This is a genomic window from Bradyrhizobium sp. 138, assembly GCF_023074075.1.
Lineage (GTDB): Bacteria > Pseudomonadota > Alphaproteobacteria > Rhizobiales > Xanthobacteraceae > Bradyrhizobium.
This window is the reverse complement of sequence record NZ_JADPKT010000003.1, coordinates 565265-622502: the sequence shown is the minus strand read 5'-3', so window position 1 is coordinate 622502 and position 57238 is coordinate 565265. Positions and strand designations below refer to the sequence as shown.

51 protein-coding genes and 1 tRNA gene (2 of these 52 cut by a window edge) are annotated in these 57238 nt (G+C 63.3%); 29 read left to right on the top strand and 23 right to left on the bottom strand.

Annotated features, from left to right (window positions below; translation table 11 throughout):
- On the bottom strand, positions 1–54 hold the 5' end (the start) of the coding sequence (locus IVA79_RS03885; protein WP_247550457.1) for an AsmA family protein. 2028 nt of this gene lie to the left of the window's left edge; only the first 54 of its 2082 coding nucleotides appear in the window; the start codon lies at positions 52–54; its stop codon lies beyond the left edge, outside the window.
- 234 nt (positions 55–288) lie between these two features.
- Between IVA79_RS03885 and IVA79_RS03880 the strand changes: the two genes are divergently transcribed.
- The gene (locus tag IVA79_RS03880; protein WP_247550456.1) at positions 289–963 is read left to right on the top strand and encodes a Crp/Fnr family transcriptional regulator; all 675 of its coding nucleotides are present in this window, start codon (positions 289–291) and stop codon (positions 961–963) included.
- A gap of 8 nt (positions 964–971) precedes the next feature.
- On the opposite strand, the gene IVA79_RS03875 is transcribed toward IVA79_RS03880, so the two are convergent.
- The 5 genes from IVA79_RS03875 to IVA79_RS03855 form a co-directional block, all read right to left on the bottom strand.
- Complete coding sequence (locus IVA79_RS03875) at positions 972–1199, bottom strand: DUF4926 domain-containing protein (RefSeq protein ID WP_247550455.1); 228 nt, start codon at positions 1197–1199, stop codon at positions 972–974.
- Positions 1200–1277: 78 nt separating this feature from the next.
- The gene (locus IVA79_RS03870; protein WP_247550454.1) at positions 1278–4427 is read right to left on the bottom strand and encodes an efflux RND transporter permease subunit; all 3150 of its coding nucleotides are present in this window, start codon (positions 4425–4427) and stop codon (positions 1278–1280) included.
- A complete protein-coding gene (locus IVA79_RS03865) occupies positions 4427–5356 on the bottom strand; it encodes an efflux RND transporter periplasmic adaptor subunit (RefSeq protein ID WP_247550447.1) in 930 nt (309 codons plus the stop codon). The genes IVA79_RS03870 and IVA79_RS03865 overlap by 1 nt, the downstream gene beginning before the upstream one ends.
- A gap of 158 nt (positions 5357–5514) precedes the next feature.
- Positions 5515–6189, bottom strand: a complete 675-nt coding sequence (locus IVA79_RS03860; protein ID WP_247550446.1) for an OmpA family protein — start codon at positions 6187–6189, stop codon at positions 5515–5517.
- 144 nt (positions 6190–6333) lie between these two features.
- Complete coding sequence (locus IVA79_RS03855; protein WP_247550445.1) at positions 6334–7872, bottom strand: caspase family protein; 1539 nt, start codon at positions 7870–7872, stop codon at positions 6334–6336.
- A 371-nt stretch (positions 7873–8243) separates the two neighbouring features.
- Here IVA79_RS03855 and IVA79_RS03850 point away from each other — a divergent pair, with 371 nt between their 5' ends.
- A complete protein-coding gene (locus tag IVA79_RS03850; protein ID WP_247550444.1) occupies positions 8244–9050 on the top strand; it encodes an N-acyl homoserine lactonase family protein in 807 nt (268 codons plus the stop codon).
- Between the two features lie 124 nt (positions 9051–9174).
- Here IVA79_RS03850 and IVA79_RS03845 read toward each other — a convergent pair whose 3' ends face one another.
- Positions 9175–9717: a MarR family transcriptional regulator gene (locus IVA79_RS03845; RefSeq protein ID WP_247550443.1), complete on the bottom strand. Its 543-nt coding sequence runs from the start codon at positions 9715–9717 to the stop codon at positions 9175–9177.
- Between the two features lie 110 nt (positions 9718–9827).
- Here IVA79_RS03845 and IVA79_RS03840 point away from each other — a divergent pair, with 110 nt between their 5' ends.
- From IVA79_RS03840 to fahA, 5 genes are all read left to right on the top strand, one after another.
- Positions 9828–11453 (top strand): FAD-dependent oxidoreductase, encoded by a 1626-nt coding sequence (locus tag IVA79_RS03840; RefSeq protein WP_247550442.1) that lies wholly within the window; start codon positions 9828–9830, stop codon positions 11451–11453.
- Between the two features lie 7 nt (positions 11454–11460).
- Positions 11461–11685 carry a DUF2783 domain-containing protein gene (locus IVA79_RS03835; RefSeq protein ID WP_247550441.1) on the top strand — a complete coding sequence of 75 codons (225 nt, stop codon included), beginning with the start codon at positions 11461–11463 and terminating at the stop codon, positions 11683–11685.
- 18 nt (positions 11686–11703) lie between these two features.
- Positions 11704–12666 carry an MBL fold metallo-hydrolase gene (locus IVA79_RS03830; RefSeq protein ID WP_247550440.1) on the top strand — a complete coding sequence of 321 codons (963 nt, stop codon included), beginning with the start codon at positions 11704–11706 and terminating at the stop codon, positions 12664–12666.
- Positions 12663–14009: a homogentisate 1,2-dioxygenase gene (hmgA, locus tag IVA79_RS03825; protein ID WP_247550439.1), complete on the top strand. Its 1347-nt coding sequence runs from the start codon at positions 12663–12665 to the stop codon at positions 14007–14009. The genes IVA79_RS03830 and hmgA overlap by 4 nt, the downstream gene beginning before the upstream one ends.
- A 118-nt stretch (positions 14010–14127) precedes the next feature.
- Positions 14128–15399 carry a fumarylacetoacetase gene (fahA, locus tag IVA79_RS03820; RefSeq protein ID WP_247550437.1) on the top strand — a complete coding sequence of 424 codons (1272 nt, stop codon included), beginning with the start codon at positions 14128–14130 and terminating at the stop codon, positions 15397–15399.
- Positions 15400–15543: 144 nt separating this feature from the next.
- Here fahA and IVA79_RS03815 read toward each other — a convergent pair whose 3' ends face one another.
- Together IVA79_RS03815 and IVA79_RS03810 are read right to left on the bottom strand one after the other, a co-directional pair.
- On the bottom strand, positions 15544–15855 hold the full coding sequence (locus IVA79_RS03815) for a DUF1272 domain-containing protein (protein WP_247550436.1): 312 nt from the start codon (positions 15853–15855) through the stop codon (positions 15544–15546).
- 72 nt (positions 15856–15927) lie between these two features.
- A complete protein-coding gene (locus IVA79_RS03810; protein WP_247550435.1) occupies positions 15928–16407 on the bottom strand; it encodes an Lrp/AsnC family transcriptional regulator in 480 nt (159 codons plus the stop codon).
- A gap of 123 nt (positions 16408–16530) precedes the next feature.
- Between IVA79_RS03810 and hppD the strand changes: the two genes are divergently transcribed.
- The gene (gene hppD / locus IVA79_RS03805; protein ID WP_247550434.1) at positions 16531–17646 is read left to right on the top strand and encodes a 4-hydroxyphenylpyruvate dioxygenase; all 1116 of its coding nucleotides are present in this window, start codon (positions 16531–16533) and stop codon (positions 17644–17646) included.
- A gap of 131 nt (positions 17647–17777) precedes the next feature.
- Here hppD and IVA79_RS03800 read toward each other — a convergent pair whose 3' ends face one another.
- The 4 genes from IVA79_RS03800 to IVA79_RS03785 all read right to left on the bottom strand — a co-directional run bounded on the left by IVA79_RS03800 (position 17778) and on the right by IVA79_RS03785 (position 22886).
- Positions 17778–18890 (bottom strand): CaiB/BaiF CoA-transferase family protein, encoded by a 1113-nt coding sequence (locus tag IVA79_RS03800; protein ID WP_247550433.1) that lies wholly within the window; start codon positions 18888–18890, stop codon positions 17778–17780.
- A 272-nt stretch (positions 18891–19162) separates the two neighbouring features.
- Positions 19163–19963, bottom strand: a complete 801-nt coding sequence (locus IVA79_RS03795; RefSeq protein ID WP_247550432.1) for a xanthine dehydrogenase family protein subunit M — start codon at positions 19961–19963, stop codon at positions 19163–19165.
- 14 nt (positions 19964–19977) lie between these two features.
- Positions 19978–22320, bottom strand: coding sequence for a xanthine dehydrogenase family protein molybdopterin-binding subunit (locus IVA79_RS03790; RefSeq protein ID WP_247550430.1), 2343 nt, complete (start codon positions 22318–22320; stop codon positions 19978–19980).
- An 80-nt stretch (positions 22321–22400) separates the two neighbouring features.
- A complete protein-coding gene (locus IVA79_RS03785; protein WP_247550429.1) occupies positions 22401–22886 on the bottom strand; it encodes a (2Fe-2S)-binding protein in 486 nt (161 codons plus the stop codon).
- A gap of 390 nt (positions 22887–23276) precedes the next feature.
- On the opposite strand from IVA79_RS03785, the gene IVA79_RS03780 reads away from it, so the two are divergent.
- Together IVA79_RS03780 and IVA79_RS03775 are read left to right on the top strand one after the other, a co-directional pair.
- A complete protein-coding gene (locus tag IVA79_RS03780; protein ID WP_247550427.1) occupies positions 23277–25316 on the top strand; it encodes a HAMP domain-containing methyl-accepting chemotaxis protein in 2040 nt (679 codons plus the stop codon).
- A gap of 222 nt (positions 25317–25538) precedes the next feature.
- Positions 25539–27572, top strand: coding sequence for a HAMP domain-containing methyl-accepting chemotaxis protein (locus IVA79_RS03775; RefSeq protein ID WP_247550426.1), 2034 nt, complete (start codon positions 25539–25541; stop codon positions 27570–27572).
- A 127-nt stretch (positions 27573–27699) separates the two neighbouring features.
- On the opposite strand, the gene IVA79_RS03770 is transcribed toward IVA79_RS03775, so the two are convergent.
- Positions 27700–28071: a DUF3175 domain-containing protein gene (locus IVA79_RS03770; RefSeq protein WP_247550425.1), complete on the bottom strand. Its 372-nt coding sequence runs from the start codon at positions 28069–28071 to the stop codon at positions 27700–27702.
- Positions 28072–28252: 181 nt separating this feature from the next.
- On the opposite strand from IVA79_RS03770, the gene IVA79_RS03765 reads away from it, so the two are divergent.
- The 3 genes from IVA79_RS03765 (at position 28253) to IVA79_RS03755 (ending at position 32267) form a co-directional block, all read left to right on the top strand.
- The gene (locus IVA79_RS03765; RefSeq protein WP_247550424.1) at positions 28253–29737 is read left to right on the top strand and encodes an MFS transporter; all 1485 of its coding nucleotides are present in this window, start codon (positions 28253–28255) and stop codon (positions 29735–29737) included.
- A gap of 4 nt (positions 29738–29741) precedes the next feature.
- Positions 29742–30560 (top strand): trehalose-phosphatase, encoded by an 819-nt coding sequence (otsB, locus tag IVA79_RS03760; RefSeq protein ID WP_247550423.1) that lies wholly within the window; start codon positions 29742–29744, stop codon positions 30558–30560.
- Between the two features lie 243 nt (positions 30561–30803).
- Positions 30804–32267 (top strand): trehalose-6-phosphate synthase, encoded by a 1464-nt coding sequence (locus IVA79_RS03755; protein ID WP_247550422.1) that lies wholly within the window; start codon positions 30804–30806, stop codon positions 32265–32267.
- 120 nt (positions 32268–32387) lie between these two features.
- Here the strand turns inward: IVA79_RS03755 and IVA79_RS03750 are convergent, their stop codons facing one another.
- Positions 32388–32729 (bottom strand): hypothetical protein, encoded by a 342-nt coding sequence (locus IVA79_RS03750; RefSeq protein ID WP_247550421.1) that lies wholly within the window; start codon positions 32727–32729, stop codon positions 32388–32390.
- Between the two features lie 194 nt (positions 32730–32923).
- Here IVA79_RS03750 and IVA79_RS03745 point away from each other — a divergent pair.
- Positions 32924–33013, top strand: a tRNA-Ser gene (locus IVA79_RS03745).
- Between the two features lie 202 nt (positions 33014–33215).
- On the opposite strand, the gene IVA79_RS03740 is transcribed toward IVA79_RS03745, so the two are convergent.
- From IVA79_RS03740 to IVA79_RS03730, 3 genes are all read right to left on the bottom strand, one after another.
- Positions 33216–34328: a murein L,D-transpeptidase family protein gene (locus IVA79_RS03740; RefSeq protein WP_247550420.1), complete on the bottom strand. Its 1113-nt coding sequence runs from the start codon at positions 34326–34328 to the stop codon at positions 33216–33218.
- Positions 34329–34361: 33 nt separating this feature from the next.
- A complete protein-coding gene (locus IVA79_RS03735) occupies positions 34362–35039 on the bottom strand; it encodes a nitroreductase (RefSeq protein WP_247550419.1) in 678 nt (225 codons plus the stop codon).
- A 287-nt stretch (positions 35040–35326) separates the two neighbouring features.
- Positions 35327–36280, bottom strand: a complete 954-nt coding sequence (locus tag IVA79_RS03730; protein ID WP_247550418.1) for a LysR family transcriptional regulator — start codon at positions 36278–36280, stop codon at positions 35327–35329.
- A gap of 98 nt (positions 36281–36378) precedes the next feature.
- On the opposite strand from IVA79_RS03730, the gene IVA79_RS03725 reads away from it, so the two are divergent.
- The 10 genes from IVA79_RS03725 to recQ all read left to right on the top strand — a co-directional run bounded on the left by IVA79_RS03725 (position 36379) and on the right by recQ (position 49795).
- Positions 36379–37560, top strand: coding sequence for an MFS transporter (locus tag IVA79_RS03725; protein WP_247550417.1), 1182 nt, complete (start codon positions 36379–36381; stop codon positions 37558–37560).
- A gap of 10 nt (positions 37561–37570) precedes the next feature.
- Positions 37571–38605 (top strand): aldo/keto reductase, encoded by a 1035-nt coding sequence (locus IVA79_RS03720; protein WP_247550416.1) that lies wholly within the window; start codon positions 37571–37573, stop codon positions 38603–38605.
- A 123-nt stretch (positions 38606–38728) separates the two neighbouring features.
- Positions 38729–40318, top strand: coding sequence for an amidase family protein (locus tag IVA79_RS03715; protein WP_247550415.1), 1590 nt, complete (start codon positions 38729–38731; stop codon positions 40316–40318).
- 347 nt (positions 40319–40665) lie between these two features.
- Positions 40666–41874 carry a cyclophane-forming radical SAM/SPASM peptide maturase GrrM/OscB gene (gene grrM / locus IVA79_RS03710; protein WP_247550414.1) on the top strand — a complete coding sequence of 403 codons (1209 nt, stop codon included), beginning with the start codon at positions 40666–40668 and terminating at the stop codon, positions 41872–41874.
- Positions 41855–42187, top strand: coding sequence for a hypothetical protein (locus tag IVA79_RS03705; protein ID WP_247550413.1), 333 nt, complete (start codon positions 41855–41857; stop codon positions 42185–42187). The genes grrM and IVA79_RS03705 overlap by 20 nt, the downstream gene beginning before the upstream one ends.
- Before the next feature lie 305 nt (positions 42188–42492).
- On the top strand, positions 42493–44019 hold the full coding sequence (locus tag IVA79_RS03700) for a tetratricopeptide repeat protein (protein WP_247550412.1): 1527 nt from the start codon (positions 42493–42495) through the stop codon (positions 44017–44019).
- Positions 44020–44605: 586 nt separating this feature from the next.
- Positions 44606–45907 carry an O-acetylhomoserine aminocarboxypropyltransferase/cysteine synthase family protein gene (locus IVA79_RS03695; protein ID WP_247550411.1) on the top strand — a complete coding sequence of 434 codons (1302 nt, stop codon included), beginning with the start codon at positions 44606–44608 and terminating at the stop codon, positions 45905–45907.
- Positions 45908–45920: 13 nt separating this feature from the next.
- On the top strand, positions 45921–46961 hold the full coding sequence (locus IVA79_RS03690; protein WP_247550410.1) for a homoserine O-succinyltransferase: 1041 nt from the start codon (positions 45921–45923) through the stop codon (positions 46959–46961).
- 64 nt (positions 46962–47025) lie between these two features.
- Positions 47026–47769: a polysaccharide deacetylase family protein gene (locus IVA79_RS03685; RefSeq protein WP_247550409.1), complete on the top strand. Its 744-nt coding sequence runs from the start codon at positions 47026–47028 to the stop codon at positions 47767–47769.
- 160 nt (positions 47770–47929) lie between these two features.
- Positions 47930–49795 carry a DNA helicase RecQ gene (recQ, locus tag IVA79_RS03680; protein WP_247550408.1) on the top strand — a complete coding sequence of 622 codons (1866 nt, stop codon included), beginning with the start codon at positions 47930–47932 and terminating at the stop codon, positions 49793–49795.
- Between the two features lie 92 nt (positions 49796–49887).
- Here recQ and IVA79_RS03675 read toward each other — a convergent pair whose 3' ends face one another.
- Positions 49888–50904: a 1-aminocyclopropane-1-carboxylate deaminase gene (locus IVA79_RS03675; RefSeq protein ID WP_247550407.1), complete on the bottom strand. Its 1017-nt coding sequence runs from the start codon at positions 50902–50904 to the stop codon at positions 49888–49890.
- A 159-nt stretch (positions 50905–51063) separates the two neighbouring features.
- Between IVA79_RS03675 and IVA79_RS03670 the strand changes: the two genes are divergently transcribed.
- The gene (locus IVA79_RS03670; RefSeq protein ID WP_247550406.1) at positions 51064–51528 is read left to right on the top strand and encodes an Lrp/AsnC family transcriptional regulator; all 465 of its coding nucleotides are present in this window, start codon (positions 51064–51066) and stop codon (positions 51526–51528) included.
- Between the two features lie 24 nt (positions 51529–51552).
- On the opposite strand, the gene IVA79_RS03665 is transcribed toward IVA79_RS03670, so the two are convergent.
- On the bottom strand, positions 51553–52128 hold the full coding sequence (locus IVA79_RS03665; RefSeq protein ID WP_247550405.1) for a hypothetical protein: 576 nt from the start codon (positions 52126–52128) through the stop codon (positions 51553–51555).
- A gap of 154 nt (positions 52129–52282) precedes the next feature.
- Between IVA79_RS03665 and IVA79_RS03660 the strand changes: the two genes are divergently transcribed.
- Positions 52283–52843 carry a carboxymuconolactone decarboxylase family protein gene (locus tag IVA79_RS03660; RefSeq protein ID WP_247550404.1) on the top strand — a complete coding sequence of 187 codons (561 nt, stop codon included), beginning with the start codon at positions 52283–52285 and terminating at the stop codon, positions 52841–52843.
- A 122-nt stretch (positions 52844–52965) separates the two neighbouring features.
- On the top strand, positions 52966–53214 hold the full coding sequence (locus IVA79_RS03655; RefSeq protein ID WP_247550403.1) for a hypothetical protein: 249 nt from the start codon (positions 52966–52968) through the stop codon (positions 53212–53214).
- A 6-nt stretch (positions 53215–53220) separates the two neighbouring features.
- On the opposite strand, the gene IVA79_RS03650 is transcribed toward IVA79_RS03655, so the two are convergent.
- Positions 53221–54156 (bottom strand): alpha/beta hydrolase, encoded by a 936-nt coding sequence (locus IVA79_RS03650; protein WP_247550402.1) that lies wholly within the window; start codon positions 54154–54156, stop codon positions 53221–53223.
- Between the two features lie 118 nt (positions 54157–54274).
- On the opposite strand from IVA79_RS03650, the gene IVA79_RS03645 reads away from it, so the two are divergent.
- Positions 54275–55162, top strand: coding sequence for a branched-chain amino acid aminotransferase (locus tag IVA79_RS03645; RefSeq protein ID WP_247550401.1), 888 nt, complete (start codon positions 54275–54277; stop codon positions 55160–55162).
- A 68-nt stretch (positions 55163–55230) separates the two neighbouring features.
- Here IVA79_RS03645 and IVA79_RS03640 read toward each other — a convergent pair whose 3' ends face one another.
- Both IVA79_RS03640 and phaR read right to left on the bottom strand, forming a co-directional pair.
- Complete coding sequence (locus IVA79_RS03640; RefSeq protein WP_247550400.1) at positions 55231–55851, bottom strand: class I SAM-dependent methyltransferase; 621 nt, start codon at positions 55849–55851, stop codon at positions 55231–55233.
- Between the two features lie 43 nt (positions 55852–55894).
- On the bottom strand, positions 55895–56485 hold the full coding sequence (phaR, locus tag IVA79_RS03635) for a polyhydroxyalkanoate synthesis repressor PhaR (RefSeq protein WP_247550399.1): 591 nt from the start codon (positions 56483–56485) through the stop codon (positions 55895–55897).
- 314 nt (positions 56486–56799) lie between these two features.
- Here phaR and IVA79_RS03630 point away from each other — a divergent pair, with 314 nt between their 5' ends.
- A protein-coding gene (locus tag IVA79_RS03630; RefSeq protein WP_247550398.1) for an acetyl-CoA C-acetyltransferase crosses the window boundary here: on the top strand, positions 56800–57238 show its 5' end (the start). 740 nt of this gene lie beyond the right edge of the window; the window shows 439 of its 1179 coding nt (coding positions 1–439); it begins with the start codon at positions 56800–56802; its stop codon lies beyond the right edge, outside the window.

The window sequence follows — 57238 nt, the reverse complement described above, 5'->3', positions numbered from 1 at the left end:
GATCACGATAATGACGGCGACCAAAGCCGCGCCGGCGAATTTCACTGTTCTCATCTCGACTTTCCAGCGACGGACGATCGGCGTCCAATCCCGCCGGCTGACCATCCTTTGCGCCTGAGTTTATCCCCGGACGGGAAGCGGCTCCAAGCGCGTAAAAATAAGTCAGGGGTGCTGCAAAGTTATGTGACTTATGACACACTTCCCCGGCGCGGTTTTACGCGATCCTGATGTTGATGGTTTCAAGCGATTTGCCAAGGAAACTGACCGGACGTTCACAAGGACATTGAAATGAGCAAGCAGGCCGAATTTGCGGTCATTCTGAAGATGAACGCGATGTTCGCGGATCTCGGTGCAGACGAGCTCCAGCGGCTGTCCAACCTCTGTCACACCCAGCATCTGGGGAACGGCGAGGTGCTGTTCCAGAAGGGCGATCCCGGGGACGCGCTGTTCGGCGTGCGCCGCGGCCAGGTCCGCATCGAGACCGGCGCCTCCGACGGCAGCCGGCTGACGCTCAATTTCATGGGACCGGGCGACCTGTTCGGCGAAGTCGCGGTGCTCGACGGCCAGAATCGCACCGCGGATGCGACCGCGGGCGAGGCCAGCGAATTGTTCGTGCTGCGGCGCGAGGATTTTCTCAGCTTCCTCGAACGCGAGCCGAAGGTCGCGATCAAGATCATCGCGCTGTTGTGCCAGCGCATCCGCTGGCAGAGCGAGCGCATGGAAGAATCCATGCTGCAGCCGCTGCCGGTGCGCCTGGCGCGGCGGCTCTGCGCCCTCGCCGCCGATTTCGGCTCCGAGGTGCACATCTCTCAGGAGCAGCTCGGCGTCTTCGTCGGCGCCGCCCGCGAGAGCGTCAACCGCCAGCTGCAGGCCTGGCGCAAGGAAGCGATTCTTGATCTGCAGCGCGGCCGGATATTGCTGCGGAACATGACCAAGCTGACGGCGATCGCGCGGAACGAGTAGGGAAGCGGCTAGGCTGCTTCCGGCACGTAGTGCAGTGTCAGCAACTCGGATCGTAGACACGGGGCGACGGCGTATGGTCGGCCATCGTCGTCACTGAATTCGACAAGCACCGTCTTGTCGTCGAGCTCTTCGACAATCGTGCCGACGTTTCCCCGCGCTAACCGTTGCTCGGGAAGGTTTGCCAGCAATGCGACGACGTCCAGGGCGCGCGGAGTCCGATCTTGCTTGTTGTTCACTGCACTCATCATAGCACCCAACAGGTGACGAATGTCGGCCGGTCGTCGCCGGCCCGTATGATCCCCTGCGCTCGAACCCTACTCCGCCGCTGGACGAGCGATATTCTTTGGAGCTGGCCCCGCTTCCGCCGTCGCGGCTGCGTGATGACCCGTCGTCTCGGTGTCCTCGCTGTGGACGATCAGCCGCTTGGCGAAGCGCCAGATGAGGGCGCCGAAATCGTCCATCACCATGAACATCGCGGGCACGAACACCAGCGACAGGATGGTCGAGAAGATCAGGCCGCCGATCACCGCGAGCGCCATCGGCGAGCGGAATTCGCCGCCGGCGCCGACCGCGAGCGCGCTCGGCATCATGCCCGCGGCCATCGCGATCGTGGTCATCACGATCGGGCGGGCGCGCTTCATGCCGGCGTCGATCATGGCCTCGTCGCGCGGCTTGCCGGCGCGGATGGCCTCGATGGCGAATTCCACCAGCATGATCGCGTTCTTGGTGACGATGCCCATCAGCATCAAGATGCCGATCCACACCGGCGTGGTGAGCTGCTTGCCGGTGAGGAGCAGGGCCGCGATCGCGCCGCCGATCGAGAGCGGCAGCGAGAACAGGATCGTGATCGGCTGCAGGAAGGTGCCGAACAGCAGCACCAGTACCGCGTAGACCATCATCAAGCCCGCCGTGATCGCGGTGGCAAAGCCGTCGGACAGTTCGTTCAGGCTCTCGGCATCACCGGAGGGGGAGACCTTCACGCCCTTCGGCCGGCTCTTCATCACCGGCAGGTCGTAGATCTTCTTGGTGGCGTCGCCGAGCGCGGCGGAGCCGACGAGGTCGGCGGCGACGGTGGCCTGCCGCTCACGATCATAGCGGTTGATGCTGGTCGGACCCTGGTCGAGCTTGACGTCGGCGATGACCGAGAGCGGCACGCCGCCCTTTTCGCCGTGCTCGCCGAGCGGCACGCGCAACTGTTCCAGCGTCTTCAGATTGCCGCGCGCGGCGTCCTCGAGCTGCACGCGGATCGGCACCAGCCGGTCGCCGACGTCGAATTTGGCGAGCGCGGGTCCGACATCGCCGATGGTGGCGACGCGGATGGTCTGCGACAGGCTTTCGGTCGAGACGCCGAGCCGCGCGGCGAGATCCGCGCGCGGTTCGACGCGCAGCTCGGGCCGCTCCAGCGTGGTTTCCGAGATCACGTTGGAGATGGTCGGAATCCGCTTCATCTGCGTCGCGAGCTCGCTCGCGAAATTGTTGACGATGTTGGCGTCGGCGCCGGTCACGACCAGCGAGATGGCGCGCAGACCGTTCTCGTCGAGGAACCAGAAGCGGATGTCTGGAATGTTCTCCAGCTCCTGGCTGATCGAGAACTCGAGCTCGCGCTGGGTGATGTCGCGGCTGTCCTTGGGCGTGTAGTTGATGATCAAAGCGGCGCGCCGGACTTCCTGGGTTCCGGGTGGAACGCGCCCGCCGTCAACGAAGATGCTCTTCACCTCAGGCCGCTTGCGCAGGCGCGCGACGATGTCTTCGGTGACCTTTTCGGTGTAGGCGAGCTGGGTGCCCGGCGGCAGCTCGAGCGCGAGCAGCGAGCGCGAGCTGTCTTGCGCCGGCAGAAAGCCCTGCGGCAGCAGCGTGATGCTCCAGATCGAGGCGGCGAACACGCCGAAGCCGACCAGCACCGTGATGAAATAGTGCTTCACCGACCAGGCCACGATCCTGTGATAGGACCGCAGCACGCGGCCGGGCGGCGGCTCTTCGTGATGGCCATGCTTGAGGAAGTAGGCGGCGAGCACCGGCGTGACGAAGCGCGCCGCGAGCAGCGAGAAGAAGACCTGCACCGAGACGGTGATGCCGAACTGCTTGAAGAATTGTCCGGCGATGCCCGACATGAAGCTTGCGGGCGCGAAGATTGCGATGATGGTCAGCGAGATCGCGATCACCGCGAGGCCGATCTCGTCGGCGGCTTCCAGGGCGGCACGATAGGGCGATTTGCCCATGTTCATGTGCCGAACGATGTTTTCGATCTCGACGATGGCGTCGTCGACCAGGATGCCCGTCGACAGCGTGATGGCGAGGAAGCTGACGAGGTTCAGCGAGAAGCCGAGGAGGTCCATCGCCCAGAATGCCGGGAAGATCGACAACGGCAGCGAGATCGCGGCGATGATGGTGGCGCGCAGGTCCCGCAGGAACAGCAACACGATGACGACGGCGAGGATGGCGCCCTCGAACAGGGTCGAGATCGCCGCGTGGTAATTGCCGTTGGTGTATTCGACCGAGGTGTCGATCACCTTCAGGTCGACGTCGGGATAGGCAGCCTTGAGCGCGTCGACGCGCTTCTGCACGGCCTCGGCCACCTTCACGTCGCTGGCGCCCTTGGAACGCTTGATGCCGAGTGCGACGATCGGCTCGCCGTTGAAGCGGGCGAAGGTGCGGCGGTCGGCGATGGTGTCGGTGACGGTGCCGAGATCGTCGAGTCGGACCTCGCCGCCGCCGAACAGCGGGATCATGGTGCCGGCGAGGTCGCTCAGCGTCTTGGCGCCCGCGAGCGTGCGGATCGCCTGATCGTTCTTGCCGATCTCGGCGCGGCCGCCGGCGACGTCGACATTGGTGCCGCGCAGGCTCTGGCTGACATTGACCGCGGTCAGCCCCATCGCCTGCAGCCGGTCGGGATCGAGCGAAACCAGGATCTCGCGCTCGACACCGCCGATGCGCTCGACCTGGGCGACGCCGCGCACGCCCTGCAGCGCGCGCTTGACCACGTCGTCGACGAAATAGGAGAGCTGCTCCGGGGTCTTGCCGGGCGAGATCGCGGCATAGGTGACGATCGGCAGGCCGATGACGTCGACGCGCTGGATCAGCGGCTCGGTGACATTCTGCGGCAGGTTCGACCGCACGCGCGTCACCGCATCCTTGACGTCGTTGAGCGCGCGGTCGGTGTTGGTCTCCAGCGCGAACTGGATCGTGGTGACCGAGACGCCGTCGGTGATCTGCGAGGTGATGTGCCGCACGCCCTCGACGCCGGAGACGGCGTCTTCGACCGTCTTGGTCACCTGCGATTCGAGCTCGGCGGGCGCCGCGCCGAACTGCGAGACCACGACCGAGATCACGGGAATATCGGCCGAAGGCAGCCGCGTCACCGCGAGCTTGGTGAAAGACACCCAGCCGAGAATCAGCAGGATGATCGAGAAGACGACCGACGGCAGCGGATTACGGATCGACCAAGCCGAGATATTGAGAGCCATCAGCGTACCCGCGTGCGATCGAGTTCATCGGCGAACATGGTCTTGATCTGGTCGCCGTCATGGAGCGAAGAGCCGGCGTCGGCCACGACGATTTCGCCGACGTCGAGGCCTTCCAGGATTTCCGTCGCGCTGTCGGACGACAGTCCGACCCGCACCTTGCGCGTCTCGATCGTGTTGCCCTTGACGACCTGAATGGTGAGATGGTCGATCGCGGTCTTGGGGATCGAGACGCCGCAGCTTCGCTTGGCGTCGATCGAGGCACGGGCGAACACGCCGACCTTCAGCGAGGGATTGTTGGTGACGCTGATGCGGACGCGCCCGAGCTGCGTGGCGCGGTCGATCTCGGGCGCAACCAGCCGGACCCGGCCGATCAGATCGGGCGCGTCGTCGCGGCTGATGCGCACGGTAGCGCCGGAGCTGAGCTTGGGCATGTGCACCGCCGGGACCTGAGCATCGAGCTCGATCTCGCTGTTGACCGCGATGCGGAACATCGGGCCTGCCTGCGGGGATGCGGGCGCGCCGACGATGGTGCGGACTTCGGTGATGAGGCCGGGCGCAGGTGCCTTCAGCGAGACCGGGCCTTGCGGGCCGGGTCGCTGCGGCTGGCCCGGAATCTGCGGCGGCGCGGTCAGGCGCGCCAGCTCCTGGTTGTCGGCGACGACGGTGCCCTCGGTGACGAAGAGATCGGTGACCCTGGATCCCTCCTGGTCGGCGATGACGACCGCCTCGCGGCGCGGCACGAAGAAGCCGGTCACCCGTACCAGGTCGGAGAAGCAGGCATTGGTCGACTTCGTCACGATGACGAGCGCTTCGCTTTGCGTCTCCTTCGGCTCGGGACGCTTGCGATGCTCGAACAGATAATAGCCGACGCCGAGCGCGACGACGAACACGACGGTGCCGGCCGGCTTGAGATATTCGGAGAGATTCATCGCCGGATCATCCTGGCCTGGCTCACGGCCGTCCGCGCGAGGCCCATGAAAAGCGTTTCCCTGAAACAAAGCGGCGTCCCGCAAGGCTGCGAGACGCGCGTTGGAAGCGAGACTTTACACCACATCACGACTTGTCACTGCAAAGGATTACGTCGTGCTCACTTCGATGCGGTGGTCTTGTTTTCCATATTGACGACCTGCACGCGGCGGTTGGCCTCCGCCATCGGCTGGCTCGGGTCCTTCAGCTTGCTCTTGCCGTAGCCGACGGTGACGAGATCGGTTGCGGAGATGCTGTATTTCTCGACGAGGTAGCGCTTGATCGAATCCGCGCGGCGCTCCGACAGGTCCTGGTTATAGGCCTCGCCGCCGGCGGCGTCGGTGTGGCCGGCGACCACGAAGGTCGAGCCCTTCAGGTCGGGGCTGGTCAGCGCGCGGCCGAGCGCCTGCACGGAGGGCATCGATTTGGCGCTGATATTGGCCGAGTTGTAGTCGAAGGTGATTTCGAGATCGATGTTCGGCTTGTCCTTGGCAACTGAGGCGATTTCCTCGCGCTCGGTCGAGGACAGCGAGCGCGTCGAGCGGCCGCGAACGGACTGGATCAGCTTGGTCTCCGCCGCGTTCGGCGCGGGATCGGCCTGCGGGGCGATCGAGAGGCCGCGGGTCAGGGGCTTCTTCGGCGCCGGCGCCAGCGCGCGGACGATCTCGTCCTCGGTGACGTTCTTGCTGTTGCTTTCTTCTCCGGCGAAAGCGGACGAGATCGGCAGCAGCGACAGAGCGGCGCCGATGGTGATGATCGACAGGATCGCGGTCAGTCCCTTTGCAGCCAATTTCATAGCCAGTCCCTCCTGCGCAGCCAGCTTGCGTGCTTCCAAATTCCAGCAACAGCCCTCGGAAACGACCCGTTGCGGCATCCGCCCATTGGTCTTCCCAGGGCGGTTCAAGGTTCGAGGCTTCGACCGCCTCAATTCAAAAAAATACTAGCGCACTCCGTAGCTTGCGAACTCCTGAACGATGTTCGGATCCATCGCCTTGGCATTGGCAATATCGAGTGCCCCTTCCTGGGCGGAGCCATTGCGCTGCTTGGCGAGGCCGCGTCCATAGAGCGAGGAGGTCAGGCGCGGATTGATCTTCAGGGCCGCATCGAAATCGGCGATGGCATTCTTGACCGCGCCCGATTTGAGGTTGACGAGCCCCCGGCTATCCAGCGCGTCGACGAAGTTCGGCCGCAGCCGCAGGGCCTCGTTGCAATCCTTCAGCGCGCCCTGGAGATCGCCGACCACGGTGCGGGTCCAGCAGCGGTTGTTCAGCGCCTCGACGTCCTTCGAATTGATGCGAAGCGTGTCGTCGAAATCCTTGATGGCGAGATTGTAGGCGCCTTTGCTGGCATAGACCTGGCCACGCCGGTACAGCGCGTTCACGTCATCCGGGTTGGCGGCGATCTTGGAGGTCAGGCTCTTGATCGTGGGGTCGTCGGCCAGGACGGCAGCACTCGGCCCACTGTCCGTGCTCGGGGCTGGAGCCGGATCAATCGGTTTCACGGGCGGTGGCGGCGGGGGCAGGGCCGCCTCGATCTGCGGCCTCGGCGTGGGGGCCGGCGCGGGTGCAGGTGGCGGAGCGGGCGCGGGTGCAGCAGCGGTATCGGCCGGCTTCTGCGGCGGAGGCGGTGTCGGTGGCGCGGGCGGTGCCGGCGGCGGGTTGTTGGCGACGACCGGCGGCGGCGCCGGAGGCGCAGGCGGCGTGGCCGGTGCCGGACGCGATCCGCCGGCTCCCGGGCTGAACGAGAAATCTTCGGCCAATGAAGAGGATATCCACGGCACCTGCTCGCCGCGGGAAGCGCGGGTGACGCCCATCTTGGTCCGGTTCAGCGTCTCCTCGGCCATCAGGTCGGGGACACGGATTTCCTTGAGGAGCTCCTGGACGAACAGGCTGTGATCGCCGCCGGCGTCCGAGACCACCGAGGCCAGCGCCGCCGAATACATCACCAGCGTGCCGTTCGGTGCGATGACCGGGGTCAGGCCGGCCGAGAAGCTGCGGAACCGGCGCTCGAACGGGTTCCGCCTGGAGGCGTCGATCAGCGCGATCTTCACGCCGGCGCCGCGGGTGTTGAGCTCGCCGAGGACGGTCTCGAGGCTGAAACCGTCGCGGCGCACGTCGGATTCGGTCCAGATCTGCGCATCGATCGGTAGCATGTAGCTCTGGCGCGCCGACTGGATGCCGAAGCCGCTGAAGAACACCAGCGCCACCGATCCCGGCTTGATCTTGCCGTAGAGCTTGTCGAAGGCGCGGCGCATGCCGTCGCCGGTCAGATTCTCGCCGGTCTCGACCGCAAAGCCGTCGCGCTTGAGCTCATCGGCGATGTCGCGCGCATCGTTGATCGGTTCCTTCAACGGGGCATCCGCGTCCGGATATTTGGCATTGCCGATGACCAACGCAAAACGGTCGCCGGCCGCAAGCGATGGGGCGGTCGGGACGAGCGAGACGAGCAAGGGCAGAAGAAAAAAGAAGCGAATTTTCATAATCAGCGCGGTCCAGCCAAAAAGGCGCCGTTCCCAGCTTGCGCCGCGGCGACCTTAACTTACGCTTCCTGCATTATCAAACCGGGGACGGGGGGCGTCAACCACTTGGAGATTCGGCGTTATCGCGACGATTGACCGCAACGTCCGGGCGTGCCGCAAGGGGAATAAACGGGGTGTCATGATTGTGCTCGATGCGATCCGGCTTGATTCTACCGGCGGCACGTTAGGGCCCCCATGGCGACCAAAATGTGATTGGTCTCACTTTGAAGCCTGCTGCGTCGCGCCCCGGGGGCGTTTGACCTTTGCAGCGGACGATGGCTTGCTGCGCAGGATCGTCCCGAAAGACCCACTCAGAAAAGCAAGCAAAAATCATGGGAAACGCCTACGAGATCTACGCCCTGCGTTATGCGACGATGTCGCCGCGCACCCCCAGCATGAACTTCCTTCAGCCCGACCCGCATGACAGCGCGGCGCAGGACCTCGACTATTTCGTCTGGCTGATCCGCGGGGGCGGCCGCGACATTCTGGTCGACACCGGCTTCAATGCCGAGGAGGCCAGCGCGCGGGCGCGCAAGCTGACGCTCAATCCGGTCGATGCGCTGGAGCGCTTTGGCGTCGCGGCCTCGAGCATTCGCGACATCATCGTCACGCATCTGCATTACGACCACGCCGGCAATCTCGACCGCTTCCCGAATGCGCGCTTCCATCTGCAGGAGCGCGAGATGGCTTACGCGACCGGCCGCTGCATGTGCAACGGCCTGCTGCGCCATCCGTTCTCGGTCGAGCACGTCACCCAGATGGTGCGTCACGTCTATGGCGAGCGCGTCACTTTCTATTCCGGCGACGGCGAGGTCGCGCCCGGCGTCACGGTGCATCGCGTCGGCGGCCATTCCGACGGCTTGCAGGTGGTCAAGGTCGAAACCGCGCGCGGGCCGGTGGTGCTGGCGTCCGACGCCGCGCATTACTACGCCAATCTGCAACGGCGCAGCCCGTTCCCGATCGTCTACAATGTCGGCGACATGGCGGTGGGCTGGGAGACGATCGAGCGCCTCGCCGGCCATCCTGATCGATTCATTCCCGGCCACGATCCTGTTGTGACCGAGATCTATCCGCGCGCCAGCGACAAGGTCGATGCCTGGGCGCTGCATCTGCCGCCGTCGCGGTCGTTTGCGAAATAGTTGACCCTCATCCTGAGGGCGCGCTCTTCGCGCGCGTCTCGAAGGATGAAGGCCGGGATGCTGCAGCGGGGCCTTCATGGTTCGAGACGGCGCTTCGCGCCTCCTCACCATGAGGGTAGAGAGTTCAATACGCCTGCTTGGCGTCGGCCTCTTCGCTGGTCTGGATCAAATCGAGGCTCTGCTCGATCTTGCCGAGTAGCATCGAGAGCTGCTTGCGCTCCTGCGGGGAGAGGCAGGCGAGGATCTCATCCTCCCGCCGCAGCAATTGCGGGAATAGCTCTTCGTAGAGCGCGCGGCCCTTCTTGGTCAGTTGCAGGCGGAATTCGCGGCGGTCGGCTTCGTTCTCGACCCGCTCGATCAGGTCCTCATTGAGCAGCGTGGTCACCGCGCGGCTGATGGTCGATTTGTGCGTGCGGGTGCATTGCGCGATGTACTGCGCGCTGCAGGCATCAACGCGGAACCCGAGCGTGGCGATCACGCGCCAGGCCGGAATGTCGAGACCATGCCGTTCCTGATATTCGACCGAGAGCGCGGAACTGACTTCGGCCGCAAGCCGGTTGAGGCGGAACGGGACGAATTTGAACAGGTCGAGCCGTGCCTTTGGCCGCGCGGAAGCCTCCTCGGCTTCGCGGGCCTTCACTGCGATATCGCCAGATGTCCTCGCCAAGGAGCGCGCTCCGAATTCCAGTTGACGGCCGACCGGCTCCGGTCCAAAATAGTTGCACGTGAGACTATCTAGCAGATCAGTCTTCTCCTGACCAGAGCCGGGGTTCGTGTATGGCGCAGGCCAAGACACATGAGGTCAAGACGCATCAGGCCAAAGCCCAGTTCGGCTACCGCCGCCATCCCGACCAGGACCGCGCCGCCCAAAGCCCGGCCGAGCATCCGGTCGTGGTTGTCGGCGCCGGTCCGGTGGGGCTGTCGCTCGCGATCGATCTCGCCCAGCGCGGCCAGCGCGTCGTGCTTCTGGATGACGCCGATCGCATCGGCGAGGGCTCCCGCGCGATCTGCTTCTCGAAGAGGTCGCTGGAATATTGGGACCGGCTCGGCGTCGGCGACCGCATGGTCGCCAAGGGCGTGGTGTGGAGCGTCGGCCGTATCTTCCACGGGGACTCCCAGCTCTACCAGTTCAACCTCCTGCCCGAGGACGGCCACAAGCGGCCCGCCTTCATCAACCTGCAGCAATATTACGCCGAGGCCTATCTGGTCGATCGCATCCAGGATCTGCCCGAGATCGACCTGCGCTGGCGCAACAAGGTGACGGCGCTGGAGCAGCGCAACGACGGCGTGGCGCTGACGATCGAGACGCCGGAAGGCGCCTATCGGCTGCATGCGCAATATGTGATCGCCTGTGACGGCGCGCGCTCCTCGCTGCGGCAGATGGTCGGCGCCGAGTTCGCGGGACAGGTGTTCGAGGACCAGTTCCTGATCGCCGACGTCAAGATGACCGCGGAATTCCCGACCGAGCGCTGGTTCTGGTTCGATCCGCCGTTCCATGCCGGACGCTCGGCGCTGCTGCACCGGCAGCCCGACGACGTCTGGCGCATCGATCTCCAGCTCAATCGTTCCGCCGACCCCGTCGTCGAGAAGAAGCCGGAGAACGTGCGGCCGCGGATCGCGCGCATGCTCGGTCACGACAATTTCGCGTTCGAGTGGATCTCGCTGTACAAATTCCAATGCCGGCGGATGGACCGCTTCATCCATGGCCGCGCGATCTTCGCCGGCGACTCCGCACATCAGGTCTCGCCGTTCGGGGCGCGCGGCGCCAACTCCGGACTCGAGGACGCCGAAAATCTGTCCTGGAAGCTCGACCGCGTGCTGCGGGGCACTTCGCCCGCGAGCCTGCTCGAGAGCTATCATGCTGAGCGTAGCATGGCGGCCGACGAGAATATCCGCGAGTCCACGCGCTCGACCGACTTCATGGCGCCGAACTCGCATCAGGAAGCGCGGCTGCGCAAGGCGGTGCTGTCGCTCGCCAAGGAGACCGAGTTCGGCAAGCGCATGGTCAATGGCGGCCGGCTCTCGGTGCCGTGCAGCTACGATTCGCCGTTGTCGTCACCGGATGCGGAAGCCTGGCGCGGCGGACCTTCTCCCGGCTGCTCCATGCTCGATGCGCCGATTGCCGAGCAAACCTATCTGACGGATGCATTCCGCGAGGGTGGAACGGACTTCACCCTGCTGTCGTTCAGCAATGGCGCGGCGATCGCGGCGCCCGACGGGGTGAAGGAGATCCGCATCGGCGGTGGACTTGCCGATCCCGCGGGCCTCGTCGCAAAGCGCTATGACGCCGAGCCGGGTACCGCCTATCTGCTCCGGCCCGACGGCTATGTCGCGGCGCGCTTTCGCCATCCGACACGCGAGTCGATTGCGGCTGCGTTGTCGCGGGCGCAAGGTTTGAATTGAGGTTTTCATGCCGCTGTCCACCAGCTCCAACTTCGCGCGACCTGACGATGCCTTCCGTGCCATCGCCGAGGCGCATCGTGGTCTCACGGAGGAGCAGAGCGCCGATCTGGACGCGGCGCTGGTGTTGATCCTCGCCAACCATATCGGCGACATCGACGTGTTGCGCGAGGCGATCACCCTCGCCAGGCGCCGCATGATCGACGGCCAGCAGCAGCAACAGCAACAACAATAAACCTGTAAGGACGAATTGATGGCGAAGAACTTCGCATCCACCGGCGACCTCTCCGAGAAGACAATCACCTTCTCCGAGATCGGCACCGATCTCTATGCCTTCACCGCCGAGGGCGATCCGAACACCGCCATCATCGTCGGCGACGATAGCTGCCTGGTATTCGACGCGCAGGCAACGCCCGCGATGGCGAACAAGGTGATCGAGCGCGTACGCGCCGTCACCGACAAGCCGATCAAATATGTCGTGCTGTCGCATTATCACGCGGTGCGCGTGCTGGGCGCTTCCGCCTACAAGGCGCAAGGCATCGTCGCCTCGCAGGAGACCTACCGGCTGATCGAGGAACGCGGCAAGCAGGATTGGGATTCCGAATATGGCCGCTTCCCGCGCCTGTTCCAGGATGCGCAGAGCATCCCGGGCCTGACCTGGCCGACCCTGACCTTCGAAGGCGAGATGTCGATCTATCTCGGCAAGCGCGAGGTGCGGCTGATGCAGCTCGGCGCCGGCCACACCTCTGGCGACATCGTCGCCTGGGTGCCTGATGCCGAGGTAATGTTCTCCGGCGACCTCATCGAATATCACTCGGCCTGCTATTGCGGCGATGCGCATTTGCGCGAATGGCCGCTGACGCTGAACGAGATCCGCAACTTCAATCCCAAGGCGATCGCGCCGGGGCGCGGTGACGCGCTGAAGGGCACGGCCACCGTGCGCGAAGCCATCGCGATGACGCGCGACTTCGTCACCTCGCTCTATGGCGCGGCCGAAATCTCGGTTGCCAAGGGGCGCACGCTGAAGGAGACGATGGCGGCAACGCGCGAGGTGATGGATCCGAAATTTAACAGCTTCGCCATCTACGAGCACTGCCTGCCGTTCAACGTGTCGCGCGCCTTCGACGAAGCGTCGGGGATCGACGATCCCGTGATCTGGACCGACAAGCGCGACCAGGACATGTGGGCGGCCCTGCAAGGAGGAGGATCATCATGAACATCAACACCTCGCCTGATCAGATCATCCGCAGCTCGGCCCAGGTCACGCCGGGCTACATGTCCGGCTTCGGCAACAGCTTTGAGACCGAGGCGCTGCCGGGCGCGCTGCCGATCGGGCGCAACTCGCCGCAGCGCTGCGCTTACGGCCTCTATGCCGAGCAACTCTCGGGCTCGCCCTTCACCGCACCCCGCGGCAGCAATGAGCGCTCCTGGCTCTACCGCATCCGCCCCTCGGTGAAACATTCGGGGCGTTTCGAGAAGGTCGATGCCGGCCTGTGGCGTTCGGCGCCGTGTCATGAATATGATTTGCCGATCGCGCAGATGCGCTGGGACCCGACGCCGCTGCCGAAGGATGACGTGACCTTCGTCCAGGGCGTGCAGACCATGACGACGGCGGGGGATGTGAACACGCAGGCCGGCATGGCCGCGCACGTCTACCTCATCACCAAATCGATGGTGGACCAGCATTTCTACAATGCCGACGGCGAGCTGATGTTCGTGCTGCAGCAGGGCAATCTTCGTATCGTGACCGAGTTCGGCCGCATCGACGCCGAGCCCGGCGAGATCGTGGTGATCCCGCGCGGCGTCAAGTTCCGCGTCGAGATTCCGAACGGGCCGGCCCGCGGCTATCTCTGCGAGAATTACGGCGGCGCGTTCACGCTGCCGGAGCGGGGACCGATCGGCGCCAATTGCCTCGCCAATGCGCGCGACTTCCTCACGCCGGTTGCGCATTACGAGGACAAGGACACGCCGACCGAGCTCTACGTGAAGTGGGGCGGCGCGCTGTTCAAGACCAATTTGCCGCATTCGCCGATCGACGTCGTCGCCTGGCACGGCAATTACGCGCCCTACAAATACGATCTGCGCACCTTCTCGCCGATCGGTGCGATCGGCTTCGATCATCCCGATCCCTCGATCTTCACGGTGCTGACCTCGCCGTCGGAGACCGCGGGCACGGCGAATATCGACTTCGTCATCTTCCCGGAACGCTGGATGGTCGCGGAAAACACCTTCCGCCCGCCCTGGTATCACATGAACATCATGAGCGAGTTCATGGGCCTGATTTACGGCGTCTATGATGCCAAGCCGCAAGGCTTCGTTCCCGGCGGCATCAGCCTGCACAATTGCATGCTGCCGCACGGCCCCGATCGCGACGCCTTCGAGCATGCCAGCAACGGCGAATTGAAGCCGGTGAAGCTGACCGGCACCATGGCCTTCATGTTCGAGACCCGCTATCCGCAGCGCGTCACCGCGCATGCGGCGAAGGCCTCGACGCTGCAGGACGATTACGCCGATTGCTGGAAGGGCCTGGAGAAGCGGTTCGATCCGAGCAAGCCGTAGCTTTTTCGATCGTCATTCCGGGGCGATGCGGAGCATCGAACTCCGGTGCGCAATTGCGCACCTGAGGTCTGGTCCTTCGGACCATCCCGGAATGACGGAAAAATCATTGGAGACTTGTGTGCCCCATCCCAACGACCCCAGCCTGCGCTCCTTCATCGAGGTCGATGCCGCCTCCGACTTCCCGATCCAGAACCTGCCCTATGGCGTGTTCTCGACCGCGGCCAATCCAACCCCGCGCGTTGGTGTCGCGATCGGCAATTGCGTGCTCGATCTCTGGGAGCTCGAGCAGGATTCGCGGCTCGATGTCGGCCCGCTCGGCGTGTTCGCTGGCGCCTCGCTAAACCCGTTCATGGCGCTGGGGCCGAAGATCTGGAGCAAAACTCGCGCACGGATCGGCGAACTCCTGCGGGCGGATCATCCCGAGCTGCGTGACAATGAGAAGCTGCGTAAGGCCGCGCTGGTGCCGATGCGCGATGCGAAGCTGCACATGCCCTTCACCGTCTCCGGCTACACCGATTTCTATTCCTCGATGGAGCACGCCACCAATGTCGGCGTGATGTTCCGCGGCAAGGACAATGCGTTGCAGCCGAACTGGCTGCACATGCCGATCGCCTATAACGGCCGCGCCTCCACGGTCGTGGTCTCCGGCACCAAGGTGGAACGGCCGCGCGGGCAGCTGAAGCCGCCGAATGTCGAACTGCCGAGTTTTGCGCCGTGCAAGCGGCTCGATTTCGAGCTGGAGATGGGCGTGGTGGTCGGCCAGCCCTCAGCCATGGGCGGCATGCTCACAGAGCAACAGGCCGAAGAGATGATCTTCGGCTTCGTGCTGCTCAACGACTGGAGCGCGCGCGACATCCAGCAATGGGAATATGTCCCGCTCGGCCCGTTCCTTGCCAAGGCGTTCGCGACCTCGATCAGTCCGTGGGTGGTGACGCGCGAGGCGCTGGAGCCGTTCCGCCTGAAGGGGCCGGAGCAGCAGCCGGTGCCGCTCGACTATCTCAAGCAGGCGAAACCGCAGAACTACGACGTCGAACTCGACGTCTCCCTGCGCGCCGCCGGCGCCAACGCGCCCGCCAGCATCAGCCGCACCAATTTCAAATACATGTACTGGTCCTCGGTGCAGCAGCTCATGCACCACGCCTCAAGCGGCTGCGCCATGAATGTCGGCGATCTCTTAGGCAGCGGCACCATCTCCGGCCCGGAGAAGAACCAGCGCGGCAGCCTGCTGGAGATCAGCTGGAACGGCACCGAGCCGGTCGAGCTGCCGGGCGGGGTGAAACGGTCGTTCCTGGAAGACGGCGACAGCCTCGTCATGCGCGGCTGGTGCCAGGGCAACGGCTATCGCGTCGGTTTCGGTGAGGTCGAGGGGACGGTTGTGGCGGTGGAGTAGCTGCGCGCCCGGTGCCGTAGGGTGAGCAAAGCGACTTGTCCGCCGTAGCTCGAAGAGCGAAGGCGGAAGCGTGTCCACGATTTCGTTACGATGGAGAGAGAACGTGGGCACGGCGCAAGGGCGCCTTTGCCCACCCTACGAGACCTATCGTTTGTCTGGCGGCACGTCGCGTATCCGCGCGCAATGCGCCGCGACGTCCTCCACGCTGTACTTCAAATGCACGCGCTTGTCTGACGGTACCTGCTTGGTCGTGCACACACCTGGCCGCCATTCCTGCGTGGGGCGGATCGGGCGTGGCGCGAAACCGCCGCCGCAATTCGGACAGACGTTGGAGAGCTTCGTCTCCACGCAATCCGCACAGAACGTGCATTCATAGGAGCAGATCCGCGCATCTGTTGCACCAGGCGGCAGGTCGCGGTCGCAATATTCGCAGTTCGGTCGAAGCTGGAGGGCCATGGCAGAATCTCCGGATTGGTCGGGATCATCGCAGATCGCCTAGCCAGCGCGAATGCCGTAGTTCCCTCGATTTCAGCCGGCCTTGACTTCCTTGAGCGGCAGCTTTGAGCTTTCCTTCAGCCGATCCAGCACGATCGAGGAGCGCACATGCGCGACGCTCTGGTGCGGCATCAAGACGTCGTTGACGAGGTTGGAGAGGCCCTTGAGATCGCGCAGCACCGCCTTCAGCACGTAATCGGCATCGCCAGTGAGCGAATAGGCCTCCTGGATTTCGTCGATGCGATTGACCAGGGCGCGAAACCGCTTCGAATTATCTGGCGAATGAGTCGCAAGCCCGACCTGGATGAAGGCGATCACGCCGAAGCCGAGCGCCTCGCTGGAGAGATCGGCGTGATAACCCGCGATCACCTTCTCCTCCTCCAGCCGCATGCGCCGGCGCGAGCATTGCGAGGCGGAGAGGCCCGCGAGGTCGGCGAGCTCCTGATTGGTGAGGCGGCCGTCATCCTGAAGCGCGGTCAGGATCTTGAGGTCGAAGGCGTCAACCGATATCATGCGTCATCTATCAATTTCATGCACGGATCGTGCATAAGATAGCCAAAAGCCGTCCTGTTTGCACGCTCATTGCAGCCGCCATGAAGGATAATTCCTCCCAGCAGCAATTTGGGAGAGTAGCCAATGGGACCGTTTCCGCACGATGCGCCGCCTGCCACTGTCAGCGCCGACAATCCGATGGGGACCGACGGCTTCGAGTTCGTCGAATATGCCCACCCCAATCCGGGCGAGTTGCACGCGCTCTTCAAGCTGATGGGCTATGCGCCCGTCGCGCGCCACAAGAGCAAGAAGATCACGGTCTATCGCCAGGGCGATATCAATTATCTCGTCAATGAGGAGCCCGGCACCCACGGCACCGAGTTCGTCGCCGCGCACGGCCCCTGCGCGCCCTCGATGGCGTTCCGCGTCGTCGATGCGAAGGCGGCTTATGAGCGCGCGATTTCGCTCGGCGCCGAGCCGGCCGATGTGTCGTCGGCCCAGAAGACGCTCGATGTGCCCGCGATCAAGGGCATCGGCGGCAGCCTGCTCTATCTGGTCGATCGCTACGGCGCCAAGGGCTCGGCCTATGATGCCGAATTCGAATGGCTGGGCGCGCGCGACCCGCGGCCGGTCGGCGCCGGCCTGTTCTATCTCGACCACCTCACCCACAACGTCCATCGCGGCCGCATGGATGTCTGGGCCGGCTTCTACGAGAAGCTTTTCAACTTCCGCCAGATCCGCTTCTTCGACATCGAGGGTCGCGCCTCCGGCCTGTTCTCGCGCGCGCTGACCAGCCCGGACGGCAAGATCCGGATTCCGATCAATGAGGACGCCGGCGAGTCCGGCCAGATCGAGGAATATCTGAAGACCTATCGTGGCGAAGGCATCCAGCACATCGCCTGCGGCTGCCGCGATATCTACCGCACCATCGAAGACCTGCGTGAGGCCGGCCTGCCGTTCATGCCGCCGCCGCCCGACACTTATTTCGAGAAGATCGATACGCGCCTGCCCAAGCATGGCGAGGACCTCGCGCGCCTCCAGAAGAACGGCATCCTGATCGACGGCGAGGGCGTGGTCGAGGGCGGCCAGACCAAGGTGCTGCTGCAGATCTTCTCGGCGAACGCCATCGGCCCGATCTTCTTCGAATTCATCCAGCGCAAGGGCGACGACGGGTTCGGCGAGGGCAATTTCAAGGCCCTGTTCGAATCGATCGAGGAGGATCAGATCCGGCGCGGGGTGCTGAAGGTGGACGCGGCGTAGGTCGCCGCGGTCACTCACGCTGCCGTCGGGTGGGCAAAGCGCAAGCGTGCCCACCACCTTTATCAAATTGCGGGGAGAATGTGGCACGGCGCAAGCGCGCCTTTGCCCACCCTACGGATTCGCGCGTGGGACTACTTCCCTGCCTTCCACGCAGCCATCACCGCCCCGATCTCCGCGCCCTCCGGCTCGCGTACTGCCGACGGTGTGCGCGAGAAACGCGGCGCGGGGGCGGGCTGTTTCACGCCGTGACGTTCGACGAAGACGTTGCGCGCGACCATGTGCGGATGCTGCGTGGCCTCCGACATGGTCAGCACCGGCGCGAAGCAGATGTCGGTGCCTTCCATGATCTTGCACCAGTCCTCGCGCGTCTTGCTCTTGAACACCGCCTTGAGCTTCTCCTTCAGCGCCGGCCAGGCGTTGCGGTCCATCTGCGCGTCGAAATCGGCGTCCGTCAGGCCCGCATGCTCGCGAAGCAGCGCGTAGAACTGCGGCTCGATCGAGCCGATCGAAATGAAGTGCCCGCAGGCGCATTCATAGACACCGTAGAAATGCGCGCCGCCGTCGAGGAAGTTCTGGTTGCGCCCTTCGGTCCAGCGTCCCATCGTGGTCATGTCGAAGAAGAACGACATCAGCGAGGCCGCGCCGTCGCACATCGCGGCATCGACGACCTGGCCCTTGCCGGACTTTGATGCTTCCAGCAGCGCGGCGAGCACGCCGACGACGAGATAGAGCGCGCCGCCGCCGAAATCACCGACCAGATTGAGCGGCGGCACCGGCGCGTCCTTCGTGCCGATGGCGGCGAGCGCACCGGTGATGGAGATGTAATTGATGTCGTGGCCGGCCGCGTTCGCCAGCGGGCCTTCCTGGCCCCAGCCGGTCATGCGGCCGTAGACCAGCTTCGGGTTGCGTGCGAGCACGACATCGGGCCCGAGGCCGAGCCGCTCCATCACGCCGGGACGGAAGCCTTCGACCAGCGCGTCGGCGCTGGCGAGCAGGTCGAGCACCTGTGCGATCGCTGCCTTGTCCTTGAGGTCGAGCTCGATCACCTTGCGGCCGCGCCCCGCCACCGACTTCATGCTCTTCTTGGCGCCGACGCGGTCGAGCGTGACGACTTCGGCGCCCATGTCGGCCAGCATCATGCAGGCGAACGGGCCGGGCCCGATGCCGGCGAATTCGACGATGCGGAAGCCCGAGAGCGGGCCGGAGGTGCGGATGGTCGAGGTGGGGGCTGGTTTGTCGAGCACGTTGTTGTTTCCTCGGGTCGCGGGCGGATGCCGGTGGTGCGGCAATCACCTCTGACATTGCTCTTTGGGGCGAGTTAATTGGCTGATTAACTTTTCTCGCCTTCGCACCAGCGAGGCAAGCGGTTTTCATGCCGCATGGGCAAAATAAAACGGCGCGCACCGAAGTGCGCGCCGCGGAAAATTTGTGTCGAGACGCTAAAGCGCAACCGCGCTTTAGTGTCTTTTGAGCATGATCTGGTCGGAAAACCGCTTCACACTTTTCCGGATCATGCTCAGCTCGCGGCAGCGACCGCGCGTTGCGCCATCACCTTGACCAGATTAGCCCGGTACTCGGCGGTGCCGTGGATGTCGGCCAGCAATCCGCTTGCCGAAATGCTGACGCTGTCGATCGCCGATGGCGACCAGTTCGCCTTCAGCGCGGCTTCGATCGCGGGCACCCGCATCACACCGCTCTGCGAGGCGCCTGTGGCGGCCACCCGAACCTCACCCGATTTGGTCTGCGCGACGAACACGCCGGTCAAGGCGAAACGCGACGCCGGATGCCGCATCTTCTCATAGCCTGCCTTCGCCGGCACCGGGAACGACACGGCTGTGATGATCTCGCCGTCTTCGAGCGCCGTCGAGAACAGGCCCTGGAAGAAGTCCTCCGCCGCAATCGACCGCTTGTTGGTTTTGACGGTGGCGCCGAGCGCGAGCAGCGCGGCGGGGAAATCCGCCGCGGGATCGTTGTTGGCGATCGAGCCGCCGATCGTGCCGCGATAGCGTACCGCGGGATCGCCGAGCACCGAGGTGAGATAGGCGATCGCGGGAATCGCCTTCTTCACATCGGCGTTCGTCATGATGTCGTAATAGGTCGTGGCGGCCTTGATGGTCAAAGTGTCGCCTGACAGCTCGACGCCCTGCAACTCCTTGATCTTGCCGAGGTCGATGACATCAGACGGACTGGCGAGGCGCTGCTTCATGACCGGCAACAGCGTCTGGCCGCCGGCGAGGAATTTCGCCTCGCTGCTCTTGCCGAACAGGCTGACGGCTTCGTCGACCGAGGAAGCGCGATGATAAGTGGTCTGGTACATCTTCGGTCCTCCTCTTAAGCCGCGTGGATCGTGCGCCACACCCGATCAGGGGTTGCGGGCATTTCCAGATTGTTCTTGTCGATCGCGTCCGTGATCGCGTTGATCACGGCCGCTGACGCCCCGATCGCGCCGGCCTCACCGCAGCCCTTGATGCCCAGGGGATTGCCCGGGCACAGCGTCGTGGTGTGGGACAGGTTGAACGACGGCACATCGTCGGCGCGCGGCATGGCGTAGTCCATGAACGAGGCCGTGACCGGCTGGCCGTTGGCGTCGTAGATCGCATGTTCGAGCAGCGCCTGTCCGATGCCTTGAACAAGGCCGCCATGGACCTGGCCTTCGACGATCATCGGGTTGATCAGCCGGCCGAAATCATCGGCCGCGACGAAGTTGACGAAGGAGGTCTTGCCGGTGCCGGGATCGACCTCGAGCTCGCAGATATAGGCGCCGGCCGGGAAGGTGAAGTTGGTCGGGTCGTAGAAGGCGCTCTCCTTCAAGCCTGGCTCCATCCCCTCAGGCAGATTGTGCGCGGTATAGGCCGCGAGTGCGACCATCGGCAGGGCGATCGCCTTGTCGGTGCCGGTCACCTTGAACTCGCCGTTCTCGATGACGATGTCGGCCTCGGAAGCTTCCAGCGCATGCGCCGCAATCTTCTTGGCCTTGGATTCCATCTTCTCCATCGCCTTTAGGATCGCGGTGAGACCGACGGCCGCCGAGCGCGAGCCGTAGGTGCCCATGCCGAACTGCACCTTGTCGGTGTCGCCATGGACGATCGAGACCTGGCTGATCGGGACGCCGAGGCGCTCCGCGACGAGCTGGCAGAACGTGGTCTCGTGACCCTGGCCGTGGCTGTGCGAGCCCGTGAGGATCTCGATGGTGCCGACCGGATTGACGCGCACCTCGGCCGATTCCCACAAGCCCACGCCGGCCCCCAGGCTGCCGACCGCCTTCGACGGCGCGATGCCGCAGGCCTCGATGTAGCAGGACACGCCGATGCCGCGCAGCTTGCCTTGTGACTTGGCGTGCGCCTTGCGGGCAGGGAAGCCGGCATAGTCGATCGCCTTCATGGCGGCATCGAGGGAAGCGTTAAAGTCGCCGGTGTCATAGGCCATGATCACAGGCGTTTGGTGCGGGAACTGGGTGATGAAGTTGGTCCGGCGCAGCTGAGCCGGATCGACCTTGAGCTGCCGCGCCGCCGTTTCCATCAACCGTTCGATCAGATAGCTGGCCTCGGGGCGGCCTGCACCACGATAGGCATCGACCGGCGTGGTGTTGGTGTAGACCCCGATCACCTCGGCATGGATCGCCGGGATGTTGTACTGGCCCGACAGCAGCGTCGCGTAGAGATAGGTCGGCACCGAGGACGAGAACAGCGACATGTAGGCGCCGAAATTGGCGTAGGTCTTCACCCTGAGGCCGGTGATCTTGTTGTTGGCGTCGAACGCCATCTCGGCATGGGTGACATGGTCGCGGCCATGCGCGTCGGTGAGGAAGGCCTCGGTGCGGTCGCCGGTCCATTTCACGGGACGGCCGACCTTCTTCGAGGCCCACAGCGCCACCATCTCTTCGGGATAGATGAAGATCTTGGAGCCGAAGCCGCCGCCGACATCGGGGGCGATCACCCGCAGCTTGTGCTCAGGGGCGATGTTGTAGAACGCCGACAGCACGAGGCGGGCGACGTGCGGGTTTTGCGAGGTCGTATAGAGCGTGAAATGCTCCTCCGCCGCGTCGTAATCGGCGATCGCCGCGCGGGGCTCCATCGCGTTGGGGGCGAGGCGGTTGTTCGTGACGTCGAGCTTGACCACATTGGCAGCCTTCGAGAAGGCGGAGCTCACCGCGCCCTCGTCGCCGAGCACCCAGTCATAGACCTGGTTGCCGGGGGCTTCAGGGTGCAGCTGCGGCGCGCCTGATTTGATCGCGGCCTGGATGTCGGCGACGGCGGGAAGTTCTTCGTAATCGACAACGACCGCTTCCGCGGCGTCGCGCGCCAGATTCTTGCTTTCGGCGATCACGACTGCGACGGCCTGCCCGACGAAGCGCACCGTCTCCGGCGCCATCGCCGGCCATGCGCCCATCTTCATCGGACTGCCGTCCTTGGAGGTGATGGCCCAGCCGCAAATGAGGTTGCCGACCTTGTCGTCGACGAGCTGCTTGCCGGTGAGCACGGCGACCACGCCCGGCATCTTCAGCGCAGCAGAGGAATCGATCCCCTTCACCTTGGCATGCGCGTGCGAGCTGCGGATGAAATAGGCATGGGTCATGCCCGTCAGCTTGATGTCGTCGACGTAGCGGCCCTTGCCGGTAATGAAACGCTTGTCTTCCTTGCGCACGACGCGCGCGCCGATACCTTCAACACCCATGTCTGGTCCTCCCGACCGGAAATTCGTTGACCCGCGCTTTCCCTCGAAAGCGCAGTGGTTTTCTTGTTGAGGCGGCCGCCTTACTCGGCCGCCTGCGCAACCTTCATGCGGCCGGCCGCATCCAGCACGGCTTTGACGATGTTGTGGTAGCCGGTGCAGCGGCAGATATTGCCCTCGAGCTCCTGACGCACGGTGGCTTCGTCGAGCTGGCCACCATGGCGCTGGACGATGTCGATCGCCGACATGATCATGCCCGGCGTGCAATAGCCGCATTGCAGGCCGTGATTGTCGCGGAACGCGGCCTGCATCGGATGCAGTTCGTCTCCCTTGGCGATGCCCTCGATGGTGGTGATGTTGGCGCCGTCGGCCTGGCCCGCCAGCATGGTGCAGGATTTCACCGCCCTGCCGTCCATGTGCACGACACAGGCGCCGCACTGGCTGGTGTCGCAGCCGACATGGGTCCCCGTGAGATTGAGGTGATCGCGCAGGAGCTGGACCAGCAGCGTGCGGTCCTCGACGTCGACAGAAACGGCCTTGCCGTTCACTGTCAGTTTGACTGTAGACACGGTGTAGTCCTCCCGGGATTGATTTTGATTGTTTCTAATTAGAGACAGCCACCCGGAACTTTGCAACTAGGATTTTGGTCGCCCGCGTCATGGAAAAGTCATTGATCCAGCCGGGGACACAATGGCTTGCAGCCGCGAGTCGGCGTCCTCGGCTAGGCGGCTGAGGCGAGGGCGAGCGCGATTCCCAGCATATTCTCATATTAAGGTGCGCAGTTGCGTGGGATGCCAGCAGGTGCCCCCATTGGTGGGCCTTTTGGCCGAGGAGGCCGAAGCGCGCAGATAGGACGAATTTACCGCCCCTTATTGATTCTGCCTTAGTTTTGCGCATGCGGTCGGGGAGGCGGGGCGCCTTCGGATCGCGGCTGTTTGGAATAAATAATGGGGGTGGGAATGTCCGGGCGTACCGCGTCGCCGTCAAAGCGCACAATATTTCCCACGCTCAGGTTCCGCGCCAAGATCATCCTCGGTTTTGCCGTCGTGCTGGCGATCTCCGCCGGCAGCATGGCCTTCTCCTATTTCGGCTTCGAGCGCGTTTCGGACGGCGTCGGATCCTACCGTGGCAGCGTCTCGGAGGCCGATCTTGCCCGCAATATCGATCGCGAACTGCTCGGCTATCGCTCGGCCGCCCGTTACTTCGTGGTGACCGGTAAGGAAGACGACGCCAAGGCGGCGCTGGACACTGAAGCCAGCCTGAAGAATGCCATCGATCAGGCGATCAAGAATGCCAAGAAGCCGGCGCGGCTGGAGAGCCTGAACAAGCTCGCCAAGGAATTCTCCAACTTCTCGGCGACTTTCGCCAAGATACTGCAGGCCAAGCGCGACAGCGCGCTTCTGGTCCAGAATCAGCTTCAGCGCAACGCCAACCTGCTGAAATACAAGCTGGATGACGTCGGTAACAACGCCTCCGACTCCGAGGCGCAGGCGATCGAGTTCGGCACCAAGCAGGTCAACGCCCAATTCCAGACCGCCAGTGCGGCCGCGAGCAATTTCATCCTCAACTCCGACCAGGCCATCGGAGCAAGTGCGATGGCGCGACTGAAGTTCGTCGAGAACTCACTCGGCGCGGTCTATTCCATGGACGACAAGATCGTCGCCGGCCTGAAAGAGGCCAAAGCGTTTCTCACCGCCTATCGCGAAGCACTGGAGAAGCTGATCGCGCAAGCCAAACTGGTCGACGACCTCGTCACCGAGATGAGCCGCTCGGCCGGCGCGATCCTGCAAGGCGCGACCGCCATGAAGGCGGACCTCGTCGCCGAACAGCAACGGCTGGACCAGGAGTCGGAAGCGACCATCGGGCGGACCGAGCAACTGGTTCTGATCCTCGCGATTGGCGGTACGCTGCTTGGTGCGGTTCTCGCCTTCCTGCTCGGCACCGGCATCTCGCGTCCGATGATCGCGATGTGCAAGGCGATGCGCGAGCTGGCCTCGGGCAATTTCGACGTCGTGCTGCCGGGTCTCGGCCGCAAGGACGAGATCGGCGAGATGGCCGGTGCGATCGAGGAGTTCAAGGTCCAGGCTGTCGCAAAGGCCGAGCGTGACGCCGCCGCCAGCGAGGCCCAGAACCGCGAGCAGGCTGCCAGCCGGCGCGCCGAGCTGATCCGCTTTGCCGACGATTTCGAAAGCGCGGTCGGCGCCATCGTCTCCAACGTCTCGGCCTCGGCCGTGCAGCTGGAAACGGCGGCCTCGACGCTGACCCGCACCGCCGAGACCACGCAGAGCCTGTCGAGCCAGGTCGCCGGCGTCTCCGAGCAGGCCTCCTCCAACATGCAGTCGGTCGCGACCGCCACCGAAGAGCTCTCGGCCTCGGTCGAGGAGATCGGCCGCCAGGTCCGCGACTCCAGCCGCATTGCCGAGGCTGCCGTGGTTCAGGCCAAGGAGACCGACGGGCGCATCGGCAAGCTCTCGCATGCGGCCCAGCAGATCGGCGAAGTGGTCAAGCTGATCACGGCGATCGCCGAGCAGACCAATCTGCTGGCGCTCAATGCCACCATCGAGGCGGCGCGTGCCGGTGAGGCCGGCCGTGGCTTCGCCGTGGTCGCCAGCGAAGTGAAGTCGCTGGCGAGCCAGACCGCGAAGGCCACGGACGAGATCTCCTCGCACATCACGGGCATGCAGGGCGCCACGGCGGAATCGGTCGCCGCGATCAAGGAGATCGGGGCGACCATCGGCCAGATCTCGTCGATCTCGACCTCGATCGCGAGCGCGGTCGAGCAGCAGGGCGCAGCGACGCAGGAGATCGCGCGCAGCGTCCAGACCGTCGCGCAGGGCACCCAGACCGCGGCCACCGATATCGGCCAGGTCAACCGCGGCGCCGCCGAAACCGGCTCGGCCTCGGAGGAGGTGCTGAACTCGGCCAAGACGCTGTCATCGGAAAGCACCCGTCTGCGCGCCGAGCTCGATCGCTTCATGGGCAATATCCGGGCGGCGTAGGGCTCGCGGGTGTTCTAGGCTCACCGCCGCGGCTCCATACTCCGCCGTCGTCCCGGACAAGCGCGTCCTCAGGCGCGCGTAGATCCGGGACCCATACTCCGCCAGTTGCGGTGCCACAAATTTACCACAGCTTATCCTTTGCCCCGTAACGTGCCGGAGAGTCAGGAAGCGGGCTGCTTTCGGGCTGCGCCTGGTTTTCCGCGAATGGAATGGGGTGGGGGAATGTCGGTCACGTCGAAGTCGCGCCAATCGAAGCTGCCAACGTTGCGTTTTCGCGCAAAAATCATCCTCGGCTTCGTGGCAGTGCTCGCCATCCTCGCCGTGAGTATGGCTTTCGCCTATTTCGGCTTCGAGCGGATCCAGGGCGCCGTCGCCTCCTACCGAACCAGCGTGTCGGAAGCCGACCTCGCCCGGACGGTCGATCGCGAGCTGATCGCCTATCAGGGGCTGGCGCGGGCTTATACCCTGACCGGCGCGGCCGATGACGAGACTGCGGCCAAGGCTGCTGAAGAAAATCTGAAGAACGCAATCGCAAAGTCGATGGCCGCCACGACCGGTGCCGCCCGCCGCGAGCAGGTCGGCAAGCTCGAGGCCGAATTCCAGCGCTTTACGAAGGTGTTCGGCGAAATCATCGCCCTGACGCGCGAGAACAACAAGATCGCGGCCGATGAGCTCAACAGCGTCGGCAACAAGATCCGTTTCAAGTTCGACGACCTTGCCGATACGGCCGCGCTGGCCGGGCTGGCCTCGGTCCAGACCACAGCCAAGGACATCACCTCGCAATATCTGGCGGTCTCCACCTCGGTCAGCGCCTTCGTCGCCAAGCCGGAGCCGAAGACCGCCGATGGCGTGATCGCCCGAGTCAAATTCCTGGAGACCCTGTTGGTCTCGATCTATGCCAACGACCAGAAGATCACCGACCGCGTCACCGAGATCGGCAATCTGCTGAAGCAATACCGCACCTCCTTCACCAAGCTGTCGGAGAATGTGAAGATCATCGTCAAGCTGAACGGCGAGATGACCAAGACGGCGGCGGGCATCCTCAAGCTCTCCGGCGAGCTGCGGTCGGACCTGACTGCCGATCAGCAGCGCATCGAAGCGAGCACCAATGCGACGATCGTGGATACCGAGCGGTTGATGGTGATGTTGGCGCTCGGCGGCCTCGCCATCGGCGCCGTGCTCGCTCTGATGCTCGGCAACGGCATCTCGCGTCCGATGATCGCGATGTGCAAGGCGATGCGCGAGCTGGCCTCGGGCAATTTCGACGTCGTCCTGCCGGGTCTCGGCCGCAAGGACGAGATCGGCGAGATGGCCGGCGCGGTCGAGGAGTTCAAGGTTCAGGCTGTTGCAAAGGCCGAGCGTGACGCCGCCGCCAGCGAGGTCCAGAACCGCGAGCAGGCTGCAAGCCGGCGCGCCGAGTTGATCCGCTTTGCCGACGATTTCGAAAGCGCGGTCGGCGCCATCGTCTCCAACGTCTCGGCCTCCGCCGTGCAGCTGGAAACGGCGGCCTCCACGCTGACCCGCACCGCCGAGACCACGCAGAGCCTGTCGAGCCAGGTCGCCGGCGTCTCCGAGCAGGCCTCCTCCAACATGCAGTCGGTCGCCACCGCGACCGAAGAGCTGTCGGCCTCGGTCGAGGAGATCGGCCGCCAGGTCCGCGATTCCAGCCGCATTGCCGAGGCTGCCGTGGTTCAGGCCAAGGAGACCGACGGACGCATCGGCAAGCTGTCGCATGCGGCCCAGCAGATTGGCGAAGTGGTCAAGCTGATCACCGCGATCGCCGAGCAGACCAATCTGCTGGCGCTCAATGCCACCATCGAGGCGGCGCGCGCCGGCGAAGCCGGCCGCGGCTTCGCCGTGGTCGCCAGCGAAGTGAAGTCGCTGGCGAGCCAGACCGCGAAGGCCACGGACGAGATTTCCTCGCACATCACGGGCATGCAGGGCGCCACGGCGGAATCGGTTGCCGCGATCAAGGAGATCGGGGCGACCATCGGCCAGATCTCGTCGATCTCGACCTCGATCGCGAGCGCGGTCGAGCAGCAGGGCGCGGCGACGCAGGAGATCGCGCGCAGCGTCCAGACCGTGGCACAGGGCACCCAGACCGCGGCCACCGATATCGGCCAGGTCAACCGCGGCGCCGCCGAAACCGGCTCGGCCTCGGAGGAGGTGTTGAACTCGGCCAAGACGCTGTCATCCGAAAGCACCCGCCTGCGCGCCGAGCTCGATCGCTTCATGGGCAATATCCGGGCGGCGTAGGAGAAAGAGCTCGCAGGGTGGATTAGCGAAGCGCAATCCACCACCTTGATTTCACTGCCGAGAATCAAGCGGTGGGTTACGGCTTCGCCTAACCCACCCTGCGAATCTCACTCCCTTCCTACGAATCTCACTCCTTCCCAAACTCGCGCTTCAGCTCCACCTTCGCTCTCTCCAGCCGCGCGCGTTGCGTCTTCGGCAGCGTTCTGCCGGCGCGGTTGATGTAGAAGGTCAGCATCGACAGCGCCGAGCGATAGGCGCCCGCCTTGCGGCGCGAACTGTGCTCGGCCGAACGCTTCAGCGAGGCCGCGATCTTCTTCGCGCTGGTCAGCTTGAACACGCCTTGCTTGAGGTCGAGCGCGTCGCTCTGCTTCGTCACCAGCTGCGACCAGCGCTTCGGCGCGCGCTTGGTGCGCTTGCGCGCCGTCGTGGTGCGCCTCGCGCTGGTCTTCTTGCGCGGGCCTGTCTTCCGCGAATGTGTCGTCTTTCTGACCTGAGCCATGCGTCAACTCCTTGTAGCTCCATCGGAAACGGATGTTCTTGGAGGCCGTTCCTGAGGGAACCGGGTCACATGGCAAACGTTGTCGAAGGTGGCAGGCGGAATGCCGCACCCCCATGATCGGATCGACCCCGTCCATGCACGTGAACCGGGGCCGCTTCCATTGATCAGACGCAACAACGCGATGGATTTGCAGCAAAGCCCAGCCCCGAATTATGCACCTGCGATCCCGGCCGCGACGGCCGATCGCATCGTCGAGACCAGCATTCCCTCGCGGCTCGATGCGCTGCCCTGGAGCGGCTTTCACACCCGCGTCGTGCTCGCGCTCGGCATCACCTGGATTCTTGACGGGCTCGAGGTGACGCTGGCCGGCGCGCTTTCCGGTGCGCTGAAACAGAGTCCGTCGCTGCACTTCTCCAACCTCGATCTCGGCATTGCCAATTCCGCCTATCTCGCCGGCGCCGTGCTCGGTGCGCTCGGCTTCGGCTGGCTCACCGACCGCATCGGCCGAAAGAAGCTGTTCTTCATCACGCTGGCGCTCTACCTCTCGGCGACGGCCGCGACCGCTCTGTCATGGGATGTCGCGAGCTACGCGCTGTTTCGTTTTCTCACCGGTGCCGGCATCGGCGGCGAATACACCGCGATCAACTCGACCATCCAGGAGCTGGTGCCGGCGCGCTATCGCGGCTGGACCGATCTCGTCATCAACGGCAGTTTCTGGATCGGCGCCGCGATGGGTGCCGTCGCGGCCATCGTGCTGCTCGATCCCGCCGTGATCGCGCCCGATCTCGGCTGGCGTCTCGCCTATCTCATCGGCGCGGCCATCGGCCTCGTCGTTCTCTTGATGCGAATGTGGATTCCGGAAAGTCCGCGCTGGCTGATGATCCATGGTCGCCCCGATCAGGCGCATGCGATCGTCGACGAGATCGAGCGCTCCGTGGTCGGAGACGATCAGGATACGAGCGACGGGCGTTTCCCCAAGATCCGGCTGAAGATGCGCGACCACACGCCGATCCGCGAGGTCGTGCACACGCTGTTCTCGGCTTACCGGCAGCGCGCGCTGGTCGGCCTCGTTCTGATGAGCGCGCAGGCGTTCTTCTACAATGCCATCTTCTTCACCTTCGCCCTGGTGCTGACCGATTTCTACGGCATCAGCGCCGAAAACGTCGGCTGGTACCTGCTGCCCTTTGCGGCCGGCAATTTCCTCGGGCCCCTGCTGCTCGGCCGGCTGTTCGATACGCTCGGACGCCGCGCCATGATCATGTTCACCTATGGCGCGTCGGGCCTGCTGCTGGCGCTCTCCGGTTATCTGTTCTCGATCGGCATGCTCACCGCACAGGGACAGACCATCGCCTGGATGGTGATCTTCTTCTTTGCGTCGCCGGCCGCGAGCGCGGCCTATCTCACCGTCAGCGAGACCTTTCCGCTCGAAGTTCGCGCGCTGGCGATCGCGGTATTCTATGCGGTCGGCACCGGCATCGGCGGCGTGATCGGGCCGGCGCTGTTCGGCGCGCTGATCGACACGGGATCACGCACCAGCGTGTTCGCCGGCTATCTGCTGGGGGCAGTCCTGATGATCGCGGCCGCGATCGTGGCGTGGCGCTATGCCGTCCCTGCGGAGCGCAAATCGCTCGAACAAATCGCGCGGCCGCTCGCCTTTATGGAGTAGACTGATGAAATCGGAACTTGCAGAAATGGCGTTGGACCAGCAGCCCACCGTACGCGACGACGAGACGCCCGAAACGGTGCCGGTGCCGCATGCGCTCGTGCCGCATCTCGGCGAGACCGCAATTCTGCTCGATATCGACGGGACCCTGCTCGATCTGATGCCGACGCCGCGCGAGGTGTGGGTGCCGTCGGGCCTGTCGGACACGCTGAATCGGTTGACCGAGTGCACCTCCGGCGCGCTGGCGCTGGTCAGCGGCCGCTCCCTCAACGACATCGACTTGATCTTCGCGCCCGACGTGTTTCGCGCCGTCGCCGGCCACGGCGCCGAGATGCGACTGTCGGTGGACAGTGAAGCCGATGCCGTGCACGCGCCGCCGCTGGACAAGGAGCTGAAGCGGCGGCTGGCGGCCATCGCCAAGCTCAGCCCGGGCATTCTGCTCGAGGACAAGGGCTATTCGCTCGCTCTGCATTACCGCCTCGCGCCGCATGCGGAGAAGGCGATCTATGAATCCGTCTCGGTGATCCGCGCCGACCTGCCCAATGCGCCAATCGAGGTGCTGCCCGGCAAGTTCGTCTGCGAGATCAAGCATTCCGGATTCACCAAGGCGACCGGCGTGCGTGAACTGATGAATCGGGAGCCGTTCAGGGGACGGCGTCCGATCTTCATCGGCGACGATGTCACCGATGAAACCGTATTCGCGATCATGCCCGATATGAACGGGCTTGCCTTCTCTGTCGGCCGCCGTGCCATGGGCGTGAATGGCCATTTCGATACGCCGAACGACGTGCGTGCCTTCCTGGCCCGCCTGCTCGATCCAAGGTGAAACGAAGGCGGCGCCCCTTCGCAGACACAATGCCACTCGGACCGGCGTCGTTGCGCGACGCAATACTTGTTGCGTAACGCTCCGCGCAAGCTGTCTTTGCAGTGAAATATCCGGGTTCCGCAAGCGAAACCAGCTCCAACGCGCGCGGCCCGATTTTGGTTTCAATTGGTTGAAACGATGATCAGGAACCATATTGATGAACGGCAGTTAAACGGGGTGGAATGAAACAGGAGGGGACGACCTGTGAACTTAGTCGTCGTTTCGAATCGCGTCGCCCGCGGCAAGCCTAACGAGCCCATGACGGGCGGCCTCGCGGCGGCGTTGTTGCCGGTAGTAGAACATTCGGGCGCGATCTGGGTGGGGTCTTCAGGCCGGGTACGCGATGGCCATCAGAAGGAACCGTTCGCCGAGATCGAAGCACTGGGCTCGGGGGCGATTGCAACGCTGGATCTGCCGGCAGCGCATTACGGCGGCTATTACGAGGGCTTTGCCAATTCGGCGCTGTGGCCGGCGCTGCATTCGCGCAGCGATCTGATCCGCGTCTCGCGCGAAGATTATGTCAGCTATCGCGAGGTCAACGCCTTCATGGCGCGCGCCTTGATGCGCTTCCGAAAAACAAAGACCGCGTTCTGGGTGCAGGATTATCACTTCCTCGCGCTCGGGGCGGAGTTGCGCGATCTCGGCGTCGACGATCCGATCGGCTTCTTCCTGCATACGCCGTGGCCCGTCACTGCTGTGATGCAAGGCGTTCCCAACCATCGCGAGCTGATCACGGCGATGCTGGCCTACGATCTGCTCGGCTTTCAGACCAACGAGGATTGCCAGAACTTCCTTGGCTATGTCGGCGGCGAGCTCGGCCTCACCATCGAGGATGGTGCTGCGATCTCGCAGTATGGCCGCACCCGCTGTGAGGTGTTTCCGATCGGCATCGATGCGGAGAAGTTCGCAGCCTACGCCGCCAAGTCGGCATCGCATCCCGACGTGTCGCGGCTGCGGCGCAGCCTCAACGGCGAACGGCTCGCGATCGGCGTCGACCGCCTCGACTATTCCAAGGGCCTCGTCAACCGCATCAGCGCGTTCGATCGGCTCTGGACGGAGCAGCCGCAGTTTGCGCGCAGCATCTCGCTGCTTCAGATCGCCAACCCTTCGCGCGGCGCGATCGAGGCCTATGGCAATCTCCAGAACGAGGTCGCGCGCCTCGTCACCGACGTCAACGGCCGCCACGGCGAGGTTGACTGGACCCCGATCCGCTATTTAAACAAGGGTTTCAGCCAGGCCGTGCTCGCCGGCTTGTATCGGACAGCGCAGGTCGGCGTGGTGACGCCGCTCCATGACGGCATGAACCTCGTCGCCAAGGAATATGTCGCCGCGCAAAACCCGGCCGATCCCGGCGTGCTGGTGCTGTCGAAGTTCGCGGGCGCAGCCAACGAGCTCGAGACCGCCTTGCTGGTCAATCCGCACGACATCGACGGCATGGCGCGCGCGATCGCGGTCGCGGCCGCAATGCAGCTCGCCGAGCGCAAGATGCGCTGGGACGCGATGATGAAGAAGCTGCGCGGCCACACCATCCAGCAATGGTCGGCCGACTTCGTCGCGGAGCTGGAAAAGTGCCGGACCGAGAAGGCCGCGGTCGCGCCGCTCGCAGCGCAGCCGCCGCAAGCGCTGCGCTGGCTGAAGTCGGCGATCTCAGGCGTGCGGTTGATCTGAGAACTGGCGTCATGGCCGGGCTTGTCCCGGCCATCCACGCCTTGCCACGCAGCACGAAGAACGTGGATGCCCGGGACATGCCCGGGCATCACGGCGTATTGCGGGGAGGCGACCTGGGGCTCAATAACAATACGACACACCATCCAGAACCGCGCACTGTCGCTTGTTCGACGCGTTGGGATCGTCCATCGGCACCACGCCCTTACCCTGGCCGACGAACACGCCGGGCCCGACATGCACCGAGCTCTTGTTGCCGATGATGACGCTCTGATGCGGCGTCGCGCTTGAGCGCGTCCCATCCGGCCAGATGATCGCATCGCCCGACAGCACCCCGCGCCGCCCGTCATTGCAGCTGACATCGACGCCTTGCCGGGTGCAAACCTGAGCCAGGGCCGGCATGGCGAAGGCGGGGACAAGGGCCGATATCAGGCCCAGCATGGTGATGGTCTTGCGGATGGTCATGGCGTCCCCGGCCGTGTTTGGCGTCCTCACGTGAATCGTCGCGCCAAACCTGCCACGGGTTCAGCCGCTGGGCGGTTCAGGGCATGCGCGGCGCCGGATATTATCCCTTAAATACAACAGGTTGCGGAAAAATCACCCGATTTTCCTTCGATCCCTTGCAAAATCATCGGCGCCCCTTCAAGAGAGGGCGCTCCGGAGAGATGGCCGAGTGGCTTAAGGCGCACGCTTGGAAAGCGTGTGTGCGGGAAACCGTACCGTGGGTTCGAATCCCACTCTCTCCGCCAGCCTTCGCGAACGAAGTTTGCGCAAGGCTGTCGCGCCGAAGCCCGCAGGGCGAAGGTGGCTCGTTGCCGTTCGCATCGGCTCGGCTAGCCGGGGACGAACTTTTTTCAAGCTCTTCGCTCCGACACCACCGCATTTGCTGGGACGGAATGCCGATGCCAGCCATTGTCTGCTGATGATCCATCGCGGATGCCGCACGAGCGTTCAGCATCGACCTGACGGGAAGCCGACACGCGTCGGATTACACTCCGGGGGTTGGTTCAACGATCTGCCAAACCATCTACTCGTCAACGAGCCATCATTGTCGATCCAGGGGATCGGTGGCAATTGCGGCAGGTAGGATGCATACGGCATTACTTTCGCAAGCGTCACTCTGCCCGGAAACCGCGCGAGGAACGTCTTGTTCATTCCGCCGTCCAGCCCGCTGTATATCGGGGCAGCCGGCATGTTGTCTTCAAGCAATCGCGTGTATTCGAGCTCGTCGGCGCGCCTCTTCTCCAGCGCCCGCCGCGCGATTTCCGGATTGACGACGAAGGGGGGACATTTTTCTGCAGGGTTGAATACAAGAGGGGACGGCGAATTCGGAGGCGATTGCGCATCGAATACATAGCGGCGGTCGCACACATCCACTCTCGGTTCGAGTCGCGTCGCCTCGAAGTGATCGTTGCCGACCTTGAGCATTTTCCAGAAGTCCAGGCTGGGACTATTCCGATGTCGCGCCAGATTTTCCGGCGTCAGGCGGAACGGATAGGCCTGGACCTGGAACGATGGCCGGCTGCTAAGGGAGTCGCGCGCCAGCGAATAGATTTCGCTGATCTGTTCGTCGGTCATGGCATAGCAACCGCTCGACCAGCAATCGCCGTGGATCATGAGGAAGCTGCCGTTGCGCTTGTTCGCCTTGTCGAAGCTGTTGGGGTAGCCGAGGTTGATCGACAGATAGAAGTTGGAGTTGGGGTTCATCAACTCAGGTGTAATCGTGTAAAACCCTTCCGGCGCCTGCCGGTCGCCCTCGTACAACTTCGGACCGAGATCGCCCGACCACCGGCAGATCGGATAGGTCTTGAGGATCTGGAAACGGCCGGTCGCGTCCTGTTTCCAGACCTCGAGCTCGGACTCCTCTTTGAAAAGACGCACGACGATAGGTGAATATTTCGGCATCTTCTTCTGTTCGAGCAGCGAAAGCAGCTCGGGCGGCAGCTCCTGTGTTGCCTTGGCGGGCAACGGCTTGCTGGCTTCGCCAAGGCAGGCGACCGGCGTCAAGGTGGCGGCAAAGGCGGCTGCCAGCACAAGCGCATGTCGGGCCATCACGCGGATCACTGCTGCCCCTCCAACCCTTCCGCCCGCGCGCCGCTACTTTTCAAACCCAATGAACACGGTCGCCTCCTCGACCGACTTCCGCTCCGACACCACCGCATTCGCCGCAAACGTCTCATCAGGCCAGCCCAGTGCGATGCTTTTCATGATGACCTGATCGTCGGCGATTCCCGCGTGCTCGCGCACCACGGGCGATTGCATGATGCCCTGGCTGTTGATCACGGCGCCAAGCCCGCGAGACCAGGCAGCATTGACCAGGGCGGTCGCCACAGCGCCGCAATCAAAGGGCGTATCGTCGCTGCCATCCAGCACGCGGTCATAGGTAATGATCACGCAGACGGGCGCGTCGAATTGACGGAAGCCGCGCAGTACCCAGTCCTGACGCTTGTCCTTGTTGTCGCGCTCGATCCCCATCGCGGCGAACAATTGCTTGGCGACACCGACTTGCCGGTCGCGGTGCTTGCCTGCAAAGGGCTGACCCGTGCGAAACTCCCGCGACTGCGGAATGCCTGCCACCATCCGCTCGGTGTTGCCGGCACGGATTCGATCCAGCGGTTCGCCGGTGATGACGTAGAAATTCCAGGGCTGAGTGTTCATCGACGAGGGGGCGCGCATCGCCAAACCAATGATTTCCGCAATCAGCGCCTTGGGTACTGGATCGGGTTTGTAACCGCGGATGCTCCGGCGACCGAGGATGACGTCATCAAACTGCATCTGTGTGGGATTCCCCTGACAAGTTCTGAAACAGCCCGGATTTCGCGGCTTCTGCACCCTCGCGCAAGCGACGGCCGCACGTCCTCAACGGCCCAGCCACGCTGGATATGATCGCATCAATATTGCGCACGCTGTCGTTTAGCGAACTCTGGGATGATTAGCGAACTCTGGGATGATGAAATTGTGCCGTTGATCTGCCCGATGTGTCAAGTTTTCGGCCCAAACCGTCCGTTGCGCCGGCCGCCGGCTACTTTGCATGGCGAGGGCGGACTTATTCCCTTGCTTCCTCACCCCACGACCCTCCATCTCCCATCCGCCGCCCGCTTCAGCGCGGGATCGCTCACCCGCACGTGCTCGGCGAGAAAATCGATGAACGCGCGCACGCGCGCGGGCAGGGGTGCGGTGTGGCCGACATAGACGGCGTGGATGTCTTCGCGGTCGCCGGGATTGTAGTTTTGCAGCACCGGTACGAGGCGGCCGGATTCGATGTCGGGGCCGATGTGGAAGAGGGCGAGGCGGGCGAGGCCGACGCCGCCGAGGCAGAGACGGCGGGCGGCCTCGCCGTCGCTGGCGCGCGCGACGGGCGGCGGCACGGCTTCCTCGGTGTGCTCGCCGCGCTTGAATGGCCAGCCGCGGATCGTGCGTGGAAAGGTCCAGCCGATACCGCGGTGATCGGTGAGGTCGGCCGGAAGCTTCGGCGTGCCGCAGCGGGCGAGATAGCCTGGCGCGCCGACCACGACCATGCGGCTGGTGCCGAGCTTTCGTGCGACGAGGCGCGAGGCGCGTAACGGGCCGACGCGGATGGCGACGTCGGCGCGCTCCTGCATCAGGTCGATCAGCGTGTCGGTCAGCACGAGATCGAGCGTGACGTCGGGATGCTGTTGCAGGAAGCGCGGAATCAGCGGCATCACATGCAGCATGCCGAAGGGGATGTTGCTGTTGACGGTGAGGCGGCCGCGCGGTGCCGCGCCCGAGGCCGCCTCGCGCTCGGCCTCGTTCATCTCGGCGAGGATGCGCAACGAGCGTTGATAGAAGGCCTGGCCCTCCTCCGTCAGCGTCAGCTTGCGCGTGGTGCGGGTGACGAGCCGCGAGCCGAGCCGGGCTTCGAGCCGCGAGATCAGCTTGCTCACGCCCGATGGCGTCAGGCGCAGTTTTCGCGCGGCCTGGGTGAACCCGCCGAGATCGACGACGCGGACGAAGACCTCCATCTCGGCGGAGCGGTTGGTGTCGAAACGGGCCATGTTGAATTCACGTCACAAATGATTGGATTGCGGCCATTCTAATGGTTTTGCATGAGCGCAGCTATCTGCGTGGCTCGTCTCAATCATCGGAGCCACGCATGCCTCCCGCCGTCCTCGCGCTCACCGCTGGTGCCTTTGGCATCGGCACCACCGAATTCATCATCATGGGCCTCCTGCTCCAGGTTGCCGCCGACATGCACGTTTCCGTGCCGGTCGCGGGCCTGCTCATCTCCGGTTATGCGCTCGGCGTGTTCGTGGGCGCGCCCGTTCTCACGTTGGCAACCCGGCGGATGCCGCGGAAAACCGTGCTGCTGGCGTTGATGGCGATCTTCACATTGGGCAATGCCGCTTGCGCGCTGGCGCCGAACTACGAGTTGCTGATGGCCGCGCGGGTGCTGACCTCGCTCGCCCACGGCACGTTCTTCGGCGTCGGCTCGGTGGTGGCGACCAGCCTCGTCGCCGAGGACAAGCGGGCCTCGGCGATATCAACCATGTTCATCGGCCTTACGGTCGCCACGCTGCTGGGCGTGCCGTTCGGCGCCTGGTTCGGCCTGATGCTCGGCTGGCGCGCGGCTTTCTGGGCGGTGACTGCCATCGGCGTGGTTGCCCTTGCTGTGGTCGCCGCGCTCGTGCCCGGCCATGTCGGCAACAATGACAAGCCGGTCTCCCTTGCCGAGGAAGTCGCCGTGCTCGGCCGTCCGCAGGTGCTGCTCGGCCTTGCCATGACCGTGTTCGGCTTTGCCGGCCTGTTCGTCGTCTTCACCTACATTCAGCCCATGCTGACGCGCTTCACCGGATTCTCGGAAGAAGCGGTCTCGCCGATCCTGCTGGTATTCGGCGTCGGACTCGCGATCGGCAACGTCGCTGGCGGCAAGCTTGCCGACCGTGGCCTCGCCGGCGCGCTGATGGGAACGCTCGCCGCGCTCGCCATCGTGCTTCTCGGGCTTGCGGCGGTGCTGTCGGTCAAGATCCCGGCGGTCATGCTGATCCTGCTGCTCGGCATCGCCGCCTTTGCAACGGTCGCCCCGCTGCAGCTTCGTGTGCTGGAGGCGGCCGGTCCCAGCGGGCGCACGCTCGCCTCCAGCCTCAACATCGCCGCGTTCAATCTCGGCAACGCGATCGGCGCCTGGGCCGGTGGCATCACCATCGATCGCGGGCTCGGTCTCTCCGCGCTGCCGCTGGTCGCAGCCGGGATCACGGCCATTGGTCTCGTGCTGGCACTGTGGAGCCTCCGGCTTGATCGCACGGCGACCGCAGTGGCGGCGTGCCCGGCGGAATAGGAGAGCGATCATGGAATACCGCAATCTCGGCGCTTCCGGGCTCAAAATTCCCGTCCTCAGCTTCGGCACCGGCACGTTCGGCGGCCAGGGTCCGTTGTTCTCCGCCTGGGGCCGCAGCGGCACCGATGAGGCCCGCAGGCTGGTCGATATCTGCCTCGATGCCGGCGTGAATCTGTTCGACAGCGCCGATGTCTATTCGAACGGCGCCTCCGAGGAGATCCTCGGTGCTGCGATCAAGGGGCGCCGCGACAAGGTGCTGATCTCGACCAAGATGAGCCTGCCGATGGGCGACGGTCCGCTCGATGCCGGCTCGTCGCGGCAGCGGCTGCTTGCCTCGGTCGATGCGGCGCTACGACGGCTCGGCACTGACTATGTCGATCTGCTTCAGCTCCATGCCTTCGACGCGTTCACGCCGATCGAGGAGGTGCTGTCCACGCTCGATATGCTCCTGCGCGCCGGCAAGCTGCGCTACGTCGGCGTCTCGAATTTCGCCGGCTGGCAGCTGATGAAGTCGCTCGCCATCGCGGACCGGCATGGCTGGCCACGCTATGTCGCGCACCAGGTCTATTACTCGCTGCTCGGGCGCGACTATGAATGGGAGCTGATGCCGCTCGCGCGCGATCAGGGCGTCGGCGCACTGGTGTGGAGCCCGCTGGGCTGGGGGCGGCTCACCGGAAAAATCCGGCGCGGCCAGCCACTGCCGCAAGGAAGCCGCCTGCATGCCACCGCACAGTTCGGTCCGCCCGTGGACGATGCGCACCTCTACGCCGTCGTTGACGTGCTGGATGCGATTGCCACGGCGACCGGTCGTACCGTGCCGCAGGTCGCGATTGCCTGGCTGCTGTCGCGTCCCACGGTCTCCTCCGTGATCATCGGGGCGCGCGACGAGGCGCAGCTGCGCGACAATCTCGGCGCCGTCGGCTGGTCGCTGAGCGCGGACCAGATCAAGCGGCTCGATGAGGTCAGCGCCGTGATGCCGCCTTATCCGTACTATCCCTATCGCGTCCAGGAGGGCTTTGCGCGGATCAATCCACCATTGGTGTAGGAGCTCGCTCATAGACGGCTGCGATTGCGACAGAGCGTCGCGACAATGTCCCATGCAGAATCTCGCCTGTACAGGGTTCCACGTCGTCCCTAACCTCCGCCGCGCAATTTCAGGAGATGCGGCGTGGCGAAGAAGACGGTGACCAAGAAGAGCGTGTTGAAGAAGACGGCGAAGACTTCGAGGAAGGCGAGCTCCGCCCGCAAGAGCGCGGTCGCCAAGCGGGCCAGAAAGACCGTGCCGGGCAAATCCGCTGTCCCACGCCGCCCCAAGGGGGCGCCATGGCAATGGTCGGCGGTGGAGACCGCGGCTGCGATCCGCTCCGGCGCAATCTCCGCGGTCGAGACGGTCGAGGCGCATCTCGACCGGATGCGCGCCGTCAATCCGAAGCTGAATGCGGTCGTCGTCGATCTCTCGGAGGAAGCACTCAAAGCGGCGCACGCGGCCGACAAGCAGCGCGCCCGGGGTGGCGATCTCGGCCTGCTGCACGGCGTACCCATCACGATCAAGGAAAACGTCGATTACGAGGGCCGGCCAAACTTCAACGGCGTTCCCGACAACAAGGATCTCATCGCGCCGTCGGATTCGCCCGTGGTGCGCAATCTGAAGAAGGCCGGCGCGATCGTCATCGGGCTCACCAATACGCCGGAATTCTCCTTTCGCGGCTTCACCGACAACCCCTTGCATGGGCTGACGCTCAATCCGTGGGATCCTGATATCACCTGCGGCGGCTCGTCGGGCGGCGCGGGTTCGGCCGTCGCCGCCGGCATCGGCACCATCGCCCATGGCAACGACATCGGCGGCTCGCTGCGCTGGCCGGCGCATTGCAACGGTGTTGCCACCATCAAGCCGACGCAGGGGCGCATCCCCGCGTTCAACGCAAGCGCAACCTCCGAGCGGCCGATGCTGGCGCATCTGATGTCGGCACAGGGGCCGCTCGCGCGCCATGTCGCCGACGTCCGCCTTGCGCTGGAGGTGATGAGCCAGCGCGATCCGCGCGACCCCTGGTGGGTGCCGGCGCCGGTGGTCGGCGAGAAGCCGAAGGGACCGATCAAGGTGGCGCTGGCCAAGATCCCCGAGGACATGGAGGTCGATCCGTCCGTCGCGGCGGCGCTGCGCCAGGCCGCCGATCATCTCGAGCGGTCCGGCTACCGCGTCAGCGAAGTCGAGCTGCCCGACATCAACGGCGTCTGGCAGACCTGGTGCGACATCATCACCAACGAGACCGTGGTGATGCAGGAAGCCTCCATGCTGAAGGTGACGTCGGAGGATTTTCACAAGGCCTGGGGCGGCATGAAGGGCAAGGCGAACGTGCTCGATCTCAAGGCTTGGATGCAGGCATCCGCGGCGCGCAACGGCCACATCCGCGCCTGGCAATTGTTCTTCGAGGACTATCCGATCGTGCTGGCGCCGACCACGGTGAAGCCGACGCCGGGCCCGCGCGAGGACACCGTCAGCCCCGAGCGCGTGCGCGAGATCTTCTGGGGCGAGATCCGCTTCATTTCCGCCATCAACGTGCTGGGCCTGCCCGGCGCCGTAGTGCCGGTGGCGCTGCACGACGGCAAGCCGATCGGCGTGCAGCTCATCGCCGGGCGCTATCGCGAGGACCTCGCGCTCGATGCCGCCGCCGCGATCGAGAAGCGCGCCGGCGTGCTCGTCCATCGGCTGTGGGAGAGGATGGGCGCCGATTTCCTCTTGCAACATCGTAAACTTTAGGTAGCATGACGATATTTTGATTTTGGAGGATTTTATTATGCGGCAGAAGACGGGGCCATTCCGGGCCGTACCAGTCGTCCTCAGTGCAACTATCGCTGTAGCAGTTATTCCCGAGAGCCACTTCACGACGGAGCCCTCGTCAACCGTGAACAGCAGGATTGAAAACATCCGCGCTCAGGTCCGAGACGGGAAGGGGGGGGTCCTTAAGAGGGCGGTAGACACGGACGGTGAACTCTTAATTCGGCAGGCTCAGTTCGATAAGGCGTTCGGCAATTGCTTTAGAAACGCATCGTCCGGCTCCGGGAATAAGTGCTGACCAGCCGATTCTGCCGGAAAAGGGGGCGCCTGTGCTTGATCGCTCCAATCCAAGTGGTTCGGAGGGAGGGATAAACCTACTCGTCCTACAACCAACACCGTTTTGCAATTTGGATTGCCGCTATTGCTACCTTCCCGATCGCTCCGTCAATCGGAAGATGGAATTCGGCGTGCTTCGCGAGGTAGTTTCTAAGATCGTATCGAGCCCGTATCTTGCAAGCACCCTCAGGGTATGCTGGCACGCAGGTGAACCAACGGTCCTGCCAGTTGAATACTACGAAAAAGCGTTTTCCATCATCGAGAGCGCTCGTCCCCACGGCGTCAAAGTTGAGCACTTGTTTCAGACCAACGGGACATTGCTAAACGAAGAATGGTGTGAGTTTTTTAAGCGCCACTCTGTGGCCGTGGGAGTAAGCATCGACGGGCCAGAAATAATAAATGACACCTGTCGGATCGACCGGCAAGGCAACGGAACCTTCAAGCGAACGATGCAGGGCATCAGGCTGTTGCAGCGCCATGACGTGTTGTTTCACGTTATAGCTGTATTAAGCCGTGCTTCCTTGTCCAAGGCGGATGTGCTTTTCGAATTCTTTGTTGAGCATCAGATACACCAAGTCTGTTTCAATATAGAAGAACAAGAGGGAGCTAATCCCAAATCGTCTCTGCAATACTCCGAGGTCGAGACCGAATTCCGGAACTTCTTTTCGATCTATTATTCGAGGCTAGAATCCTCTGGTTTCCCGCACTGGGTTCGTGAAATTGATTTCGCGATGAATGCCGTCTTTTGGAGTGATCTCGCTGCCCCCAGCAACGCGCTAACCGAACCGTTCGCAAGCGTTAACGTGGACTATCTCGGCAACTTCGCGACATTCTGTCCGGAACTGCTCTCGATGAAGACCGAGAATTATGGACAGCTCGTTTTTGGTAATCTGTTGGCCGACCGATTGGAGGATTGCTCTAGCAACAAGATCTTTCAACGCGCAAACGAGGATATTCAGGAAGGTGTTAGGCTCTGCAAGGAGACGTGTTCATATTTTGGTGTTTGTGGCGGAGGTGCGCCATCGAACAAGCTCTACGAGAACGGCACTTTTGCATCTTCAGAGACTCTTTTTTGTCGCCTTATCATCAAGGCAATGACTGACCTTGCACTTGGCTGGGTCGAAGAGAAATTTAGCTCAGTCACACCGCCGACCATTATGGCTAATAGAGGAGCCACGAAAGATGCTCGCGAAATTTCTTGAGGCTTTGCCGACAGCAGCTGCGAGCCCGTTTGCATTTATCGCATATGTTTTTCTAGTAGCTACCTTTGGTTATCTTACGATTTCTCAATATCGGCTACGAAATATAGCTCGCATAATCACCGCAGTACCTGAAAGCGATCGTGCGGCGCTATTGGCCAAAGAATACAACACCACGCCAACGGCGGGCATGACCGCGCAAGAGTGGATTGCGGCGCGTAGGCAAGCATTATTCTTCTGGTTGGCAATGGCAGCGCTTATGTGCGCCCTGATCATTATCGCGATAGCCTTTCAACATGTCTACGCCGTAACCTGAATTTGGTCCCCGCTGGCCTCGTGGACGCGCTTTTCTTATCAGAATTGGCGGCTGCAGCCCTGGGCCGCTACGCTTTGTTTAGCTATATCGTCGTCCTTGCAACGTTTGCATACGTGACCCGAAGTCAGCAGCGGCTTCGTGGAATCTCTAAGCTTATCGCCGCGGTCCCCCCGGATCAACGAGCAGCGATAATCGAGAAAGAGTACAATACGACTCCGGTCCATGGCCTCACCGCCGAGGAGTGGATCAGAGCTCAGAGACAGTACCTAATATTTTGGAGTTTTGTATCAGTCGTAGGAACAGTCTTGGTTATCGTTGTAACTCTCGCGACGCCTAAGCCACAGTTTGATCAACGTGCCGAGTTGATCCGCACTTTGAAGGAGCAGCAAGCGAGGCTTGGCGATCAGTTGAAGCAATCATCAAATGTGCCAAGTGATGTTGTCCGTGCTACGATTGCTTCTCTACAAATAATCACAAGTAAGTTGTCCGACCCAGTATCTGCTGCAACTGCCTACGCAGGCGCCGCACAGGAGGCGAAGGCCGAGCTCGATAAGATTCCGCAGATCGATTCTCAAAGAATTCAAAGAGCGAAGGAAGCTCTGGATAGAGTGGCGCCGGCCACAGCTAAGGCGCTGTTCAAAGAGGCGGCGATGAAGAACTTGGGCGAAGCAGCCGAGAGCCTGTATCAGGCTGGCAGACTTGCAGAGGTCGATGGCAACATAAGTGAAGCCTACGACAACTATCAGAGCGCGTTGACCATTCGACCGAATGACTCGAAGATAGCCTCTGCTCTTCAGGCCGTAGCTTTCTTCCTTGGCAAATATGATCAGGCGGCGAGTTTGCTTGAAAATCTCCGGCGGATGAAGGAGCGGGTAGGATCCTTGAGTCCAGTCGATCTCCAAGAACTCGATGCAGCGCACGCTGCTATCCTACTTGCCAAAGGCCAATTCCCGGAAGCTGAACAGTCTTACCTAATGCAAAAACAACGCCTGGATGTGGGCGCTCAAACTTCAGTCATTGCGAGGGCGAGGCTGCTCAGTAATCTTGGGTCGCTATACCAGAATTGGGGCAGATATTCGGAAGCGAAGCCTTTGCTGATCGAGGCGCTAGAGCTGATCCTGAGTGCGAAGGGACCAGATGATCTAGAAGTAGCGTTGTCACTTAACAATTTGGCGTTCCTGCGCATCCAGATGAATGAACTAAATTCGGTTGAAAGTGATCTTAGAGAAGCAGAACGAATCATTACGAACAAATTTGGTCCAAGTCATTTTGAGTTGATAATTCCACTTAACAACACGGCAAGGTACTTCCTTGCCCGAAAGCAGATACATAGCGCTCGAACAAACTTGGCGGAGGCGGAGCGCATTGCAAAAGATGCATTTGACCAAAACCATCCATTGTTTGCTAGGACCCTGGACTTGTTGTCAGACGTAAACGTCGCGGATGGACAGTATCAGGCAGCATGTCTAGCTGCTGAACGTGCGCTAAAACTAAAATCGCAATTCTTTGGAGATGGTTCACTGGAGTTTGCTTTTAGCTTGCTAAGAAGGGCAAGTTGTAGAATTGAACTTAATGCCGTTCAAGAAGCGAATGGAGATCTTCAAAAAGCTAAGCAAATAGTTCTGACTGCACTAGCCTCGTCGCAAAATGCGCGCATGGCCGATGTGCTGTTCGTACAAAGCATAGCATTCATCAAGTTGGCGGACTATCCACGCGCCATCGAGACGCTGAAGGACGTTATATCAATAAGGATGAAGCTCCTGGGTCTAAATCATCCGTCTACGTTAGAAGCAGAAAAGGTGCTCGGCGACATTGCTAAATCCCCCAAGTAATCGGTAAGCGTCTATAATTCCCATTGCAGTTCATGGGTACGGAGTCTTCCAAACAAGTTCGTGAAAGCCTGTGGACCGCTTTCTCTCGAGTCGTGGGCGTTCTGCTCTCGGCCATACGGCCGGCGCTAGCCCTTGCGGGAAGTAGCCGAAAGAAGGTCGACGGAAGGGGGACAACACAGCTCGTGTGACGACGCCTCACGCGTGGCCTTCTCTGAGACTCGTCGCGAAGCGGTGAGGCGGCCGGGGGGCTCCTTTCGCGCATGATTCTCTCAGCTTTGATTTTGTAGAGGCAACCCTTCATCCGGCGCCCTAGCAGAAGGTCCGCTTCTGCGTTCTTAAGAAGCGGCGGGCCCTGCCGATGTTTCCTTCTCTCAAGGGACGAAGGAACGACACCGGGCAATCGTCATTCATTATCCAATTTAACTCGAATTTTAGCTAATTCGCCAGAAGCGGTTAGGGTTACTTCCTCGATCTCTATGCGAATTATTGTCCGCTTTACCACCCGCCTCTAACACGGGCGTGGCGGACAACGCACATGCCTCATACAGGCCAATAAGTGCGGCCCGCTCCATGCGGAGGTGGCACGATGCGCAACGAGACGATCGCTATTCACGCCGGCTACGAGCCCGAGGCGACCACGCACGCGGTCGCCGTGCCGATTTACCAGACCGCGGCCTACGCCTTCGACAGCGCCGATCACGGCGCCGCGCTCTTCAATCTCGAGGCTGAAGGTTTCCGTTACAGCCGTATCGCCAATCCGACCAGCGCGGTGCTGGAAAAGCGGATCGCCGAGCTCGAAGGTGGCGTCGGCGCGCTCGCGGTCGCGACCGGCCAGGCGGCCTTGCATTTTGCCTTCGTCAACGTCGCCGATCACGGCGGCAACATCGTGTCCGTGCCGCAGCTCTACGGCACCACGCACACGCTGCTCTCGCACATCCTGCCGCGGCAGGGCATCACCGGCCGCTTCGCCGAGAGCGACAAGCCGGAGGCGATCGCGAAGCTGATCGACGAGAACACCCGCGCCGTGTTCGCCGAGACCATCGGCAATCCCGCCGGCAACGTCTGCGACATCGAGGCGCTGGCGAGGATCGCGCATGCGCATGGCGTGCCGCTGATCGTCGACAACACGGTCGCGACCCCGATCCTGCTCAAGCCGTTCGACTACGGCGCCGACATCGCCGTGCATTCGCTGACCAAGTTCCTGGGCGGTCACGGCACCACCCTCGGCGGCGCCATCGTCGATTCCGGAAATTTCCCGTGGGCCAAATACGCCGACCGCTTCCCAGCCTACAACAAGCCCGACGTCTCCTATCACGGCCTCGTCTATGCCGAGCGCTTCGGCAGGACCGCCTATATCGAGCGGGCGCGCAGCGTCTATCAGCGCACCATGGGCTCGGTGCTGTCGCCGTTCAACGCCTTCCTGCTGCTCCAGGGCATCGAGACCGTGGCGCTACGGATGGAGCGCCATGTCGAGAACGCCCGCAAGGTCGCTGAATTCCTCCGCAAGGATTCGCGCGTTGCCTGGGTCAACTACACCGGTTTTCCGGATAGTCCCTATTATCCGCTGGTGCAGAAATATCTCGATGGTAATGCCTCCTCGCTGTTCACCTTCGGCATCAAGGGCGGGATGGAGGCCGGCAAGTCCTTCTATGATGCGTTGAAGCTGATCACGCGTCTCGTCAATATCGGCGATGCCAAGTCGCTGGCCTGTCATCCGGCCTCGACCACCCATCGACAGATGTCGGCGGAGCAGCAGCGCGTTGCCGGCGTTCTGCCGGAGACCATCCGGCTCTCGATCGGGATCGAGCATGTCTCCGACATCATCGAGGACATTGACCAGGCGCTGGACAAGGCCTGTCGGTCAGCCCGCCTCGAGGCCGCGGAGTAGGCGGGCACCGCCAATGACGATCTTGATCGACAGGGATCAAGTCATCTCGAGCCCGGCGCTGGTGCCGACCGAGCGCGATCTCGCGCGACATCACCGCGCCGAACTCACGATCGGGCTCGTCAACAACATGCCGGATCCGGCGCTGAAGGCGACCGAGCGGCAGTTCATGAAGCTGCTCCAGGCCGCAGCAGGCGAATGCCGCATCCGTTTCCACTGCTTCTCGCTTCCGACCGTGAAGCGTTCACAGGAAGCGAGATGGCACGTCGAGAGCGAGTATTCCGACCTTTCCGATCTCAAGCGCCAGAAATTCGACGGGTTGATCGTAACAGGCGCAGAGCCCGTCGCGCCCGAGCTCGACCAGGAGCCGTACTGGCGCGATCTCACCGAGCTCATCGACTGGGCCAAGGCCAACACGCGCTCGACGATCTGGTCGTGCCTTGCCGCGCATGCGGCGGTGCTGCACCTCGACGGCATCGAACGGCGACGGCTGCCGGCCAAATGCCACGGCATCTTCGATTGCGATGCCGTGACGAGCGATTCCCTGACTCGCGCCGCGCCGGCGCCGCTGAAGGTCTCGCATTCGCGCCTGAACGAGATCGCGGAGAGCGACCTGGTGCAGGCCGGTTATCAGGTGCTGACACGCTCGGCCGAGGCGGGTGTCGATGTTTTCGTTCGCCAATATGCCAGCCGCTTCGTGTTCTTCCAGGGCCACCCGGAATACGACGCGCTGTCGCTCCAGCGAGAATATCTGCGCGACATCGGCCGCTATCTCGCGCGGGAGCGCGACAATTATCCGCGCCTGCCCGTGAGCTATTTTGACGCAGCGACGGAAGAGAAGCTGGTCCGCTTCGAGAAAAAGGCGTCGCACCAGCGCCATCCGGCACTCACCAACGAGCTGCCTAGACTGAACTTGCGCGCCGATATCGGCGCCGGCAGCGCGGCGGCGGTGCTTTTCGGCAACTGGTTGCAATATCTCAGTCCGGAAACCGATGCGCCGGTCCCTGCGCATCAGCCCAAGGATGTTGGTTCCGCGTTAGGATTACCCAAGCGTTAGGCTTGCCTCAACCGGCGCGCGAATGTTTCAGTAGAGAAACACGGAATCACGGGAAACTTAAGTCGTGTGGTCGGCACTCCAGGGACGCGTGAGCAATCGGCTGGCCCGCCATTTCCGCGCCGCGCCGCACCGGCTGCCGGCGCATGCGCCGATCGTGAGCTTCACCTTCGACGATGCTCCCGACAGCGCCGCGGGCGAGGGCGCCGAGCTTCTGGAACAGCATGGCGGCCGGGGCACATTCTATCTCGCCGGTAGCTTGATCGATCAGCCATCGGACCACTGGCATGGCCTGTCGGATGACGCGATCGTCCGGCTTCACCGTGCCGGTCACGAGATTGCCTGTCACACCTTCTCGCACCGGAACTCGGCCACGCTCGACGAAGCCGCGATGGCGCGCGAGATCGAGCTGAACCGAGCTTACTTTCTGGGTCTCGATTCCTCGATCACGCTGGAGAACTTCGCCTATCCCTACGGAATCGCCTCGGTCTGGCGCAAGCCGCAGCTCGCCAAAGCCTTCCGTTCGGCGCGCGGCATTCTCCCCGGCGTTAACAGCGAAATCATCGACCTCCAGTTCCTGCGCGCGTCGCCCTTGGTCGATCGCGAGATCGATAGAGCGGGCGTCGATCGCTATTTCGACGAGGCGGTCGCGAGCGGCGGATGGCTGATCTTTTATGGCCACGACGTTACCAACGCGCCGAGCCCCTATGGCTGCACCCCGGACCTGATGCGTCACGCGTTGGAGGCCGCCGGACGACGTGGCATGCCCATTGTGACGGTCGCAGAAGCGCTGCGACGGATCGGAGCGTAACTTCTTTACCTCTCAGCGCGAGCGAAGCTCGTCGCGGTCCCGTAAGAGCGGGGAGAGGGAAAGGAAGCGGCGGTGCAAGCCCCGCAAACGGTCTTGCCATGCGGCTGCCGCCATGCGACTGGCGTTGTGACGAATCTCACGGCCTTGTTCCCGAACGCACATGTCCTCTTCCTCAACCGCCCCGCTGCCTGCGCCGGCCAACGGCCGCGATGCGCTGTCGGTGCTGCATTCGGTCTTCGGCCTGCCGGGGTTTCGCGGCAGTCAAGGTGAGATCGTCGGGCACGTCACGGGCGGCGGCAATTGCCTGGTGCTGATGCCGACCGGCGGCGGCAAGTCGCTGTGCTATCAGCTTCCCTCACTGCTGCGCGACGGTTGCGGCATCGTGGTGTCGCCGTTGATCGCGCTGATGCGCGACCAGGTCGCCGGGCTGATCGAGGCCGGCGTCAATGCTGCCGCGCTGAACTCGTCGCTGACGCCGCAGGAGGCGTCCGATATCGAGCGCCGCCTGCTCGCGGGCGATCTCGATCTGCTCTATGTCGCGCCGGAACGCCTGGTCACGCCGCGCTGCCTGTCGCTGCTGGCGCAGGCCAAGGTGGCGCTGTTCGCGATCGACGAGGCACATTGCGTCTCGCAATGGGGCCATGATTTCCGCCCCGAATATGTCGGCCTCTCCATCATCGCCGAGCGTTTTCCCGACGTGCCGCGCATCGCACTGACTGCGACCGCCGACGAATTGACGCGCAAGGAGATCGTCGCGCGGCTGCAGCTGACGGGCACACCGCAATTCGTCTCGAGCTTCGACCGGCCCAACATCCGTTACGAGATCGTCGACAAGCGCAATGCCGTGTCGCAGCTGAAGGAGTTCATCCGGGAGCGGCATGCGGGCGATGCCGGCGTGGTCTATTGCCTGTCCCGCAACCGTGTCGAGGAGGTCGCCGCCGCGCTTGACGACGCCGGCATTGCGGCGCTGCCCTACCACGCCGGGCTCGACAGCCAGGTGCGCTCGCGCAACCAGGACCGCTTCCTCAACGAGGACGGCATCGTCATCGTGGCGACCGTCGCGTTCGGCATGGGCATCGACAAGCCCGACGTGCGCTTCGTCGCCCATCTCGACCTGCCCAAGAGCATCGAGGCCTATTATCAGGAGACCGGCCGTGCCGGCCGTGACGGCAAGCCGTCGGCGGCCTGGATGGCCTATGGGCTCTCCGACATCGTGCAGCAGCGCCGGATGATCGACGAGTCCAGCGCCTCCGACGAATTCAAGCGGGTCTCGATCGGCAAGCTCGATGCGTTGGTTGGCTTGGCCGAAACGCCGCATTGCCGGCGCCGGCGGCTGCTCGCCTATTTCGGCGAGATCGTCATGGGCGAAGCTTGCGGCAATTGCGACAACTGCCTGACACCGCCGAAAATGCGCGACGGCAAGATTTTGGCGCAGAAGCTGCTGTCCTGCGTCTATCGCACCGGACAGCGGTTCGGCGCGATGCACCTGATCGACGTGCTGGTCGGACGCCTGACCGAAAAGGTGACGCAGTTTGGCCACGACAAATTGTCCGTGTTCGGCATCGGACGCGAGCTCAACGAAAAGCAGTGGCGCACCGTGCTGCGGCAGTTGGTGGCGATGGGACATTTGCAGAGCGACAGCGAAGCGTTTGGCGCGCTGAAGCTGACCGAGACCGCGCGCGGCGTGCTGCGCGGCGAAACCGAGGTGTGGCTGCGCGAGGAAGCGCCCGGCACGCGCATTCGCGCCAGCCGCGGCAAATCCCGCCGCGGCGATCTCGCGCCTGCGGCGGGCGCCCCGCAAGGCGATGTCGATCCTGAACTGCGCGCGCGGCTGCGGTCCTGGCGTTCGGACATCGCCCGCGAACGCGGCGTGCCGGCCTATGTCGTGCTGCACGATGCCACCATCGACGGCATTGTCCGGGCCTGGCCGACGACACTCGACGAACTCCGCAACGTGCCCGGCATCGGCGACAAGAAGCTCGAGCATTACGGCGACGAGCTGCTGCAGATCGTCAGGACGCGGTAGGGAGCGGCCAATATTTCCGCCGTCGTCCCGGGTCTACGCTTACGCTTGCCCGGGACGACGGCTGTGTACAAAGGCGAGAGCTACGCCCTCACTCACCCATTCCTAAACGCATACGCATATCCGTTCAGTGCGGGGGCGCCGCCGAGATGGGCGTAGAGGATCTTCGCGCCCTTCTCGAAATAGCCCTTCTTCGCAAGATCGATCAGGCCCTGCATCGACTTGCCCTCGTAGACGGGGTCGGTGATCATGCCTTCGAGACGTGCGCTGAGGCGGATGGCCTCCTTGGTCTCTTCCGAGGGCACGCCATAGGCGGGATAGGCATAGTCCTCGATCAGCACGACGTCGTCGGCGACGAGGTCCTTGCCGAGCTCGACGAGTTCAGCGGTGTTCTGCGCGATCTCGAGCACCTGCGCTTTCGTCTGCGCCGGCGTAAAGGACGCATCGATGCCAATCACCTTACGGGCGCGGCCATCGGCGGCGAAGCCGACCAGCATGCCGGCATGGGTGGAGCCGGTCACCGTGCAGACGATGATGTAGTCGAACTTGAAGCCGAGCTCAGCTTCCTGCTTGCGTACCTCTTCGGCGAAGCCGACATAGCCGAGACCGCCGAATTTATGCACCGAGGCGCCGGCCGGAATGGCGTAAGGCTTTCCGCCCGCGGCCTTCACCTCCTCGATCGCCTGCTCCCAGCTCTTGCGGATGCCGATGTCGAAACCGTCGTCGACCAGGCGCACGTCGGCGCCCATGATGCGCGAGAGCATGATGTTGCCGACGCGGTCATAGACGGCGTCCTCGTGCGGCACCCAGGCTTCCTGCACCAGGCGGCACTTCATGCCGATCTTGGCCGCGACCGCGGCGATCATGCGGGTGTGGTTCGACTGCACGCCGCCGATCGAGACCAGCGTGTCGGCGTTGGAGGCGATCGCATCGGGGATGATGTATTCGAGCTTGCGCAGCTTGTTGCCGCCATAAGCGAGGCCGGAATTGCAGTCCTCGCGCTTGGCATAGATTTCGACATTGCCGCCGAGATGTTTCGACAGCCGCTCCAGCTTCTCGATGGGCGTCGGGCCGAAGGTCAGCTTGTAGCGCGGAAATTTGTCCAGCTTCATGGGTCATCCCGATTGGCGTTGATGTTGGCAGCTGCCCTAGCATCGCCCCGGGGGAATGTGCTCTCGAATATTGCGTGGATGTTGCGCGATTTCTTGCGACGACTGCCTCGATGGATCATAATTCTTCCAGAATATCACAGATAATCGAGAGCTTCTTTCATGGCCGCTCGGCTTGACCGTACTGACCTTAAGATACTGAGATTGCTACAGAATAACGGCCGGCTCAGCAATGCGGAGCTGGCTGAAACCGTCGCGATCAGTCCCGCCACCTGCCACCGCCGCACCCAGCGCCTGTTCGAGGACGGGTTCATCGCCACCGTCCGCGCCATGGTCGCCCCCAAGAAGGTGGCGAAGGGCACGCTGGTGATGGTCGGCGTCGTGCTCGACCGCTCGACGCCGGAGAGCTTTGCCACCTTCGAGCAGGCCATCGCCCGGCTGAAATTCGTGCTCGACTGCCACCTCGTTGCCGGCGACTTCGACTATTTCCTCAAGATCCGCGTCGGCGACATGGAGGATTTCAACCGCATCCACGGCGAGCAGCTCATCGCGCTGCCCGGTGTGCGCCAGACCCGCACCTTCTTCGTCATGAAGGAAGTCGTCGACAACGCCCCGCTGGAATTCTGAGCGGTCAAACCCGCAATCCGTCGATCAGGGACGGCGCCTGCTCCGGGCTGCGCGGGGCCCACCTAGACGCGTACAGTGGAGCAGATAAGGGCCTTGTTCGCGCCATGCATCGGTCTTGGGGACCTCTTTCCATCCGCATTTCTCGGGATCTCGCTCAAAGTGCTTTGGCTTCGTTTCAATGAAAGGGCCTGTCTCCATTTCGATCTTGTCGATGTTCCAATCGTAGACCAAGGCGGGTGCCCCTGGCTGATGTGCATGACTTTCGAAGTAAAAGAATGGGTCTACGCCAATGGATATTAGTCCTTCCAACCATGCGTCCAGGCGAGCATTGTCTGGAGGATTTCCGTCACAATACATGAGAATGCCAGCGTCCAGCACCCACCAATCACCTTGGGCGTGCACAACCTGGCCAACAACTTGGTAAGAACTCTCCACAATTTGCTTAAGTGATGGATCTTTGCGGTCAAATCGACTGCACTTCGGAAGTGGAACCACGGGGTGGAATTCGAGCGCGAATGAGGCGCTTGTCGCTTTAGCGAAATCGCCGTAGTTGCCGTCCTGAATAATCCAACTATCAAGTCCGACAATTAGATCGGTCATTCGATGGACTCGCCGATAACAGATACTGGGACATAGCATGGTTGTGCGGACGTCTCTACACGACTTGCAAAATCGCACGACCGTCACGGCAACTTCACTTGCCTTGCATGCCTGTGCAAGCGACGGTCAGCGCTCTCAACGAGGAGATTCCACCGTGCGCCTTCCCATTCTCGATCCCAAGGACCTGACCGACGAGCAGAAGCCGCTCTATGACGACATGCGAGCGGGCATCAAGGACCACTTCAAGGGCTTCGTGAATATGCGCGATGACGGCGCGCTGCTCGGGCCGTGGAATCCCTGGATTCGCGAGCCGCGCTTCGGCAAGCCGGTGTGGGAGCTGGTCAAGGCGATTGCGTCGAACCCGCTGCTGCCCGCGCCGGTGCGCGAGGTCGCCATTCTCGTCACCGGCTCGCATTTCCGTTCCGGCTACGAGCTGTATGCCCATGTGCTGGTCGCCGAGCAGCGTGGCCTGTCCGACGAGAAGCTCGCAACGATCGTCGCCGGACAGCGGCCGGTCGATCTCACCAAACAGGAGGCCGTCGCCTATGACGTCGCATCCGCGCTGGTCGGCGGCGGCGTGCTGCCGAAATTGACTTGGCGCGCCGCCGTGAAGGAGTTTGGCGAGCATGGCGCGGCCGAGCTATCCTATCTCGTCGGCGTCTATTGCATGGTGTCGGTCACGCTCAATACGTTCGACGTGCCGGTTCCGGAGTAGCTGGCCGCGTTCGCAACTTCTGGACCGGACGGAACCGGAGCGCTACCTTGTCGTCGTCATGGCGACGCACTCGCCGCCCACGATCGAAAGCGCAAAAACATAGGCAACAGGACATGACAGCAATGAGAACGTCTCGCCGTATCTTGCTCACCGGCCTGGCCGGACTCGCCATCGCTCCAACCGCGGCGGTCGCCGCCGCGCCGCACCTTGCCACGGATGACACCACCGTCGCCGAAGAGCGCTTTGCCCGCATGATTGCGGCCGCGCATGCGCCCGACGTCAGCTGCGCCCGCCAGGCGGAGCGTTATGCGGACGCGCATTGGCCTGACTATGTCGTGGCAGCCAGGGCCGTGCTCGACGCGCGCGTGTGATCCGCACTACTTCTCCACCGCTCGCCGCACCTGCTCGCCGATCTGCGACAACACGAGCTGCGCCTGCGGCAGGATCGCGCCCATGGCATGGAAATTGTGAACCATGCCGTCGTGGCAGACGTGCTCGACGGCGACGCCAGCAGCGAGCAGCTTGCGGGCATAGGCATTGCCTTCATCGCGCATCGGGTCGTACTCGGCGGTGTGAATGATCGCGGTGGGCAGACCGGTGAGCCGTGTCGCGCGCAAGGGGGAGACGCGGGGGTCGGCGGTGTCGATGCCGTCAGGCAGATAGTCGGAAAGATCGGCCTCGATGGTGACGCGATCGATCAGATGGCCTTCGGCAAAGGCCTCGCGTGAGGGCGAGGTTTCCTCGAAATCCAGCACCGGGCAGATCAGGCATTGCGCGGCGATGGCAAGGCCAGCGGTTTGCGCCGCCTCCTGACACACGATCGCAGCGAGCGTCGCGCCGGCGGAATCGCCGCCGACCACCAGACGGCCTGCGTCGATGCCGAGCGATGCGGCCTCGCGCGCAACCCATTCGGTGGCGGCGATCGCATCGTCGACGGCGGCAGGAAATCGGTGCTCCGGCGCGAGCCGGTAGTCGACCGAGACGAGGCGGCAGCCGGTGGCATGCGCCAGCGCCGCCGCGATGCGATCATGCGTGGCAATACTGCCGGCGACGAGGCCGCCGCCGTGAAAGAACACGAAGCCCGGCGCCAGCCCGTCGGCGTTTGCGGGCATGTAGAGGCGATAGGGCAGTTCGCCGGCGCGGCCGGGCAGCATGCCGTCGCGGGTCGTCACGTCAGGCGCGTCAGCACGCGCGAACTGCATCAGCTTCGCCAGCGATTGCCGCCGCGCCTCCACGCTCGGCCGGCCTCTCGCCTGCGGCGCAGCCGCAGCCATCATGGTCAACAAGCGCTTTGCGAGCGGATCGAGCGGCATGCGGCTTCCTTCTCCCTGGCCGGAGAGCGTAACCCACCACTTCCCGGCAGGGAATCATTTAGATGTTGCGTCCGATAGTGGCGCTATAATGCGACATCATGCCAAGGGGAGGCCGGTCATGGCCGAAATCAAGAAGCCAATCGAATATTCGCCGAGCTGGACCTTCTTCGAGGGCAAATGGCACGACGGCAATGTGCCGATCATGGGGCCGCGCACGCATGCGGCCTGGCTCGGCTCGGTAGTGTTCGACGGCGCACGCGCGTTCGAGGGCGTCGCGCCCGATCTCGACCGTCACGTCGCCCGTGCCAATCAATCCGCGATCAATTTTGGTCTGAAGCCGGTGGTCGATACCGACACCTGGCTCGCGCTCGCGACCGAAGGCATTGCACGCTTTGCGGCCAATGCCGAGCTCTATATCCGTCCGATGTATTGGGCGCAGAACGGCGCGGGCGGCGGCGTGCTGTTCGATCCCGAGACCACCAATTGGTGCCTGTGCATCTACGAGGCGCCGATGCCAAAGCCGGTTGGCAACGCCATCACCCTGTCGCCGTTCCGCAGGCCCACCGCCGAATGCGCGCCGGTCGAGGCGAAGGCGGCCTGCCTCTATCCGAACAATTCGCGCGCGCTCGCGGAGGCCGCTTCGCGCGGCTTCCAGAACGCGCTGATGCTCGACATGCTCGGCAACGTCGCGGAGTTTGGCAATTCCAACGTGTTCATGGCCAGGGACGGGGTGGTCTATACGCCGGTGCCCAACGGCACGTTCCTCAACGGCATCACGCGCCAGCGCGTCATCAACCTGCTTCGGGGCGACGGCGTCAATGTGGTCGAGAAGACGTTGCGCTATGCCGACTTCCTGGCTGCCGACGAGATCTTCTCCACCGGCAATTTCGCCAAGGTCGCCCCGGTGATCCGCATCGACGAGCGCGAGCTGAAGCCGGGTCCGTTCTACACAAAAGCGCGAAAACTCTATTGGGACTTTGCGCATGCGGTGAAGCTGGCGGCGTAGGCGCCAGTCCCTCCGTCATTGCTTCGCTACGCTCGCAATGACGAGTTTGTGGAGCGTGCGGAGTTCGCTCACGCGCCTCGTCGCTGAAATCGGCTGAACTGAAACGCCTGTGTCGAATCCCACGGCGTATGATGCATCTCGCTGCGCGACTCGACCAGCGCGAACTCCGGCCCGAGCTCCGCTGCAAGGCTGGCGCTGTCGTGGCGCTGCACCGGCAGGCCGCTGCATTTCTCCGGACCGTCGGGCGCAAACGTCGCGATGATGACGTGGCCGCCGGGCGCGACCGCCGACCGCAGGCGCTCGACATAAGCCGCCCTGTCGCTTGAATCGATCAGAAAGTGAAACGCGGCGCGATCGTGCCAGATCTGGTAGGTCTTCTCCGGCTGCCACGTGGTGGCGTCGGCAACGATCCAGTTGACCGTCGCAGCGGCCGCACCGATGCGCTTCCTGGCGAGGTCGAGCGCATTGGCAGAGAGATCCAGCACGGCGACGTCGCGATATCCGTCCTGCAACAGGGCATCGACGAGCCGTGATGCGCCGCCGCCGATATCGATGATGGCAGCCTCGCGATCGGGATTGGCCGCCCGAATCATCGCGAGCGAAGTCGAGGGGCTGTTCTGAAACCAGCTGACCTCGGCCTCGCCCTTGGTGGCGTAGACTTTGTCCCAATGAGAGCTTCGGTCGGACATCTCGCATCCTCCGGCTCAATTGGACGTGCCGGGCGAAGGAAAGCTACTCGTCCTTCTTCGACATCCGCTCCAGGCGTTCCTGCATTTCCTTCATCTGCTGGCGCAGATCGTCGATGTTGCTGTCCTTCGGCGCCTCTGCATTCGCATCCGGCTCGGGCTCGGTGGTTGTCCCCGCGCGCGGCGGGACGAAGGGCTTGAACATCGAAAAAGTCTGCTGGAACAACTCCATGTTGCGGCGGACTTGTTCCTCCAGGGGAGCAAAGGGAGTGCCGGACAGGGTATTGGCGATCTGCTTGCGGAACTTCTCTTGCTCCTGGGTCAGGGTCGCGATCGACTGCTCCAGATATTTCGGCACCACCATCTGCATGCTGTCGCCGTAGAAGCGGATGAGCTGGCGCAGGAAGGTGGTCGGTAGCAGGTTCTGGCCGGCCTTGTTCTCCTGCTCGAAGATGATCTGGGCGAGCACGGAGCGGGTGATGTCGTCGCCGGTCTTGGCGTCATAGACCAGGAAATCTTCGCCATCCTTGACCATCGCGGCGAGGTCTTCCAGCGTCACATAGGTACTCGTTCCGGTGTTATAGAGCCGGCGGTTCGCGTATTTCTTGATGGTGGTGGGTTGGTCTGATTTCGCCATGGGCTCTCACTTGCAAGCGCGGAGAACGGGAACCCGGCGGGCAATGCCGCAGGGCGGGAAGAGTACGCAACGCAACAAAATAAGCATTTTCAAAGGGGTCACGCTACCGTTTTGTGCGGCACGGTTAATCGCGGTGCAAAATCTTGCTTGCGAAAGCGCCAAGAACGCTATTTTGAATGCGCTGCGGCATGAATTCGGTCGCCGGCCGATTGACATGCCTCAACGACGTTAACAGGATGGCTCACGAGACCGGCGAGTGTTCTTCCAGCCCCGCCTGCCCCTTTTCACAGAACCTCAAGCCCCAGGAGATGCCCATGTCAGACGATGTCGTCATCGTCAGCGCCGCCCGCACCCCGGTCGGAAGCTTCAACGGAGCGTTCGCGACCCTTCCCGCCCATGATCTCGGCGCTATCGCCATCAAGGCCGCGCTGGAGCGCGGTGGCATTGAGCCCGGCCGGGTCTCGGAAGTCATCATGGGGCAGATCCTGACCGCCGCCCAGGGTCAGAACCCCGCCCGTCAGGCCTCGATCGGCGCCGGCATTCCGGTGGAGAGCCCGGCCTGGGGCGTCAACCAGCTGTGCGGCTCGGGCCTGCGCACGGTCGCGCTCGGTTACCAGGCGCTGCTCAACGGCGATTCCGAGATCGTCGTCGCCGGCGGCCAGGAATCCATGAGCATGGCCCCGCACGCCCAATATCTGCGTGGCGGCGTCAAGATGGGACCCGTCGAGTTCGTCGACACCATGATCAAGGACG

Excerpts from the sequence above, each read along its gene's own strand:
- IVA79_RS03880 (WP_247550456.1), top strand. The coding sequence starts at position 289 with ATGAGCAAGCAGGCCGAATTTGCGGTCATTCTGAAGATGAACGCGATG.
- IVA79_RS03870 (WP_247550454.1), bottom strand. The coding sequence starts at position 4,427 with ATGGCTCTCAATATCTCGGCTTGGTCGATCCGTAATCCGCTGCCGTCG.
- IVA79_RS03865 (WP_247550447.1), bottom strand. The coding sequence starts at position 5,356 with ATGAATCTCTCCGAATATCTCAAGCCGGCCGGCACCGTCGTGTTCGTC.
- IVA79_RS03860 (WP_247550446.1), bottom strand. The coding sequence starts at position 6,189 with ATGAAATTGGCTGCAAAGGGACTGACCGCGATCCTGTCGATCATCACC.
- IVA79_RS03855 (WP_247550445.1), bottom strand. The coding sequence starts at position 7,872 with ATGAAAATTCGCTTCTTTTTTCTTCTGCCCTTGCTCGTCTCGCTCGTC.
- IVA79_RS03850 (WP_247550444.1), top strand. The coding sequence starts at position 8,244 with ATGGGAAACGCCTACGAGATCTACGCCCTGCGTTATGCGACGATGTCG.
- IVA79_RS03840 (WP_247550442.1), top strand. The coding sequence starts at position 9,828 with ATGGCGCAGGCCAAGACACATGAGGTCAAGACGCATCAGGCCAAAGCC.
- IVA79_RS03835 (WP_247550441.1), top strand. The coding sequence starts at position 11,461 with ATGCCGCTGTCCACCAGCTCCAACTTCGCGCGACCTGACGATGCCTTC.
- IVA79_RS03830 (WP_247550440.1), top strand. The coding sequence starts at position 11,704 with ATGGCGAAGAACTTCGCATCCACCGGCGACCTCTCCGAGAAGACAATC.
- hmgA (WP_247550439.1), top strand. The coding sequence starts at position 12,663 with ATGAACATCAACACCTCGCCTGATCAGATCATCCGCAGCTCGGCCCAG.
- IVA79_RS03815 (WP_247550436.1), bottom strand. The coding sequence starts at position 15,855 with ATGGCCCTCCAGCTTCGACCGAACTGCGAATATTGCGACCGCGACCTG.
- IVA79_RS03810 (WP_247550435.1), bottom strand. The coding sequence starts at position 16,407 with ATGATATCGGTTGACGCCTTCGACCTCAAGATCCTGACCGCGCTTCAG.
- hppD (WP_247550434.1), top strand. The coding sequence starts at position 16,531 with ATGGGACCGTTTCCGCACGATGCGCCGCCTGCCACTGTCAGCGCCGAC.
- IVA79_RS03795 (WP_247550432.1), bottom strand. The coding sequence starts at position 19,963 with ATGTACCAGACCACTTATCATCGCGCTTCCTCGGTCGACGAAGCCGTC.
- IVA79_RS03790 (WP_247550430.1), bottom strand. The coding sequence starts at position 22,320 with ATGGGTGTTGAAGGTATCGGCGCGCGCGTCGTGCGCAAGGAAGACAAG.
- IVA79_RS03780 (WP_247550427.1), top strand. The coding sequence starts at position 23,277 with ATGTCCGGGCGTACCGCGTCGCCGTCAAAGCGCACAATATTTCCCACG.
- IVA79_RS03775 (WP_247550426.1), top strand. The coding sequence starts at position 25,539 with ATGTCGGTCACGTCGAAGTCGCGCCAATCGAAGCTGCCAACGTTGCGT.
- IVA79_RS03770 (WP_247550425.1), bottom strand. The coding sequence starts at position 28,071 with ATGGCTCAGGTCAGAAAGACGACACATTCGCGGAAGACAGGCCCGCGC.
- IVA79_RS03765 (WP_247550424.1), top strand. The coding sequence starts at position 28,253 with ATGGATTTGCAGCAAAGCCCAGCCCCGAATTATGCACCTGCGATCCCG.
- otsB (WP_247550423.1), top strand. The coding sequence starts at position 29,742 with ATGAAATCGGAACTTGCAGAAATGGCGTTGGACCAGCAGCCCACCGTA.
- IVA79_RS03750 (WP_247550421.1), bottom strand. The coding sequence starts at position 32,729 with ATGACCATCCGCAAGACCATCACCATGCTGGGCCTGATATCGGCCCTT.
- IVA79_RS03735 (WP_247550419.1), bottom strand. The coding sequence starts at position 35,039 with ATGCAGTTTGATGACGTCATCCTCGGTCGCCGGAGCATCCGCGGTTAC.
- IVA79_RS03730 (WP_247550418.1), bottom strand. The coding sequence starts at position 36,280 with ATGGCCCGTTTCGACACCAACCGCTCCGCCGAGATGGAGGTCTTCGTC.
- IVA79_RS03725 (WP_247550417.1), top strand. The coding sequence starts at position 36,379 with ATGCCTCCCGCCGTCCTCGCGCTCACCGCTGGTGCCTTTGGCATCGGC.
- IVA79_RS03720 (WP_247550416.1), top strand. The coding sequence starts at position 37,571 with ATGGAATACCGCAATCTCGGCGCTTCCGGGCTCAAAATTCCCGTCCTC.
- IVA79_RS03705 (WP_247550413.1), top strand. The coding sequence starts at position 41,855 with ATGCTCGCGAAATTTCTTGAGGCTTTGCCGACAGCAGCTGCGAGCCCG.
- IVA79_RS03695 (WP_247550411.1), top strand. The coding sequence starts at position 44,606 with ATGCGCAACGAGACGATCGCTATTCACGCCGGCTACGAGCCCGAGGCG.
- IVA79_RS03690 (WP_247550410.1), top strand. The coding sequence starts at position 45,921 with ATGACGATCTTGATCGACAGGGATCAAGTCATCTCGAGCCCGGCGCTG.
- recQ (WP_247550408.1), top strand. The coding sequence starts at position 47,930 with ATGTCCTCTTCCTCAACCGCCCCGCTGCCTGCGCCGGCCAACGGCCGC.
- IVA79_RS03675 (WP_247550407.1), bottom strand. The coding sequence starts at position 50,904 with ATGAAGCTGGACAAATTTCCGCGCTACAAGCTGACCTTCGGCCCGACG.
- IVA79_RS03670 (WP_247550406.1), top strand. The coding sequence starts at position 51,064 with ATGGCCGCTCGGCTTGACCGTACTGACCTTAAGATACTGAGATTGCTA.
- IVA79_RS03665 (WP_247550405.1), bottom strand. The coding sequence starts at position 52,128 with ATGACCGATCTAATTGTCGGACTTGATAGTTGGATTATTCAGGACGGC.
- IVA79_RS03655 (WP_247550403.1), top strand. The coding sequence starts at position 52,966 with ATGAGAACGTCTCGCCGTATCTTGCTCACCGGCCTGGCCGGACTCGCC.
- IVA79_RS03650 (WP_247550402.1), bottom strand. The coding sequence starts at position 54,156 with ATGCCGCTCGATCCGCTCGCAAAGCGCTTGTTGACCATGATGGCTGCG.
- IVA79_RS03645 (WP_247550401.1), top strand. The coding sequence starts at position 54,275 with ATGGCCGAAATCAAGAAGCCAATCGAATATTCGCCGAGCTGGACCTTC.
- IVA79_RS03640 (WP_247550400.1), bottom strand. The coding sequence starts at position 55,851 with ATGTCCGACCGAAGCTCTCATTGGGACAAAGTCTACGCCACCAAGGGC.
- phaR (WP_247550399.1), bottom strand. The coding sequence starts at position 56,485 with ATGGCGAAATCAGACCAACCCACCACCATCAAGAAATACGCGAACCGC.